We start from the raw sequence: 56,597 nt of genomic DNA, 5'->3' as shown, positions 1-56,597 counted from the left end.
CCCGCGGCGTTCACCGCGCTGCCGTTGCCTGTCGTCGACCACGCTGCCGAGAATACGGGCAGCACCACGGCTAACTTTGCAGCCGGTTACCCAGCAGCGGTGCGATCACCGCCGGACAGTAGGTCGCGATCGCGACGATGGTGAACCGGCCCGCCATCTCGTACGACATCCCGTTGCCCTCGGCCATCTTGGACGTCACCTCGTCGAACGACCCGCCGGGCTCGAACAGCATCGGGCACACCGACTGCCCCATCGCCATGGTGCTGGTCGGCTGGCTGTAGGCGATCCCGGCGTTGGTCAGCGCCGACAGGAAGGCGTTGCCCAGCATGTCCGCGCGGATCGGCGCCGACAGGATCGCGGCGAGCCCCACCAGGCCGGTGACCACCCCCAGCGTCGGCAGGACGGTGGACCGCACGCGCGTCGCGAAAATCACCGTGACAACAGTGGTCGCCCACGGTCACGTCGACGACACGGTGAGGTAAAGATCTGTGCACGCACGCGTTTCGCGGCGCCCGCCGGCGCCTGGCCCGGTTAGAGCTTTTCGACCCCGGCGACCGTGCGCTTGCCGCGGCGCAGCACCAGCCATTTGCCGTGCAGGAAGTCCGATGGTTGCGGCGCCCATTCCTCGCTGTCGATGCGCACGTTGTTGACCGAGACGCCGCCCTCGCCGAGCGTGCGGCGGGCGGCCTTGCGGCTCTCGGACAGGCCGGTGGCGACCAGCAGGTCGACGATCCCGTCGGGGCCACCGGGTTTGAGTTCGGCGACCGAGGTCTCGCGCAGCGCCGCCGCCAGCGTGGGCTCGTCCAGCCGGTCCAGTTCGCCCTGCCCGAACAGCGCCCGGCTGGCGTGCTCGACGGCCTCGGTGGCCGTTTCGCCGTGCACCAGCACGGTCAGTTCGCGCGCCAGCCGCCGCTGGGCGGCGCGCTGCTGGGGGCGCTCGGCGGTCGCCTGTTCCAGCTCGCCGAGCTCGTCGGCGGTCAGGAAGGTGAACCAGCGCAGGTATCGGATGACGTCGGCGTCGGCGGTATTGAAGAAGTACTGGTACCAGGCGTACGGCGTGGTCAGCGCCGGGTCCAGCCACAGGCTGCCGCCGCCGGTGGATTTGCCGAACTTGGTGCCGTCCGCGGCCGTCACCAGCGGCACCGTCAGCGCGTGGACCGAGGCGCCGAGCTGCTGGCGGACCAGCCGGACGCCGGCGATGATGTTGCCCCACTGGTCCGAGCCGCCGATCTGCAGCGTGCAGCCGTAGCGCCGGTGCAGTTCGACGTAGTCGTTGGCCTGCAGCAGCATGTAGCTGAACTCGGTGTAGGAGATGCCGTCGCCCTCGAGACGCCGCCGGACGGTGTCGCGGTCCAGCATGACGTTGACCGAGAAGTGCTTGCCGACGTCGCGCAAGAACTCGATCGCCGACAGGGGGCGCGTCCAGTCCAGGTTGTTGACGACGATCGCGCCGGTGGGTGAGTCCGGCGAATCCGAGAAGTCGACGAAGCGTCGCAGCTGTCCGCCGATCCGCTCGGTCCATTCGGCGACGGTGTCGGCCTCGTTCAGGGTGCGCTCGCCGATGTCCCGCGGGTCGCCGATCATGCCGGTGGCCCCGCCGGCGAGCACGATCGGGCGATGGCCGGCGCGCTGGAAGCGGCGCAGCGCCAGCAGGGGCACCAAGTGCCCGGCGTGCAGACTCGGCGCGGTGGGGTCGAAGCCGGCATACACCGTCATCGGCCCGCGCTGCGCTTCGGTGGCCAGCGCATCGAGATCGGTGGACTGCGCGATCAGGCCGCGCCAGCCCAGCTCGTCGATGATCTTCTCGCCCATGTCCACGATCCTTCCACCCCCGATCGGTTCGGCTAGTCGCTGGCGCCCGGCGCCGCCGCGCGGGGACTGCGACGGTACGCCGAGACCTCGGGGCGGCCGGGCAGCCACAAGCGCCACGGCCGGTCGGCGGCCTGGCTGACGCCGACCCGCGGGCCGGCCGTCGCGGTCAGCGGTTCGTGCAGTTCCAGGGTCACCGGGCTGTCGCGCGCGAACAGGTCAATACCGTTGTCCTCCATGGTGATTCCCATGGCCGCGCACAGATTGCCCGGGCCGCGCGCCAGGGCCGCGGTGTGCACCAGTTCGCCGCGGCGGGCGCGCGCGACCTCGGTGCCGTCCTCGATGGCGGCCGCGCGCAACAGGACCGCGGCGGCGGTGCCGTCGGGCCCGCAGGAGACGTTGGCGCAGACGTGGATCCCGTGGCTGCGGTAGGTGTAGAGCCGCCCGGGGGGCCCGAACATCACGAAGTTGCGGGCCCGCAGCCCCTTGTACGAGTGGGCGGCCGCATCGGGCCACGGGCCGTCGGGAACTCCCCCGTAGGCCTCGACCTCGACGACGATCCCGCTCACGCCCCGCGCGGTCAGGGTGGCGCCCAGTAACCGGCGCGCGGCCTCGACCGGGTCGACTAACAGCTGGGCAGCCGTGCCTTCGCGAAATCGTCCTCGAGCCTCGACCACATCAGATCCTGAATCCTCTTTTCTTAACCCAACGAACCTACCGGCCTGCCGAACATGGCAGTATCCCGGTGTCCCGTGACCCCAGGGCCGCGAGAAGGAGCCCACCTGATGCATGCGATCGATCCCGCCGCCACGGCCTGGTTGCTGGCCAGCACCGCGCTGGTCCTGCTGATGACCCCGGGCCTGGCGATCTTCTACGGCGGCATGGTCCGCACCACCGGGGTGCTCAACATGATCATGATGAGCTTCATCTCCATACCGCTGGTGACGGTGGCGTGGTTGCTGGTGGGCTACACCATCGCGTTCTCCGAGGATGGGGCCGGCGGGCTCGCCGGCAACCTCAGGCATTTCGGCATGCTCGGCATCACCCCCGACACCGTGCACGGCACCGTTCCCGAACTGCTCTATGCCACGTTCCAGTTGACCTTCGCGATCATCACGGCCGCCCTGGTGAGCGGCGCGATCGCCGACCGCGCGAAGTTCGCCGCCTGGATGATCTTCGTCCCGGTGTGGACGATCGCGGTGTATTCGATTGTGGCGCACTGGGTATGGGGTCCCGGCGGGTGGCTGGCCAAGCTCGGGGTGCTCGACTACGCGGGCGGGCTCGTCGTCGAGATCGTCTCCGGTTCCTCCGCGCTGGCGCTGGCGCTGGTGCTCGGGCCGCGCATCGGTTTCAAGAAGGACGCCATGCGGCCGCACAATCTGCCGCTGCTGTTTGTCGGCGTCGGGCTGCTGTGGTTCGGCTGGTTCGGGTTCAACGCCGGTTCCGCCCTGGCGGCCAACGGAACTGCCGCGGCCATCTTCCTCAACACGCTGGTGGCCGGGTGCCTGGGCATGCTCGGCTGGCTCTCGGTCGAACAGATCCGCGACGGCCGCCCCACCACGTTCGGTGCGGCATCGGGTGTGGTCGCCGGCCTGGTCGCCATCACCCCGTCCTGCGGGACCGTCAACACGCTGGGCGCGACGGTCGTCGGGCTGGCGGCGGGCGTCGTGTGCGCGTTCGCGGTGGGCGCGAAATTGCGCTTCAACTATGACGATTCGCTCGACGTGGTGGGCGTGCACTTCGTCGGCGGGGTGGTCGGTGTGTCGTTGATCGGCTTGTTCGCCACGGCGGTCATGACGACGGGCCCGCAGGGCCTGTTCTATGGGGGCGGCTTCGGCCAGCTGGGCAAGCAGACGCTGGCGATCGCGGTCGTCGCCGTCTACGCGTTCGCGATGACGTTCGTGTTGGGCAAGGTGATCGACCGGCTGATCGGATTCCGGGTCAGCGCCGAGGACGAGACCACCGGCGTCGACCTCACCCAGCACGCCGAAACCGCCTACGCCGAAGGCGTGCACGGGCACCTGCCGCAGCGCCGCCCCGCGACCGGCGAGCGCTTCAACTAGCGAGCGGTCGGGACCGCTCACCCCCTCTTCCGACGCGCGGCGGTTCCCCCGCGCTGTCGACGGTCATCGCGTGGTGATTGACCGCCCCAAGTCGACCTTGACAACCCCGCGCGACGGGACGATTATTCATCGCATGATGAGTTCATCCTGTGATGAATTAATTGCCGGGCCCGCGGAGCCGGCGGTGCGCATCGATCACCTGCGCGTCGTGCGCGGCAAACGCCCGGCCCTGCACGACTTCTCCGTGCAGATCGCCAAGGGCAGCATCACCGGGCTGCTCGGACCGTCGGGCTGCGGCAAGACCACACTGATCCGCTGCATCGTCGGCACCCAGATCCTCACCAAGGGCACCGTCACCGTGCTCGGCAAGGCCGCCGGCAGCGCCGAACTGCGCCACCGGGTGGGCTACCTGCCGCAAGACCCGACGATCTACCACGACCTGCGGGTCGTGGACAACGTGCGCTATTTCGCCGCGCTGTACGGGTTCGACGGCCAGGCCGCCGACGCCGCCATCGACCGCGTGGGGCTGACCGATCACCGAACCGCCTTGTGCGGCAACCTGTCCGGCGGTCAGCGCACCCGGGTGTCACTGGCCTGCGCGCTGGTCTGCCAGCCCGACCTGCTGGTGCTCGACGAGCCCACGGTCGGGCTGGACCCGGTGCTGCGCGCCGACCTCTGGGAGCAGTTCACCGACCTGGCCCGCGCCGGGACCACCCTGCTGGTCTCCAGCCACGTGATGGACGAGGCCGACCACTGCGGCGACCTGCTGCTCATGCGTGACGGCCGGCTGGTCGCCCACACCACCCCAACCCAACTGCGAGAGGGCACCGGATGCACGTCACTGGAGGACGCGTTTCTGTCCATCATCAAGCGCAGCACCATGCGCGAAGCGGGCTGACCCTGCGCGGCTACACCGCGACCACCGCGCGAATCCTGCGGCAGCTGGCCGCCGATCACCGCAGCGTCGCGATGATCCTCTTGGTGCCGGTCCTGGTGATCAGCCTGATGTACTTCATGTTTCAGAACGCCCCGCACCGCCCGGGCGGGCCGACCCCGTTCAACAACGCCTGCCTGATCCTGCTGGGCCTGTTCCCCTTGTTCGTGATGTTCATCATCACGGCGATCACCATGCAGCGCGAACGGGCGTCCGGGACGCTGGAGCGCATTCTGACCACGCCGCTGCGGCGCCTGGATCTGCTCATCGCCTACGGCACCGCCTTCTCCATCGCCGCTGCGGCGCAAGCGATTCTGGCGTGCATCGTGTCGTTCTGGCTGCTGGGTTTCGACACCGCGGGCAGCCCGGCGTGGGTGTTCGTCATCGCGATCGTCAACGCGGTGCTGGGCGTCGGCCTGGGCCTGCTCTGTAGTGCGTTCGCCCGCACCGAGTTTCAGGCGGTGCAGTTCATTCCCCTGGTGATGGTGCCGCAGCTGTTGCTGGCCGGCATCATCGTGCCGCGCGCTTTGATGCCACACTGGCTGCAATGGATCAGCAATGTGCTGCCGGCCAGCTACGCGCTGGAGGCCTTGCAGCAGGTGGGTGCGCACCCGGACCTGACGTTCATCGCGGTGCGCGACATCGTCGTGGTGCTGGGCTTCGCCCTGGCGGCGCTGTGCCTGGCCGCGGCCACGCTGCGGCGACGGACGCCCTAGTGGCGCGTCGTCATGGAGGGCGAATGGCGGGTCTGTCCTGGTGACGGCCACCAGCGCTGGGCGCCGGCGTCGGGGGCGGCCGGCCGGGGTCTCCGACAGCCGTGATCGCATCCTGGCTAGCGCGCGGGAGCTGTTCGCCAGCAAGGGAATTCGTAACACCTCCATACGCGCGGTGGCCGCGGCGGCGGGGGTGGACTCGGCGCTGGTGCACCACTACTTCGGCACCAAGGAGCAGCTGTTCGCCGCGGCCGTGCACATCCCGATCGACCCGATGGAGGTCATCGGTCCGTTGCGCGAGGTCCCCGTCGACGAGCTGGGCTACCGGCTGCCGTCGATGTTGTTGCCGCTGTGGGACTCCGAGATCGGTGCGGCGTTCATCGCCACGCTGCGGTCGATGCTCGCCGGGTCGGAAACCAACCTGTTTCGCACGTTCATCGAGGACGTGATCGCCGTCGAAGTCGGCACCCGCGTCGACAATCCCCTGGGCAGCGGAACCATCCGCATCCAATTCGTGGCCTCACAGCTGGTGGGCGTCGTGATGGCGCGCTACATCCTGCAATTGGAGCCGTTCGCGTCGCTGCCGCCCGAGCAGGTCGCCCGGACCATCGCGCCGAATCTGCAGCGCTACCTCACCGGGGATCTGCCGGACGGCCTTGTGCCATGAGGCGAGCGTGCTCGTCGTCGCCGACGTCGCGGGCCTCGTCGATCAGCAACACCGGGATGCCGTCCTCGATGCGGTAGGCCCGCCGCAGCCTGGGGTTGTAGAGCAGTTCGGACCCCACGAGCACCAGCGGGCCCCGGTCCTGGGGGCATACCAGGATGTTCAGCAGGGCGTCGTCGATCACGACTGCGCCCCAATCAGCTCGGCACGAACACCGGGAGTCAGGCGGCGGTACTGGTCGGTCTCGGCATCGAAATACCAGACGTGGCGCCCGGCCTTCGGGATCCCGGCGGCCCGCAGGGCGCTGACGGTCGGCCGGAACGTCGCGCTCAGGTTCATCTCCGACACCACGCACACGAGGTCGGGTCCCAGGCCGATGGGCAGGTTGGCGAAGGCCTCGGTCAGGTCGGCCGCGGTGATCGAGGCGCCCGGCAACAGCGTCAGCGCCGAGGCCGCCACCTCGTGGTCGCCCACCGGCAGGTTATAGGTGACCGCGAGGTCGACACCGTTGATGCACCCCAGCGCGTCGGTGACCGGCTCGGCATAGACCAGGCCGCGCGCGGTGCGCACGACCGAGCCGCGCCGGCCCGCCAGCCAGTAGTCGCCGTCGTCGTCGCGATAGAACAGGTACTCGGTCGATATCCACGTGTCGCCGGCGGCGAAGACGCCGCGCTTGACCGAGGCGCTCGGATCGATCGGGCCGTTGGAGGCCGCGAGCAGGACCCCGACCTCCTTGGGCGCGGCGATCTGCACGAAACCGCGTTCGTTCTCCAGGATCAGGTCGTGCTCGGCGTCGTAGGCGCCCAGCTCGATGCGCCCGGCGCCCGGCAGCGGCCGGCCCTTGCTGCCGACCTTGGCGCCGGACACGTTGGCCAGCACCGCCTGCCCGTCCGTGGTGGCGAAGAACTCGACGACGTGGGCCGGCGCGAACGCCTCCACGACGCGCCCCCACAGTCCGGTGGGCATGCCCGAACCGATGAACAGCCGCACCGGGTGATTGCCCTGCAGCACGAACGCCGGGTCGTCGACGATCTCGCGGAGCATGGCCCAGGTGTAGGACACCACCGTGACGCCGTACTGGCGCACCTCCTGGACGAATCGGGTCCGGTCCAGCCCGCGCGACAGCGCGATGCGGGTGCCGCCGACCACCGCGCCGCCCAGGCTGACCAGCAGCGCCGACTCGTGGTGCAGCGGCGTCAGGCAGTAGACGGTGTCGCGGCGGTCCAGGGCGGCCGTCGAGGCGGTACCGAAGGCCGACACCGCCCAGCGGTAGTTGGTGATCTGCCTGGCCACCAGCTCGCCGCCGGCCGCGGTGAACGCGATGAACGCCAGATCGCGGGCCAGTCCCGGGTTCGGGCGATACCAGCCCGGCAGGTCGACGGCGTCCGGGTCGATCTGTTCCATGTCGATGACGTCGGAGTCCTCGGGCAGGTGCAGGTCCCGCGACTCGCCGCCACCGAGCACCAGCACCTGGCGCAACCCTTGGCGGTCGGAACGCAGCACCGCGTCGAGGTTGGTGGGGTCGGTCAGCAGCTCGGTCACTCCCCCAAGCCGCACCGAGGCGGCCAGGTCGGCGTCGGGACGCATCACCACCGCGATGGCGCCGAGCCGCGACAACGCGGCGATGGCCACCAGCGCGCTGGGCCGGGTCTCCATCAACACCCCGACCCGGTCACCCTGGCGCACCCCGACGTCGATCAGGCCGCGAACGACATTGTTGACGCGCCGGTTCACCGCCTCGTAGGTGTGCACGCGGCCGTCGAACAGGAGGAATTCGCCCTGCGGGGCATCATGGGCCTGTTCTTCAATGATGCGGCCCAACGAAATTCGGGTGTGGTCGTTGATCTGGCCCAACCGGACCAGGCGCGGCAGGGTCCGGGCCGTCTCGACGGCCAGCGTGCGCACGGACTTGTTGGCGGCGACGACGGTGTTGGCCGCGCCGCGCGCGATGCCCAGCGCCGCCTCGGAGGCCTCCCCGAGGCCGTGCGCGATCCGGGAGCTGATCGCCACCCCGCTGTCGGTGTGCTCCGCGGGCTGGTCGGCCATCAGGTCGATGCTGCTGGGTTTGTCGCCGCCGGTGGACAACCACTTCACCCATTCGGCGACCGTCGGCCAACTCTGTTGCGCCGCTTTGGATCCCACGACCAAGCCGAAATGTCCTGTGCGAATGGTGTATTCGTAGACTTCGGCGTTCGGGGCCGCCCGCCGGATCCCACGCACCGAGGCGGGCTGGCCGATGTCGTCGACCTCGCCGACGAAGGCCAGCACGGGACACGTGATGTCGGTGAGCGTCACCATCTGACCGTTGACGGCGAAGCCGCCGGTCATCATCCGGTTGTGGGCGATGAACTGTTTGAGCAGCTCCGAGATCGCCGGGCCCGACCACGCGATCCAGCCTTCGCGCTCGAGGAATCGGCGCTGCTGCTCGCGCGGCAGTAGCGCCTCGCGGTCGTGCAGCTGGCGCACGAAGTCCACCCGCGCCTTCGCGGTCTTGAGCGGGTCGAGCATCTGGAAGCCGGTGCGCGCCATCCAGCTCGGGATCGCCAGCCGGCTGAAGACGTGGTCGGCCATGAAATTGGCGGCGGGCGCGGCGAAATTCGCCGGGATGCCCATGGGCAACGCGGCGAGCGTGTCCACCGGCGATCCGAAGGTGACGATGCTGGCGAGGGCCTTCGACCGCCGGTAGGCGGCGACCTGGTAGCACCACATGCCGCCCTGGGAGTAGCCGACCAGGTGCACGTCGCTGCCGGTCACATCCTTGACGGTGTCGATGGCTTGGCCCAGCGCGACGATGTGGTCGGCCAGGGTGCGCCGCATGCCGCCTTCGACCTTGTCGGGCTCACCGAAGTCGATGACCCAGGGGTCGATGCCCTGGGCGTGCAGGATGCCGACCGCGCCTTCCTCGCGCGTGACGTCCCACATGTCCGCCGACATCATCATCGGGTGCACCATCAGCACCGGCGGCCCGGCGGGCGACTGGCCGCGCCGGCTGTCCGGCGGGAAGTACCGCCGCAGCTTGTACATCGGCACGCTCTCGACGATCTGCGACGGCGACGGCACACTACCGGTTTCCAAGCCCCCCAGTCGCAAGACCTCCAGCCCGTTCTGCGCGGTTGCGATCAGCCGCTCGACCGGTCGTGTGACCATCGAAAAATTGAGATCCACTGCTGCTCCCTGAGTCTTGACAGCTTGGACATCATGGCACATCAGGGCAGCTAGAAGGGCGGTGGTTCCGGTTAGAACGGTGGCGGATCCTCGTCGAACCCGTGGGTGGTGGGCCAGGCGTGGCCGGCCGACGGCGCCGCCCGGGCCAGCCGGGCGTCGCGGTTGTGCCGTCGTTCGGCGGCCACGCACTGGGCGCGGTCTTGGGCCCGGGTGCGGCGGCGTCGGGGCATCATCGCGGCGCGTTCGGTGCAGTAGTCCGTGTCGGCCGCCGTGGGTGGTGGCAGGTCGCCGGTGGGTGCGCACAGGGAGGGGAACAGCAGTGCGCTGCCCGGGGTGGTGACGTAGGTCTGTCCGGCCGGTGAGACCAGGATCAGCGTGCCATCGGCCAGCTGCTGTTCACGCCAGTCCCAGGACGCGCTGGTGGACGCGCTGGCCATCGTGGAAGCGGATGGCGGTGCAGCGAGCCACATCCTCGCCAACCCGCTGGCGTGGGCACGGCTGTCCAAGCTCAAGATGACCGACACCAGCGCGCAGTCGCTGCTGGGCAACGAGGCCCAGGCCAAGCCGCAGCGCCAGCTGCTGGGCGTGCCGGTGACCGTCGACCGCGACGTACCGGGTAACCAGCTCATCGTGCTCGACAAGCGTGCGGTGCTGTCCGCCTACGGACAGGTGCTGGTGGCCACCTCCACCGACTACCTGTTCAACCGGGACAGCGTGGCACTGCGCATCACGTTCCGGTTCGGAGCAGTAGTGGCCAAGCCGAGCCGCGTGGTCGTGGTGGACGTCGACAGCACGCCGTAACAGAACGTGGAGCGGGTGGTTCGGTTGCTCCTGGGACGACGCCACCACCCGCTCCGCTCAACCGTCCGGTGAACGGCGAGGCGGAACGTCGCGTCAATCGAGCGGCCGGACCAGCCAGCGGGGACCGGGTTACTGACCAGGCGCCGGTCCTCGTTGGCACACCCCCACGCCGACCCTGGGCGGTCAGCCCCCTCTCGGGTGGTAGGCGGCCCGGTCGGCATTGGCGCTCCCATGCTGCCCCAGTCTGGGGTTTCACTACGCCGCCTATTGTCGCGGCGGTTGCAGTCGTTCGTTGGTCCCGAACAGGAAGTAAAACTGGGCCTTCTTGGCGCTGCGGATCTCCTGGTGTTCATCGATCAAGGCGCGTGCAGTTCCGACGCCATACCCGACAGCAACTCCAGCGGCGGTGATATAACCGCCTACGGGTCCAGCCGCTACAGCCAGTGTTGCCGGGAGCGTCACCGCGCCCCCGATAGCTGCACCGCCGATGGAATCCTTCACGGTTCGCCGCATCAGGTCCGACATACTCCGGTTTTCAGCAATCGTTGCCTCGATTTCATCGAGCGCGGGGGCCACCTTCTGGTTCCACGCGTCGGCGATCTCATTGCCGAAATTTGGGTCCTCAGGCGGTAATTCGATCCCGTCGGTCAGACTACGGACACCCTGTCGGAATGCGGAAAGCGAGCTACTCAGCTCAGTTCTGATGTCGATGATCTCCCGTGGCTTGGCATATTGAAAGTTGGGCAGCCGGTCGAACAACCCATCGGCCATCGCGGCGTCAGCGCCCAGCTGCCGAGCCATGGGGACTGGTGAGAAGAAGCCCGCCTCTACGCCTAAGCGAACAATGTTGCTGGCGTTGGCATCAAATAGCGGATAGCGGCCGCCGTCACTGAGGACCTCGTCAATTTTGGCCGTGAATCCGAGTACCATCGCGTCGTCTTCGCTGATGTCGTCGACCACAGCTCCTGCGACGTCGTCCACGGTCAGGATCCCGAGATCGATGGCTTCCTGAAGTTGGTCATACCCCGATTCACCAAACATCTGAGTGACATTGTCCTGCATCGTCTTTCGAATTGGCCGCAATCCCTCTTCCAGAAAACGGACCTGCGAGTCGAATTCGTCGCGAAGGTGCCGCGGAAGTTGTGATCGCGGCGGCAGACTGTCAATGACGTCGAGGGTCGAGCGAAGTTGTTCGCTGACATCTGGAAAGAACTTCGGCGCAACGTTTTTGAAGATTCGAAGCAGTTCGATGCCGCTAGCTTCCGTTACGTCTTGAGCGTTCTTCAGCAGCGCCGCCCGGGGACTGACGAGAGTGACCTCGTCGCCGTAGAGCAGCGCGGAATTGCAGATCTGCACTTCGTGCACCAACGACATCGCGTTCTCGACGTCCGCGCTGGAATTGACCACCGTCATTCTGACTTCGGAGCGGCGCTGATCACGCTGGACGCGGCGCGCTCGCTTCTTCTGCGCCCGCTTCTGCTCACGCGCTGCTTGTCGCGCGCGACTTTCCTTGGACATGGCTACCTTCCGCGTCCGGTGGGGGTCCTTGGCACGTCGGCCTCCAATCTGATGTCGGTGGTGACCCGTAACCTGCTGTCGTATGGAGAACGAGAAGGACGACACCATCCCGCGCTGGTGCCGCCCCTCGGTTGACGCCGTTAGGCGTACTGAATCAGCTGCCAGGTAACCGACTTGCCGTTGTGGGGCGGCATGCGGTTACCCTTCGCGATCGGAGCGGTGGTGCTGGGGTAGTCCAAGGACTGCCAGACCCCGCTCGCGGGACAAAGTTGACCAGTAGAAGCAGTAATGGTGATCACCTCCTCTCCTCGCGTTCGTTCTGGACTGCGCCCGCGAAATGCGCAGCCCGCAACGGCAGCAAGGAGAGTGGCTGGGTGCCGAATCTGGCCAGTCGGCGCGACTGGCACAGCTTCACCTGATACTTTGACGGTCTACCACCACGTAGGTTGCAAAGCCTCAGGACCCAAAGCCTCCCAGGCGCGGGTCTGGGGCCTTGCTTCCATTACGGCAAAGATATCGGACCGGGCGGACATTGGCCGTGCAGGCGCGCCGTGTCTCCGAAAATCCTGAGAAACCGCAATCATCATGGGGGATCGAGCGCTCCGCCGGTGTGCGACACGCCGTGGGAATGGCCGGGAATTTGTGACAGGTGGGGCAGGAGTGAATTACTGCCAGGTCACTGCTGGCAGATGCGTACCACAGCCGCGTCCGCCGCCCGGTGGTCGCAGAACACCGGCTCGCCGTCCTCGCCGTCGACCAGGCCGAGGGTGTCGCACCATGGGCAGCCCGCGATGGTTTTCCGTTGCCACGGCGTGAGGCGTCCCGGCCGAGGCAACAGCCGCCACTCGCTCACCGGCACCAGCGACCGCGCTTCCATGATGTCGTCGGCCATGTTGCCGCCGAAGGGTGCGGCACAGGCATTTGAGGTTGGACGCGTGCGTGGCGCCGCCGGCGGCGTACGGAATCGTGTGGTCGAGGTCGCAGTCCGTGGCTGGGCGATCGCAGCCGGGCCAGCGGCAGGTCAGGTCGCGGCACCGCACGAAATCGGCCAGCGCCTTCGAGGGCACGTAACCGCGCTCGGGGGCGGCGTCGCCGGGGTGGATCAGCGGCACCAACCTCGCGGACGCGGCCAGCTCGGTGATCAGGTCGGGAGGGATGAGCCCGTCGGCGCCCAGCTCCGACGCCGGCGCGGCACCCATCCGCTCCAGCGCCGGCCGCTCGGCGATCACGTGGATCACCACCGGGCCCGGTGCGGGCCGCTTGCCGGCCGCGCACTCGGCGCGCCCGCAGCGGCACCCCAGCCGATCCGCCCCGGCGGCCAGCGCGCCGAGCGCGTCGGCGCGACGCTGGTCGCGGCTGCGCGGGTCGTGCTCACACACCGTGCCCGCCAACGCGTCCAACCGCTGGTCGAGGGCGTGCGCGTCGGGCCCCAGCAGGCTGCCGCTGAGCTCGGCCACTCCCTCGTACACCTCGCCGATCCAAATGGCGCGGTCGGACTGGCGTTGCAGCCGTCGCCGGACAGCATCGGCGTCGACGCGGGCCACCACCTTGTCGACCTGCGCCCCGAGCCGCCCCTGGGTCATCGACGGCCAGCGCGCCACGTTGGCCGCCACTTGTCCATCGACCTGCGCGAGCACGTCGGGATCGGTGATCAAATCGGTCCGGAACACGATGGTTTGAAACATCCGGTAGTTGATATCCCCGGCTTTGAAGACCTCGCCCACCTTCGGAAGCCGCTCGCGCATCGCCCGGGCATATCGCACGCGGCTTGCGGCCAGCCCCTGACTGATGCGCAGCTGCGCGGCCACTTCCGCGCTGACGGCCGCCTCGGTATCGACTGCCCAGTCCTCGCACTCGGAACAACGCGAGAGCCGGTAGGCAAACAACTCCCCGATCGCTGTCAGCTGCTCGGCCGCGGCGCGGTTCTCCACGCGGGCAAACACACCGATCCGCTCCAACAGCGCCGCCGACGCCGGCGTTGCCGACGGATGGTGCCGTTCAAACAGCTCATCGAAGCTGGCGATCACCTCTTCGAACATACGTTCGATAATGTCACCCGTCACCGACAATAGTCGCGACAGCGCCCGAAGAACGGCCCTAGCTGCACAGACGGCGCCTATCCTTCCCCCATGGCGTCGAGCGTTTCGGGCAAGGTCGCGTTCATCACCGGCGGTGCCTCGGGCATCGGCGCCGCGCTGGCCACCAAGTTGGTCGACGGCGGCGCGGAGGTCTGGCTCGCCGATCGCCAACTCGAGGCGGCCCGGCGGCTGGCGCAGCGCCTCGGCACCGGTGACAAAAAGGCCGGAAAGGCCCACGCGGTCGAACTCGACGTCCGCGACTACCCCGCGTTCGAGGCCGCCGTCGCCGAGGCCGTGCGGACATCCGGGCGGATCGACTACCTGTTCAACAACGCCGGCATCGGCGTCGGCGGTGAGGTCGACTCCTACAGCCTCGAGGACTGGAACGACGTGCTGGACGTGAACCTGCACGGTGTCGTGCACGGCATCCAGGCGGTTTACCCGATCATGATCCAGCAGCGGTCGGGCCACATCGTGAACACGGCGTCGATGGCGGGATTGCTGGCGGGCCCCGGCACCGTCAGCTACACCGCCTCCAAGCACGCCGTGGTGGCGCTGTCGAGGGCGCTGCGGCTGGAGGCCGAACGCCACAACGTCAAGGTGTCGGTGCTGTGTCCGGGCGCCATCCGCACTCCGATCCTCACCGGCGGCGTCTACGGCCGGATGACGAATATGCGCGCCAGCGAAGGGGACATCCTCAAATCCTGGGAGCCGACGCGGCCGATGGCGCCGGACAAATTCGCCGAGCGTGTCCTTCGCGCCGTGTTGCGTAACCACGCGATCGTCATCGTGCCGGCCTGGTGGAAGGCGCTGTGGTACCTGGACCGGCTGTCACCGACCCTTTCGACAGGGATGGCGCGACTCGTGCTCAGACGCATGCGCGAATTGGATTCCAGCGCATCGTGATCCGCCGACCGTCGGCGAAGCCGACGGATTCGTCACCGCGACCTGCGCTCCTGAAGGCACGCTGAGAACCGGCTGCGAACCCGTTTGCGCAGCGTGGCGCAGGGTACACAGCGAATGCGCTTCGGTCGCGACGCGTCGTCGGGACCTCCTCGGTTGAAAGACACAGCTGGGCGCTTTCCAGTTTTCTGGGCGGCTTTGGCGACCGTTACTGCACCGACAGTGCGGGGCCGGAGCCCGCCGGACCGTGTTTCCTTCCAGCCCGAAGGCGAGGTCGCTTTTGGATACGACGACGGAATTGCTCGGCGAGCGACAGACCGCCGATCGCTTCACCAACGAAACCAGCCCGGACCGGTAATCGCCGGCCCAGGCAAACGCGCGCGAGAAAGGGAGACAAATGTTGTTGCTGGGCAACGGCGGACGGCACAAGGGCCGCACCGCCGGCGACGGACTCGGCGAGGTCCAACATTTGGCCGGGCGAGCGCTGTACGACGTCGCGCACGGCCGTTTCGAACGCTCGCTGTCCGGTCTGACGGCCATAGCTGCGTTGGTCACGACCGCCGAAATCTACTTCGAGCACTACAAAGCCAGCTTCGGCAACAAATGGATGTGGAGCCCGATCGTGGTGACCCCGCCGGTGGTCGTCGCCGGGATTGGCGGGGTGTTCTCCCGGCGCTGGGCCAAGCTCTGGCTGCCCATCACCGCGGGCATCTACACGGCCAACGGGCTGATGGGCGAATACCTGCACGCGCGCGGGGTTGCCCGCAAACCGGGCGGGTGGAAGAACGCCTCCTACAACGTGCCCATGGGGCCGCCGATCGCGGCGCCGGGGCTGATGTGCATGGTCGGCGGGATGGGGCTATTGGCGTCGATCCTGCGCCGCGAACGGTTCCGGGACTAGGGCGCTGGGATTTTCCGAGATGGCCAACACCTCACGCCCCGACCACCTGCCCCACCTGCGCCCCGACGGCAAGCCGCCGCACCCGTCCTGGCTGCCCAAGCAACGCCGCGGCACCACGCCGCAGATGATCGGGCGCTACCCCGATTACGACGTGCTCGAGACCGCCGACAAGTGGGACGAGGCCACCCGCAAGGTCGTGCTGGCTCGGCTGGAACCGCCCGGGCCGCTACGGTTTTTCACCCCCGAAGAGGAGCCGTGCCTGCGAGCGTTCTGCGACACGGTGCTGGCGCAGGACGTCGAGCCGCGGGTGCCGGCCGCGGAGTCGGTGGACTCCAAGCTCGCCGACGGGCGCCTCGACGGCTACCAGTACGCCGACATGCCCGACGACCGCGACACCTGGCGCCTGGTGCTGCGCGGGCTCGACGAGACGGCGGCTGCCCACTACGGCGGAATCTCCTTTGCCGACGCCGACATCACCACCCGCGAAGCGATCGTCGACAAGTTCTCGCACGGCGACTTACAGGGCGGGGCGTGGGAGAGCCTGAACGTCAAGCGGGCGTGGTCGGTGTGCATGCGAATGACGTTGTCGGGCTTCTACTCTCACCCATGGGCGTGGAACGAGATCGGGTTCGGCGGCCCGGCCTACCCGCGCGGGTTCATGCGCCTGGGCGGCGCCACCGGACCGGCCGCCGCGCGCGAACCATACGAGACTCCCGGCGCCACCGACGAAGACCCGGTGCAAATCGTGAACAACGGGGAGTTGTGATGGGCGACTTCTTGCGGGGTCTGTTCAAGGGAGCGGTCGAACCGAAGGACAATGATTCGCGGTTCCTGCTCGACGTGCACACCCGCGATCTGCCCGGCGAAAAGACGATGCGGCGCTACGCCGATGACGACGAGGTCGATCTGGTGGTCGTCGGCGCCGGAGCCGGCGGCTCGGTGCTGGCGCAGCGGCTGGCCCGCGAGGGCTGGCGGGTAGTGATCCTCGAAGCCGGCCCGTTCTGGCATCCCGACGAGGACTGGGTGTCCGACGAGGCCGGATCGCATGCGCTGTACTGGACACAGAAACGCATCATCGGCGGTGACGACCCAATCGAGTTGGGCAAGAACAACTCCGGGCGCGGCGTGGGTGGCTCGATGGTGCACTACGCTGGATACACCCCACGGTTCCACCCCAGTGACTTCGAGACCTACACGCGGGACGGGGTCGGGGCGGACTGGCCGATCCGCTACGAGGACATCCGCAGCCACTACGAGCGCGTCGAGCTCGAACTCCCGGTGGCCGGCCAGAACTGGCCGTGGGGCGACCCGCATCGCTACCCCTTTGCCCCGCATCCGATTTCGGGCGCCGCCGCCAAGATATGGCGGGGCGCGCTCAAGCTCGGCATCGAAATGCGGGTGGGGCCCGTCGGGATCGTCAACGGCACCTTCGGCAATCGCCCGCACTGCATCTACCGCGGCTACTGCCTGCAGGGCTGCAAGGTCAACGCAAAGGCCAGCCCGTACGTCACGCACCTGCCCGACGCCCTGGCCCACGCCGTGGAGATCCGCGCCAACTGCATGGCCTCACGGGTCGAACTCGACGAGACCGGCGCCGCCCGCGGCGTCGTCTACTACGACGAGGTCGGCGGCAAGGAGCGGTTGCAGCGCGCCAAAGTCGTTGCCGTGGCTGGGTATTCGATCGAAACACCGCGGCTGTTGCTGAACTCGGTCAGCGACCGGTTCCCGAACGGATTGGGCAACAACGACGATCAGGTCGGGCGCTACGTCATGGTGCAGGGCGCCACCCAATCCGCGGGCCGGTGGTCCGAGGAGGTCCGGATGTACAAGGCGCCGCCCCCCGAGGTGACCTCCGAACAGTTCTACGAGACCGACCAATCCCGCGGCTTCGCCCGCGGCTTCGCCATCCAGACCGTGTCGCCGATGCCCATCGGCTGGGCCGAACACGTGCTGGCCGACGGGCACTGGGGCCGCGCGCTGCGCGAATACATGCGCGACTACAACCACTGGGCGACCGTCGGCGTGCTCAACGAGCTGCTGCCGCTGCCGGACAACCGTGTCACGCTGGCTGACGAGAAGGACCCGTACGGCATCCCGGTGGCCCGCTTCGACTACACGTTGTGCGACAACGACAAGGCCAACATGGCGTACTCCACGAAGGTGATCGGCGACATCCTGCACGCCGCCGACGCCCAGGACGTGCTCACCATCGAGCGGTTCGCCCACCTGATCGGCGGCGCCCGGATGGGCACCAGCCCGCACAATTCGGTCGTCGACTCCGATCAGCGCGTGTGGGGCGTTCCGAACCTGTTTCTGGCCGACGGCTCGGTGTGTCCCACGCAGGGCTCGGCGAACCCGGCGCTGACCATCATGGCGCTGGCCTCGCGGCTCGCCGAACGGCTGGCCGGGGGGAAGATCGATACCACCGCCGGACGGAGGTCGGAGGCGGGAGCCCGTGGCTGACCGAACGATCGACGTCGAGACGACCTTCGCCCCCCGGGTGCTGCGCGAGTACGCGCTGCTCGCCGACGGCGAGCGCGGCGCGCTGATCGGGCCGCAGGGCGACATGGCGTGGATGTGCGCGCCGCACTGGGACTCCGACGCCGTCTTCTCCAATCTCATTGGCGGCGGCGGGGTTTACGCGATCACTCCGGTCGACATCCGGCACGTGTGGGGCGGCTATTACGAGCCCGGCACCCTGATCTGGCGCAACCGCTGGATCACCCGGGACGGCACCGTGGAATGCCGTGAGGCGCTGGCCTTCCCGGGCGACCCTGACCGGGTGGTGCTGCTGCGCCGCCTCACGGTGTGCCGCGGGGCGGCGCGGGTGCGGGTGCTGCTGGCGCCGGGCGCGGGATTCGGCAAGCACGGCCTTGGCCAGCCGTCCTGCGAGGGCGGTGTGTGGAGCGGCCGGTCGGGCCCGTTGCGCTGGCGGTGGCTGGCCGGCTGCCGGGCCCGCACCATCAAAGCCGCGCACGACAAAAGCGAGCTGCTGACCTGTGAGATCACCCTCGAGGAGGGCGGGCAACACGATCTCGTGCTGGAGCTGTCCGAACGGGCACTGCCCGACGAGCCGCCGGACCCCGACCTCGCCTGGGACGCCACCGCGGCCGCCTGGCAGCGCAGCGTCCCCCGGCTGAGCTGCACCATCGCCCCCCGCGACGGCAGCCACTCCTACGCGGTGCTGCGCGGACTGACCAGCAGCGGCGGCGGCATGGTGGCCGCCGCGACCATGAGCCTGCCCGAACGCGCGCACACCAACCAGAACTACGACTACCGCTACGCCTGGATCCGCGACCAGGTGTACGCCGGCATGGCCGCCGCCGCCGTCGGCACCACCGAACTGCTGGACCGGGCGGTCGAATTCGTCGGCGCCCGGCTGCTCGACGACGGCCCCAACCTCAAGCCCGCCTACACCGTCACCGGCGGCCCGGTGCCCGGCGAGGAGACGCTCGACCTGCCCGGCTATCCGGGCGGGGCCGACAAGGTCGGCAACTGGGTCAACCAGCAGTTCCAGCTCGACGTCTTCGGCGAGGCGCTGCAGTTGCTCGCCAAGGCGGGCGCCGCGGACCGGCTCGATGCCGACGGATGGCGCGCGGTGCAGACCGCCGTCCGGGCGATCGAAAAGCGCTGGCGTGAGCCGGACGCCGGGGTGTGGGAAATCGACAACGAGCACTGGACACAGTCCCGGCTGGCCTGTGTGGCCGGGCTGCGCGCCGTCGCCAAGCTGGCCGGCGCCGGTCCCGAGGTCACCACCTGCGCCTCGCTGGCCGACGCGATACTGGCCGACACCGCGTCGAGCAGCCTGCACCCGCACGGCTACTGGCAACGCAGCCCGCGCCTGACGGGGGTGGACGCGTCGCTGCTGCTGCCGCCGGTGCGCGGCGCCGTGCCCGCTGACGATCCCCGCACCCGGGCCACCCTGGACGCCGTCCGCCGCGAGCTCACCGAGGACGGGTTCGTCTACCGCTTCCGGCACGACGAGCGCGAGCTCGGCGACGCCGAGGGAGCGTTCTTGCTCTGCGGGTTCATGATGGCGCTGGCCGAAGACCAACTGGGCCATGGCGATTGCGCCATGCGCTGGTTCGAACGCAACCGCGCCGCGTGCGGCCCGCCGGGGCTGTTCTGCGAGGAGTACGACGTGCGGCAGCGCCAGCTGCGCGGCAATCTGCCCCAGGCGTTCGCGCACGCCCTGATGCTCGAATGCACGGCCACCCTCACCGACGACGACGCCCAACATCAGTGACCAATCCGAGCGAGCGAAAGGCAGTTCTGCGATGACACAGACAGTGGTGATCACCGGAGCCAGCGCCGGCATCGGCCGCGCCACCGCGCAGCAGTTCGGGCGGCGCGGTGCCAATGTCGTCCTGCTCGCACGGGGCGCGGCCGGGCTCGACGGCGCCGCCCGCGATGTCGAGGCCGGCGGCGGCAAGGCGCTGGCCATCCCGACCGACGTGGCCGACCACGCGGCCGTCGTCGCCGCCGCCGACGAGGCCGAATCCGCGTTCGGCCCCATCGACGTCTGGGTCAATGTCGCGTTCACGTCGGTGTTCGCGCCGTTCAGCGAGATCAGCGCCGAGGAGTTCAAACGCGTCACCGAGGTGTCCTACCTCGGGTACGTCCACGGCACCATGGCGGCGCTGGCCAAGATGCGCCCCCGCAACCGCGGCACCATCGTGCAGGTCGGTTCGGCGCTCAGTCAGCGGTCGATCCCCCTGCAGTCGGCCTACTGCGGCGCCAAGCACGCGATCAACGGGTTCACCGAATCGGTGCGCTGCGAACTGTTCCACGAGGGCTCGAAGGTCCGGATCACCGTGGTGCAGATGCCCGCGGTCAACACCCCGCAATTCTCCTGGGTGCTGTCCCGGCTGCCCCGCCATCCCCAGCCGGTGCCGCCGATCTACCAGCCCGAGGTCGCCGCCCGCGGTGTCCTCTACGCGGCCGATCATCCGGGGCGAAAGCAATATTGGGTCGGCGATTCCACCTTGGTGACGCTGCTCGGGCAGAAGTTCGTCGCGCCGCTGCTGGACCGCTACCTCGGCCGCACCGGCTACGACTCCCAGCAGACCGACGAACACGTCGGCCCCGGCCGGCCCCACAACCTGTGGCAGCCCCTGGACGCCGAACCGGGCACCGACCACGGCGCGCACGGCCAGTTCGACGACGAGTCGCACTCCCGCAGCCCGCAACTGTGGGCGTCCCAGCATCCGGTGGTCAGCGGTACCGGCGCGCTCGGCGCGGCGGGGCTGGGCGCGTGGCTCGCGGCGCGGGCGGGCCGCCGGAGGGCGCGATGACAACCGCGCGCATCGACGCGGCCATCGAGGAAGTCACCGCGCAGGCCTATGAGATCCCCACCGACGCCCCGGAAGCCGACGGCACCCTGTCGTGGTCGTCGACCACGCTGGTACTCGCCGAGGTGGCGGCCGGCGGCCGGCGCGGCATCGGCTACACCTACGCCGACGGCGCATGCGCCACGCTGATCAATGGCAAGCTCGCCGGCGCGCTGACCGGACACAGCGCCGTGGACGTCCCGGCCCGGTGGCAATCGATGGTCATCGCGATGCGCAACAACGGGCGGCCCGGGCTGGCGTCGTGCGCGATCTCGGCGCTCGACACCGCGCTGTGGGACCTCAAGGGCAAGCTGCTGGAGCTGCCGGTGTGCCGGCTACTCGGCATGGCGCATCCCGAAGTGCCGATCTACGGCAGCGGCGGCTTCACCACCTACGACGAACGCCAGACCCGCGCCCAACTCGAACGGTGGGTCGACGAGTGGAAGATCCCGCGGGTGAAGATCAAGATCGGCGAGTCGTGGGGCTCCGACGTGGGCCGCGACCTCGATCGAATCGCGTTGGCCCGCAAGGTGATCGGGCCCGGCACCGAACTGTATGTGGACGCCAACGGCGGCTACCGCCGCAAGCAGGCCATCCGGGTGGCCCACGCCATGGCCGACCACGGTGTCACCTGGTTCGAAGAGCCCGTCTCCTCCGACGATCTGGCCGGACTGCGCGAGGTGCGCGACCAGGTCAGCCCCGACGTCACCGCCGGCGAATACGGTTACGACCTGGCCTACTTCAACCGGATGCTCGCCGCCGACGCGGTCGACTGCCTGCAGATCGACGTCACCCGCTGCGGTGGCATCACCGACTGGGTGCGCGCCGCGGGCCTGGCCGCCTCCTACAACGTCGACGTATCGGGGCACTGCGCTCCCAACCTGCACGCCCACGTCGCCACCACCATCGCCAACCTGCGACACCTGGAGTACTTCCACGATCACCACCGCATCGAACACATGCTTTTCGAGGGCGCCCTGTCCCCCGAGGGCGGAGCGTTGCGGCCCGATCAACACCGCCCGGGTTTCGGGCTGGAGTTCAAACGCCAAGACGCCGAGCGGTACCGGGTGGCCTGACCGGCAAGAGCCGCCAAATGCCCCGGTAGGGGCAGGAATGGGTACGCGCAAAAACGGGAATTGATATGTCGAAGTTTTCACAAGAGGGATTGGGGAATCGCACGATGGCGGTGAACTCCAACGACGAGGCTGTCGAGCGCCCTGGGGCGCTGGTCTCGGACATCGTCCCCGAACGCGATTTCAGTGCGGTCGACCTGGTGCTGGGGCTCGGCGAGCCGCAGCGCGTCGGCAGGTTCTGGTTCTATCTCGACGGCCAGCGCTGGGAGTGGTCCGATGCGGTCGCGCGCATGCACGGCTACAAACCGGGACAGGTCACGCCCACCACGGAACTGCTGCTGCAACACAAGCATCCTGACGACCGGGAGCGGGTGGCCGACGTGCTGGACCGGGTGATGAAGGGAAAGCCGTTCAGCAGCCGGCACCGCATCGTCGACACCGCCGGACGGACCCGCTGCGTCGTCGTCGCCGGCGATCGGATGGTCGACGCCGCCGGCGAGCTGGCCGGCACGTCCGGGTTCTACGTCGACGTCACCGACTCCCTGCAGACCGACATCACCAACGTGCTGTCGGCGGTGGCGGATTCGCGCGCGCGCATCGAGCAGGCCAAGGGCGTGCTGATGATCGCCTACGGCATCTCGGCCGAGCGCGCCTTCGACATCCTGGTGTGGCGTTCCCAGGAGGCGAACCTCAAGCTGCGCGACGTCGCCGGTCGCTTCCTGGACGCCGTGGCCAGCAAGGCGTCGGCGGAAACGCAAAGCCAGGTGGACCAGGCGCTGCTGACCCTCGGCTAGCGGCGGGACGCTAGGGTCGGCCCGGTGGCGCACCTACTTGGGGCCGAGGCCGTACACCTCGAATATCCGACTCAGGTGGTCTTCGACTCGATCACGCTCGGGGTCAACGACGGCGCCCGCATCGGGATCGTCGGGCGAAACGGCGACGGCAAGTCCAGCCTGCTGCGGCTGCTGACCGGCCAGCAGCCGCCCGACGCCGGGCGGGTCACCCGGCGCAGCGGGTTGCGGGTCGGCGCGCTGAGCCAGGCCGACACCCTGGATCCCGACCGCAGCGTGGGCCACACGCTCGTGGGCGAGGCGGCCGAACACCAGTGGGCCGGCGACGCGCGGGTCCGCGATGTGGTCGCCGGGCTAGTCTCCGACATCGACTGGGAGGCAACGGTTTCCACGCTGTCCGGCGGCCAGCGCCGCCGCGTGCAGCTGGCCCGGTTGCTGATCGGCGAATGGGACGTCATCGCGCTCGACGAGCCGACCAACCATCTCGACATCGAGGGCATCACCTGGCTGGCCGGGCATCTGCGGCAACGCTGGGCGCGCAACTCCGGCGGCCTGCTGCTGGTGACCCATGACCGCTGGTTTCTCGACGAGGTCGCCACCACGACGTGGGAGGTGCACGACGGCATCGTCGAGCCGTTCGACGGCGGTTACGCGGCCTACGTCCTGCAGCGCGTCGAGCGCGACCGGATGGCCGCCGTCGCCGAGGCCAAGCGGCAGAACCTGATGCGCAAGGAGCTGGCGTGGCTGCGCCGCGGCGCGCCGGCGCGAACCTCCAAACCCAAGTTCCGGATCGAGGCGGCCAACCAGCTGATCGCCGACGTGCCGCCGCTGCGCAACACCGTCGAACTGGCCAAGCTGGCCACCGCGCGGCTGGGCAAGGACGTGGTCGATCTGCTCGACGTGTCGGTCTCCTTCGGCGGGCGCCCGGTGCTGCGCGATGTCGAGTGGCGGATCGCCCCGGGTGAGCGCACCGGCATCGTCGGGGCCAACGGCGCCGGCAAGTCGACCCTGCTGCGGTTGATCGACGGCACCGTCGAGCCGGACGCGGGCCGCGTCAAGCGCGGCAAGACCGTGCGCCTGGCGGTGCTCGACCAGCAGGGCGACGCGCTGGCCGCGCTCGGCGGCGACCGGATCGCCGATGTGCTGGGCCGGCTGCCGGGCGGCTATCAGGTCGACGGCCGCGAGGCCACCCCGGCGCAGCTGCTGGAGCGGCTCGGCTTCGCCCGCGGCCAGCTGTCGGCCCGCGTCGAGGATCTTTCCGGCGGCGAGCGACGGCGGCTGCAGCTGATGCTCACGCTGCTCTCCGAGCCCAACGTGTTGCTGCTCGACGAGCCGACCAACGACGTCGACACCGACACGCTGGCCGCCATGGAGGATCTGCTGGACTCGTGGGCGGGCACGCTGATCGTCGTCTCGCACGACCGCTACCTGCTGGAGCGGGTCACCGATCAGCAGTACGCGGTGCTCGACGGCCGGTTGCGGCACCTGCCCGGCGGCGTCGACGAGTATCTGCGGCTCGCCGAACAGCGGACCGCCGCGCAACCGCCCGAGCCGACGCCGGCCGCTCCGTCGGGCATGTCCGGCGCGCAGCGCCGCGCCGCGGAGAAGGAGGTGGCCTCCCTCGATCGCCAGCTCGCGCGGCTGGCGGACCGGATCGCCGACAAACACCACGAGCTGGCCGCCCACGAGCAGTCCGACCATGTCGGCATCACCCGGCTCACCCAGGAGCTGCGCGTGCTCGAGGACGAGGTCGCCACCACGGAGGGTCGCTGGCTGGAACTCTCCGAGCTGCTCGAATAACCCTGGCGCGCAAGGGATTCACCACGCAGCCGGGCGCTCAGTGCCAGCGCAGCAGCACCAGTTCGGAACCGAAGCCGGGCCCCATCGCGAGCAATAGGCCGGGGCTGGTGCTGGGCGGCGGCTTGGCGATGGTGTCGCGCAGAATGTGCAGCACCGACGCCGACGAGAGGTTGGCGACCTCCCCGAGCGAGCGCCAGGTCAGTTCCTGCGCCTCCGGGGGCAGTTCCAGGGTCTTGGCGATCGCGTCGATCACTTTGGGGCCGCCGGGGTGGGTGACCCAGGCGCCGATGTCGTCCTTCGTCAGCCCGTGCGCGGCGAGGAAGGTGTGCACGTCGTCGGCCAGGTAACGGTCGATGACGTTCGGCAGCTCCGGCGACATCGCCGGCTGCATGCCGTCCGAGCCGATGTTCCAGCCCATGATGTGCAGCGATTCGGGGTACAGGCGGCTGCGCGAATCGACGATGTCGGGCCCGGCGGAATCCAGTTGCTGGGCGCGACGATCACCGACGGCGACCACGGCGGCGGCGCCGTCGCCGAACATCGCCGTCCCGACCAGACCCGACACGGTCGGCCGGACGGTGGGAAAGGTGAGCGAACACAGCTCGACCGACACCAGCGCGGCGACGCCGTCGGGGGCGCCGCGCAGATAATCGTGCAGCCGCCCCACGCCGGCCGCCCCGGCCGCGCAACCCAGACCGAACAGCGGCATCCGCCGCACGTCCGGGCGCAGACCCAGGCGGCCTACGATCCGCGCGTCGAGCGACGGCACCGCGATGCCGGTCACCGTCGTCGTGGCGATCATGTCGATGTCGTGCGGTCGCAGCCCGGCCTCGTCGAGCGCACCCAGCAGCGCGTCGCAGCCCAGCTCCACGGCCTTGTCGATGAACATCTCGTTGGTGGCACCGAAGTCGGTGAGCTCGTGGTAGCGCTCGAGGGGCAGCACCAGGTGGCGGCTGTTGACCTTGGCGGCGGCGTGCAGGCGCCGGACGACGTCTTCGTGTTCGGCCAGCGCGGGGAATTTGACCACCTGGTCGGTGATTTCGCGTTGGCTGTAGCGATGCGGCGGCAACGCGCCGAATACACCCGCGATGACGCTCATGCTCTGCTCTCTTGACTGCCAACCAGCGTAAACACGACTCCCCTTAATGCCGGAAGTTTATGCGGCCCGGGGTGGCCGTGCAAAAGTTTCTCGTATTCAACACATGCCTTATTAGCACGCCTTTGTGTTCGCGTAATCATATCCGCCAGCGGGGAATTCATCGTTCGCCGTCTTCCTCATCCGCCGAGCTCAGCGCCATCGCGATCAGCGCATCCGGGCTCAATGAGTCGATCTCGTCGGCGGCGGGATTTGCGTCGGCGGCCGGGGTTTCCGGTGCGCCGGCAAGCAATAAAAGTTTCTCGAGCAGTCCCGTTCTTCGAAGCTCGCGCACCGGAATCTTACGCAGCGTCGACCACATTCTTTCGTCGTCGGATTCGGGCTCGTCGTGCAGCAGTTGCCGGCGCAGATGATCGGCCAGCGCGGCCGGCGTCGGGTAATCGAAGATCAGCGTCCGCGACAAGGCCAGCCCGGTATGGCTGGTGAGACGGTTGCGCAGTTCGACCCCGATCATCGAGTCGAACCCGAGGTCGGCGAACGCGCGGTCGTGAGCGATGGCGTGGCCGTCCGGATGCCCCGACACGGCCGCCGCGTGCTCGCAGACCAGTTCGAGCAACACGCGGTGCTGGTCGGCGGCGGCCAATCCGTGCAGCCGGTGCGCCAGGTCGGGTGCCCGAGTGGCCGTGGCGGGCGGCGCCGCGGCGGCTCGCGCGGATCCCAGCCAAAAGCGTTGCCGCGCAAAGCCATACGTCGGCAACGCGATCCGCCGCGGATGCAGCCCCGCGAACACCCCGGCCCAGTTCGGGTCGAGGCCGCGGGTGAACACCCGGCCGGCCGCGTCCAGCACCGATTCCGTTTCGGGGCGGTCCCTGGTCATGGTGGGCACCGATACGGCGCCCGGGGCGGTCAACGACTGGTCGACGGCCGCGGTCAACGCCGCACCCGGGCCCAGTTCCACGAAGATCCCGGCGCCGCCCGCCTCGGCGGCGCGCACCCCCTCGAAGAAGCGCACCGGCTGGCCGATATGCGCCGCCCAGTACTGTGGCGAGCCGTACCCGGCCCCGGCCGGGCGGCCGGTCAGGTTGGACACCAACCCGATTCGCGGCTCCCTCGCCTCGACGTCGGCCACCTCCGCGGCGAATTCCGCCACCATGGGCTGCATGAGCGACGAATGAAACGCGTGCGACACCGCCAGCCGATGCACGCGCCGGCCCATCCGGGCCAGCCTGTCCGCCACCGCTTCCACCGGGGACTGCGCGCCGGACAGCACCACGGCGTGGGGACCGTTGACCGCCGCGAGGCTCACCCCGTCGGCCAGTAGCCCGGCCACCTCGGCTTCGCCCGCCTCGACGGCCACCATCACCCCGCCCGCCGGCAGCTGCGCCATCAGCCGTCCACGCGCCACCACCAGGCGCGACGCATCCGCGAGCGACAGCACCCCGGCCACGCACGCCGCCGCGATCTCACCGACCGAGTGCCCCATCGCCAGATCCGGTGTCACACCGAGGGACTCCCACAACGCCGCCAGCGCGAGGCCCACGACGAACAAGGCGGGCTGCGCGAACTCGGTGCTGCGCAACAACTCCGGGTCGGTGCCCCACATCACCTCGCGCACCGGCAACCGCAGCTGCGCGTCCACCGCCGCGGCGGCCTCGTCGAACGCGCGGGCGAACGCGTCGAACCGGTCGTAGAGTTGCCGCCCCATGCCCAACCACTGCGAGCCCTGGCCCGGGAACGCGAAGACCGTCTTGCCCACCGGTACCGCCCGGCCCACCGCGACGCCTGGCCGCGGCTCCCCCGCGGCGACCGCCGCCAACCCGGTTGCCAGCGCCGCACGGTCACCGCCCACCACCACCGCGCGGTGCTCGAAGAGCGTCCGGGTGCTGACCAGCGACCAGCCCACGTCGAGGGGCCGCACATCGTCGCGGTCGGCCAGAGCGGCCGACAACCGCTGGGCCTGGTTGGCCAGCGCCCGTTCGGAGCGGGCCGACAGCACCCACGGCACCGCCTCGTCCGAGGGCGATTGCGGTGGCGCGGTTTCCGGCAGGCCCGGGGGCTGCTCGACGATGAGGTGCGCGTTGGTGCCGCCCATGCCGAACGAGGACACCCCCGCCCGCCGCGGGCGATCCCCGGACGGCCACGGTGCCAGTGCGGTATTGACGTGCAGCCCAAGGCGATTCAAATCCGTCTCGGGCTCGGCGTAGTTGAGGCTGGGCGGGATCGCGGCATGCTCGACCGCGAGGACGGCCTTGAGCAGGCCCGCGATTCCCGCGGCGCTTCCGGCGTGGCCGATGTTGGTCTTCACCGATCCCACCCGCACCGGGCCGGCCGCGCGCTCGGCGAAGACCTCGCCCAGCGCCCGGGCTTCGACCGCGTCGCCCACCTTCGTCCCGGTGCCGTGCGCCTCGACATAGTCGATGTCGCCGACGCCCAGGCCGGCATCGGCGAGCGCGCGCCGGATCACGCCCGCTTCGCCGCCGGCCGAGGGGACGGTCTGGGCGGTGCCGCCGTGCCCGGCGTTGCCGACGGCACCGCCGCGAATGACGGCGTGGATGCGGTCGCCGTCGTCCAGGGCGGTCGCCAACGGCTTGAGCAGCACCAGTCCGCCGCCTTCGCCCCGCACGTAGCCGTCGGCGCGGCGATCGAACGCGTAGGTGTGGCCCGAGACCGACACCGCGCCGAATTCCCGTTCCAGCATGGCGATGTCGTCGGACAGGTTGAGGTGGACACCGCCCGCGACGGCCAGCGTCGACCGCCCGGTGCGCACGCTTTCGCAGCCGAGGTGCACCGCCACCAACGAGGACGACTGGCCGGAGTCGACGGTCATGCTGGGCCCGCGCCACCCGAAGGCGTACGAGATGCGGTTGGCGATCATCGCCCGGCTGATCCCGGTGAAGCTATGGTGATCCAGGTTGTCGGCGAGATCGCGCAGCATCAGCGCCGCATAGTCGTCCGTCATCGCCCCGAGGAACACCGAGACCTCGTGTCCCCGAACCGTTTCCGGTACCACGAAGGCGTCTTCGAGCAACTCCCAGGTCAATTCGAGGGCCAGGCGCTGCCGGGGGTCCATCGCGGACGCCTCGCGGGGCGACAGGTTGAAGAAGTCGGCGTCGAATTCGCCAGCGTCCCCGGCGAACTGGGTGACCTCCCGCCCGTCGCGGATCAGGCGCCAGAACGCCGACGGGTCGGCCGCGGCCGGAAACCGGCAGGCCAGCCCGATGATCGCGACGTCTGTCGGGGGCAAGTCAGGGGCCGACTTCGTCGTCGAGGATGGCGAACAGCTGACTGTCGGTGGCGGTGGCGATGTCGTCGTCGAACGCGTGCTCGGGGTGTTCGGGGAGCGGCGCCGGTGCCGGGTCCGGCACCGTGCCCAACAGGCCGGTCAGCCGGGTGACGAGCCGCTGCTTGTCGCCGGGACTCAGGCCGGGCTGATTGAGCAGTGCCTGCAGTTCCCGGGCGATGTCGTCGAAGCGGGCCGTCCGATCGGGCGGCGCGGCCGGCCCGCTGGTGGTCAGCTGCGCGCCGAGGTGTTCGGCCAGCGCGCCCGGCGTGGGGTGATCGAAGATCAGCGTGGGCGAAAGGGTGAGGCCGGTGGCGATTTTGAGCCGATTGCGCAGCTCGACGGCGGTCAGCGAATCGAACCCGAGGTCGCCGAACGCATCGTCGGCGTTGACGTCGGCGGTGCTGTGGCCCAATACCGTGGCCGCGTTGCTGCAGACCAGTTCCACCAATTCGCTGTGCCGCTGCTCGGCGGTCATGCCGTCCAGCCGCGCCCGCAGCCCCGTCAGGGACACCATGTCGGTGTGCTCCAACATCCGGCGGGCCGGGCGGGCGGCCAACTGGCTCAGCAGCGGCGGCAGCGTGGCGCTGTGGTGCGCCAGCGCGCCCCGGTCGAGTCGGGTGCCCACCACCATGGGGTGTTCGCCGAGCAGCGCGGCGTCCAGCAGGTCCAGCGCCTGCCGGGTGGTCAACGCGCTCAGCCCGGCGCGGCTCATCCTGGCCCTGTCACGCTCGCCGAGGTGCTGGGTCATCGCCGAGGATTCCTCCCACATCCCCCAGGCCACCGAGAGCCCCGGCAACCTGTGAGCGTGACGATGCGCGGCCAGCGCGTCGAGGAAGCTGTTGGCCGCCGCGTAGTTGCCCTGGCCGGGGGCACCCACGATGCCGGCCATCGACGAAAACGTCACGAACGCCGACAGATCCAGTTCCCGGGTCAGCTCGTGCAGGTTCCAGGCGCCGTCGACCTTGGCCCGCAGCACCGTGTCCACGCGCGCCGGCGTCAGCGAGGCGATCACCGCGTCGTCGAGCACGCCCGCGGCGTGGAACACCGAACGCAGCGGGTACTGCTCCGGCACCTGCGCCAGCAGGGCCGCGACGGCCTGGCGGTCGCCGACGTCGCATGCGACCACCGACACCGATGCTCCCGCGCCGCGCAGTTCGGCGGCCAGCTCGGCCATGCCGTCGGCGCGTTCGCCGCTCCGGCTGACCAGCAGCACGTGGGGGACCCGGTGCCGCTCGACGAGATGACGTGCCAGCGCCGAACCGGCCATGCCGGTCCCGCCGGTGATCAGCGCGGTGCCGCCGGCCAGCCCGGCGGGACCGTCCGGCATGGTGAGCACGACCTTGCCGATGTGGCGGGCCTGGCTGACGAACCGGTAGGCGTCGGCGGCGCTGCGCGCGTCAAAGGCCTTGACGGGCAAGGGAGTCAGGGCGCCGGCCGCGAACAACCGGATCAACTCCGCCAGCATCTCGGCGAGGCGGTCGGGGCCGGCCTCCATCAGGTCGAATGCGCGATACGTCACGCCGGGATGGGCCCGGGCGACCGCGTCCGGGTCGCGCAGATCGGTCTTGCCCATTTCGATGAAGCGGCCGCCGGGACCCAGCAGCCGCAACGACGCGTCGTTGAACTCCCCGGCCAGCGAGTTGAGCACCACGTCGATGCCCCCGGCGGCGAATTTCTGCTCGAAGTCGAGCGTGCGGGAATCCGCGATGTGCGCGTCGTCGAACCCCATGGCGCGCAGGGTGTCCCACTTGCCGCGGCTGGCCGTCGCGTAAACCTCCGCGCCCCAGTGCCGGGCCAGCTGCACCGCGGCCATGCCCACCCCGCCGGTGGCCGCGTGCACCAGCACCCGCTGCCCGGCGCTCAGGCCGGCCAGCACCGACAGCCCGTAATAGGCCGTCAAGAACACCACCGGCACGGCCGCGGCCTGGGCCATCGACCAGCCCCGCGGCACGCGGGTCACCAATCGGCGGTCGACGGCCGCCTCGGAGCCCGCCAGCCCGAAGATCCCCATGACCGGGTCCCCGACGGCCACATCGGTGACGCCCGGGCCAACTTCGGTGACGATCCCCGCACCCTCCGCACCCAGCTGGGCGGCGCCCGGGTACATACCCAGCGCCACCAGCACGTCGCGGAAGTTCACCCCGGCCGCGGCCACCGCCACCCGCACCTGGCCGGCCTCCAGCGGCGGCGGCGCAAACTCCTGCACCGCCAGGTCTTCGAGCGTTCCGGCGTCGCCGGCGGCCAGCCGCCACGCCGACGGCGGATCGGGCAGCCGCAGCGGGGGTCGCCGGTCGGCCGGCTTCAGCCGGGCGCTGTAGGCCACCCCGTCGCGCACCACCAGTTGCGGCTCGCCGCAACCGATCACGGTCGCGACATCGAGCGTTCCGTCGGTGTCGACCAGCACCACGCGACCGGGGTGCTCGGCCTGCGCCGAACGCGTCAACCCCCACACCGCCGCACCGGCCAGGTCCTCGACGTCGTCGGCGGCCAGCCCCACCGCGCCGCGGGTCTGCACCACCAGGACCCCGTCCAGGTCGCCGGCCAGCCGGTCTTGCAGCACCCCCAGGGCCTCGTGCACCGCCGCGTGCACGGACGCCACCGCGTCGGCATCCGCCGCCGGGGACTCCCAGACGGTGACCTCTGCACCAATGCCGTTGTCCGGCAACGATACCGGCGACCACACCACGTCGAGCAGCTCGCCGCTGCCCGACCGGGCCGCCACCGCCGCGGTCAACTGGTCGGCCGTGACGGCGCGCGTGACCAGCTCGCGCACCGACAGGACCGGCAGGCCCGACGAATCGGCCAGCTCGACCGAGACGGCACCGGGACCGGCCGGTGCCAGCCTGACCCGCACCCGCGACGCGCCCGCGGCATACAGGCTCACGCCCTGCCACGAGAACGGCAACACCGTCTCGATCCGCTCGTCGGCCACCCCCGGGGCGTGCAGCGCCGCGTCCAGGACCACCGGATGGATGCCGAAGCCGCCGGTCGAGACGCCGGCCTGCTGCGGGAGTTCGACCTCGGCGAAAGTCTCGGTGCCCGTGCGCCATACGGCGCGCAGCCCCCGGAAGGCCGGTCCGTATCCATAGCCGCGGGCGGCCAGGCCGTCGTACGCGCCGGTCACGTCCACCGCGGCCGCGCCCAGCGGCGGCCACACGGACAGGTCGGCGGCCGGTGCGGGCGGCGATCCGTCGCTGAGTACGCCTTCGGCGTGCAGCACCCAATCGGCTTGCGCGGCACGCGAATAGACGGCGACCGAGCGGGTGCCCGCCTCGCCGGCCGCGGCCACCACGACCTGCAGGTGCACGACGCCGGCCGCCGGCGGCGACGGAACCACCAGTGGCGCCGACAGCGTCAACTCCTCGACCATCGAGCAGCCGACCTCGTCGCCGGCCCGCAACGCCAACTCCACGAACCCGGCGCCGGGAAACAGCACCGTGCCGGCGACGGCGTGGTCGGCCAGCCATGGCTGGGCGGCCACCGAGAGCCGCCCCGTCAACACCACGCCACCGGAATCCGGCCGGTCCACCACCGCGCCCAGCAACGGGTGCTCGGCCTCGGCCAGGCCGAGGCTGGCGATGTTGGCCGAACCCACCGCATCGCCGGACAGCCAAAAGCGCCGTCGCACAAAGGCGTAGGTGGGCAGCTCAATACGCCGGGCGTGCAGATCGGCGAAGGCCGCGGCCCACCGGACCTCGGCGCCGCCGGTGAACATCTCCCCCGCCGCCCGCAGCAGCGAGTCAACCTCGGGGCGGCCCTTGGCCATCGTCACCACGGTCGACGCACGGTCGGTGGTCAGGGACTGTTCCACCGCGGACGTCAACGCCGCGCCCGGTCCCACCTCCAGGAACACGCCGGCACCCAGGGATTCGGCCAGCTGAACGCCCTCGACGAACCGCACCGGCCGCCGCACGTGGTCCACCCAGTACCCGACCGAGCCATAATCGGGGCCGGCCTGTTGCCCGGTCAGGTTGGACACCAAGGCAATTCGCGGCTCGGCCGCCGAGATCCCGGCCACCACCGCCGCGAAGTCGTCCATCATGGGTTCCATCAACGGCGAGTGAAACGCATGCGAGACCGCCAGCCGGTGCACCCGCGCGCCGCCGGCGGCCAACCGGTCGGCGACCGCTCCCACCGCGGCCTGCTCACCGGAGAGCACCAACGATTGCGGGCCGTTGACCGCCGCGACGCTCACGGCACCGTTCAGCATCGGGGCCACCTCGGCCTCGGTCGCGGCGACGGCGACCATCACCCCGCCGGCCTGCAGCGCGGCCATCAGCCGTCCGCGCGCCGCCACCAGCCGGGCCGCGTCGGGCAGCGACAGCGCTCCGGCCACGCACGCCGCGGCGACCTCGCCCACCGAGTGGCCGATCACCACATCCGGTGTCACACCGAAGGACTGCCACAGCGCGGCCAGCGCGATCTCCACCACGAACAGCGCCGGCTGGGCGAATTCGGTGCTCTGCAACAGCTCCGGGTCGGTGCCCCACATCACCTCGCGCAGCGGCAGCCGGGCGTGCGCATCCACCGCCGCGATGGCCTCATCGAAGGCGCGGGCGAACACCGGGAACCGCTCGTACAACTCGGCACCCATGCCGAGCGACTGCGACCCCTGACCGGGAAAGACGAACACCCGCTTGCCCACCGACCGGGCCCGGCCGACCCTCACGGCCGGATCCGGGCGCCCGGACGCCAGCGCGGCCAACCCCGCGGTCAGGGCGGCGCGGTCGGCACCGACCAGCACCGCGCGATGCTCGAAGGCCGCCCGGGTGGTCGCCAGCGACCAACCCACGTCCACCGACCGCGGCCCCGAGTCGGTGGTCAGCCGGTCCAGCAGCCGTTGCGCCTGTCCGGCCAGCGCCTCGGGCGATCGGGCCGAAACCACCCATGGGACAACAGGATCGGATGTGACCTGGACGGGTTCTGCGTCACCCTCGGGTGGCGCGGGGGCCTGCTCCACGATGACGTGCGCGTTGGTGCCGCTGATCCCGAACGACGAGACACCCGCCCGCCGTATCCCGCCGTGATCCGGCCACGGCCGCGAATCGGTCAGCAGCGACACCGCACCGGCCGACCAATCCACGTGCGGCGACGGGACGTCCACGTGCAGCGTTTTGGGCAGCACCCCGTGCCGGATCGCCTGAATCATCTTGATCACCCCCGCCACCCCCGCGGCGGCCGAGGTGTGGCCGATGTTGGATTTGATGGACCCCAGCCACAGCGGGCGATCCACGGCGCGATCCTGCCCGTAGGTCGCCAGCAGGGCCTGCGCCTCGATCGGGTCCCCGAGCACCGTCCCGGTGCCATGGCCCTCGACCACATCCACGTCCGCGGCCGTCAGCCCCGCGTTGGCCAGCGCCGCCCGGATCACCCGCTGCTGCGACGGCCCATTGGGCGCGGTCAGGCCGTTCGACGCGCCGTCCTGATTCACCGCGGTGCCGCGCAGCACGGCCAACACGGGATGTCCCAGGCGCCGGGCGTCGGCCAACCGCTCCAGCACCAGGACGCCGGCACCCTCCGACCACGAAGTCCCGTCCGCCGCACCGGCGTACACCTTGCAGCGACCGTCGGGCGCCAGCGCGCGCTGGCGGCTGAACTCCACGAAGGCCGCGGGGGTGGCCATCACGGTCACGCCGCCGGCCAGCGCCAGATCGCATTCCCCCGAGCGCAGCGACTGCGCGGCCAGGTGCATGGAGACCAACGACGACGAGCACGCCGTATCCACCGACACCGCGGGGCCTTCCAGCCCCAACACGTAGGACACCCGGCCCGAGGTCACGCTGAGCGTCGAGCCGGTGAGACCGTAACCCTCCAGCTCCCCCTTGACCTCTCCGCCATAACCGGCGTGGATGACCCCGGCGAAGACTCCGGTCGCCGAGCCGCGCAGCGCGAAGGGGTCAATGCCGGACCGCTCCAACGCTTCCCAGCAGATCTCCAGCATCATCCGCTGCTGGGGATCCATGGCCAGCGCCTCGCTGGGCCCGATGCCGAAGAACCCGGCGTCGAAGTCGCCCGCGTCGCGCAGGAAGCTGCCGTGGCGGGTGTACATCTTTCCCTTGGTGTCGGGGTCGGGGTCGTACAATCCCTCCACGTCCCAGCCGCGGTCGGCCGGAAAGTCCGACACCGTGTCGCGGCCCTGGATCACCAATTCCCACAGGTCTTCTGGCGATTCGACGCCGCCGGAGTAGCGGCACGCCATGCCGACCACCGCGATCGGTTCGGAAAGCCGGCCCTCCAGTTCCGCGACGCGCCGCCGGGTCCGCCGCAGATCCGCCGTCAGGCGTTTCAGGTAGTCGACGTGCTGCGAGGTGCCCGGCATCGTTGCTCCTTGCGGGGGGTCAGCGGCCGAGTTCTTCATCGAGGATCGCAAAGAGTTGACTTTCGGTGGCGGCGTCGAGGTCGTCGTCGAGGTGTTCGGCGTCGGAGAGGTCGCTCGGCGGCAGCGCGGCCAGCAGGCGCTGAATGCGCGCCCGCAGCACGGATCGGTCGTCGGCATTCCAGGTGGGCGCGCCGAGCAGCGCCTGCAGTTCGCGGGTGATGTCGTTGAAGCGGCCCATCAGATTCGGCGGTTCGTCGCCGCCGGCGGTGCCGGCGAGTTCGGTGTCGAGATGCGCGGCCAGCACGGTGGGCGTCGGGTAGTCGAAGATCAGCGTCGGCGAAAGGGTAAGTCCGGTAGCATTTTTGAGCCGGTTACGCAGTTCGACGGCGGTCAGTGAGTCGAAGCCGAGCTCGCCGAAGGCGCTGCCGGTGTTGATGTCCGCCGGATTGGGCACCCCCAGCACCATCGCGGCGTTGGCGCGGACCAGGTCGACCAGCTCGCGCTGTCGCGCCTCGGGGCTCAGCCCGTGCAGGCGCGCCGACAGGCCCGTCGTCGACGCCGTGACGTCCGCGTCGACGATGACGCGCCGGGTGGGGCCGGCGACGAGTTCGGACAGCAGCGGGGGCAGCGCGGCGACGTTGTCGGACAGGGCGGCCCGGTCCACCCGCGCGGCCACCAGCACCGGAGCGTCCGCCAGCATCGCGGCGTCGAACGCGGCCAGCGCCTGCTCGGTGGACAGCGGCGCCAGCCCGATCCTGCTCATCCGGGCCTTGTCGCGGTCCCCGAGGTGCGCGGTCATCGCCGACGCCTGCTCCCACAGGCCCCAGGCCAGCGACAGGCCGGGCAGTCCGTGGGCGCGCCGGTGGGCGGCCAGCCCGTCGAGGAAGCTGTTGGCCGCCGCGTAGTTCGCCTGCCCCGGGGTTCCCACGATCCCGGCCATCGATGAGAACACCACGAACGCCGAAAGATCGCAGTGCCGGGTGAGCTCGTGCAGGTTCCACACCCCGTCGACCTTGGCGCGCAGCACCGCGTCCACCCGGTCGGGGGTCAGCGATGAGATCAACCCGTCGTCGAGAATGCCTGCGGCATGGATGATTCCGCGCAGCGGATACCGCGCCGGTATGTCGGCCAGCATCGCCGCGGCCGCCTCGGGGTCGGCGACATCGCAGGCCACCACCGACACCTGCGCGCCGGAGCGCTGCAGGTCGGACACCAGGTCGGCGGCCCCCGGCGCCCGGTCGCCGGTCCGGCTGACCAGCACCACATGGGCCACCCGGTAGCGGTCGACGAGGTGGCGCGCCAGCGCGGAACCGGCCATGCCGGTGCCGCCGGTGATCACCACGCTGGCCCCCGCCAGCCCGCCGCCGCAGCCGCTGAGCACCTCGCCGGGCCCGGACGGGACGGTCAGCGCGACCTTGCCGATGTGGCGTGCCTGGCTGACGTACCGATAGGCCGCTGCGGCGCAGCGAACGTCAAACATCTTCAGCGGCAACGGTTTTACCACCCCGTCCGCCAGCAGTCCGTTGATCTCGGCCAGCATGGCTGCGGTGCGGTCGGGTCCGGCCTCCATCAGGTCGAACGCCTGGTACACCGCGCCCCGATATTGTTTGGCGACGACGCCCGGATCCCGTACGTCGGTCTTGCCCATCTCGATGAAACGACCGCCGGGGGCCAACAGCCGCAACGACGCGTCGGTGAGCTCACCGGCCAGGGAATTGAGCACGACGTCGAAGCCGGCCCCGCCGGTCGACGACGCGAACGTGTTCTCGAACTGCGTCGTGCGGGAATCGCCGATGTGATCGTCGTCAAACCCCATCGCGCGCAGGGTGTCCCACTTGCCGCGGCTGGCGGTGACGAACACCTCGGCGCCCCAATGCCGCGCCAGCTGCACCGCGGCCATGCCCACCCCACCGGTGGCGGTGTGCACCAGGACCCGCTCACCGGCGCGCAGCCCGCCCAGCACCGACAATCCGTACAGCGCGGTCAGGAACACCACCGGCACGCCCGCGGCCGCGACCAGCGACAGCCCCGGCGGCACCGGCGTCACCACGCGCTGATCCACCACCGCCTCGGAACCGACGACCCCGAGCAGCCCCATCACCGCGTCGCCGACGGCCAGGCCCGTCACGTCGGGCCCCACCTCGACGATGACGCCGGAACCCTCCGCACCCAGCTGGCCCCCGCCCGGATACATCCCCAGGGCCACCAGGACGTCGCGGAAGTTGACCCCGACCGCGGCCACCGCCACCCGCACCTGCCCCGCGGTCAATTCCGCTCGCGGGCAACGGCTTACCACGAGGTCCTCCAGGGTGCCCTCGCCGCCGGCGTCCAATCGCCAGTCCGCGGACGGCAACTCGACCGCGCCGCGCGCGCGCCCCGGTCGCAATCGCGCCGCATAGGCCACGCCCTGACGAACCACGACTTGGGGTTCGCCGCAACCGATCACCGCGTCGACGTCGACGGAGTCATCGGAGTCGATCAGCACCACCCGGCCCGGGTGCTCCGCTTGCGCCGAGCGCACCAGGCCCCACACCGCCGCGCCGGCCAGGTCCGCAACGTCCTCGCCGGCCAGGGCGACGGCCCCACGAGTGCGCACGGCTAGCACCCCTGCGGTGTCGTCGCGCAGCCAGGATTGCAGCACCGCCAATGCCTCGGTGGCCGCGGCGTGCACGGCCTTCACCACGTCGCCACCGTCCACGCCCGGCTCCCACAGCGTGGCGGCGGCGCCACCGCCGCCGAGCGCGACCGGCGACCAGGTGAGGTCGAGCAGCCCCTCGGCGGGCGAGCGCCGGGTGGGGGCCGCCGCCGTCAACTGCCCGGGTGTGACCGGGCGCATGGCCAACGACCGCACCGAGAGCACCGGCAGTCCCGCGCCGTCGGCCAATTCGACCGAGGCGGCGCCGGCGCCGGTCGGTGCGATCCGGACGCGCGCCCGCGACGCACCCGACGCGTGCAGCGACACGCCCTGCCAGGAGAACGGCAGCACGGTGTCGTCCTGGCCGGCGGCGACGCCGATAGCGTGCAACGCGGCGTCCAAAAGCACGGGGTGTATTCCGAAGCCGCCGTCGGGGGCGGCGGCTTCGGGCACGGCGATCTCGGCGAAGAGTTCGTCCCCGCGTTGCCACATCGCCCGCAGGCCCTTGAAGGCGTCGCCGTAGGCGTAGCCCCGCTGCGCCAGGCTTGCATAGGCGCCGGCGACGTCCACTGCGGTCGCCCCGACGGGCGGCCAGATCGAGAAGTCCGCGGCCGGTGTCACCTCACCCGGCCGCAGCATCCCCTCGGCATGCAACACCCACTCCGAATTCGGCTGCGCATCAATCGAATACACGGCCAGCCGCCGATGGCCCGACTCGTCGGGGCCGCCGACTACCAGCTGCACATCCACGGCCCCGGCCGCGGGCAGCAGCAAGGGAGCCGACAGGGTCAGCTCGTCGATCACCGCGCAACCGACCTCGTCGCCCGCGCGGATGGCCAGCTCGACGATTCCCGCACCCGGGAACAACACCGTCTCGCCCACCGCATGATCGGCCAGCCAGGGGTGGGCCGCCGTCGACAATTGGCCCGTCAGCACCACGCCACCGGAATCGGGCCGCGGCACCACCGCTCCCAGCAAGCCGTGCTCGGCGGCCGCCAGGCCCAGCGCGGCGACGTCGTGCGACCCGGTCGATCCGCCGGGAAGCCAAAAGCGCTGCCGGACAAACCCGTACGTCGGTAGGTCGACGTGGCGGCCACCGAGGCCGGACAGCGCGGCGCGCCAGTCCACCCCCACCCCGGCGACGTGGGCCGCCGCGGCGGACAGCCAGAAGCGGTGCAGGCCACCGTCCTCGCGGCCCAGCGACGGGATGACGCACGCGCCCTCGCCCGCGGGCACGGTTTCTTCGATGGCGGTCATCAGCACCGGGTGCGGACTGGATTCGACGAATACCCGATAGCCCGCATCGCACGCGCCGCGCACCGCCTTTTCGAATTGCACGGTGTGGCGGATGCTGTGGAACCAGTAGTCGGCGTTCAGGCCCGCGGTGTCCATCGGTTCGCCGGTGACCGTGGAGAAGAAGGCGACCGCGGACGATCGCGGCGCCAGGCCCTCCAGAGCGGCGGCGAGGGATTCGCGAATCGCGTCCACCTGCGCCGAATGCGACGCGTAGTCGACGTCGATCTTGCGGGCCCGGATGTCGTCGGCCTCGCATCGCTGCATCAGCTCCGCCAGGGCGTCCACCTCACCCGAGACCACCACCGCCGCAACGCCGTTGACGGTCGCGATGTTGAGTCGTTCGCCCCAGTCGGCAATGAGCTGCTCGGCGCGCGACAGGCTGCAGGCCAGCGAGACCATGCCGCCCCGGCCCGACAACTGCACCAGCAGCCGGCTGCGCAGCGCGACCACGCGGGCGGCGTCTTCCAGCGACAGCCCGCCCGCCACGCAGGCCGCCGCGATTTCGCCCTGCGAATGGCCGATCACCGCGTCGGGCGTCACGCCCACCGAGCGCCACAGCTCAGCCAGCGACACCATCACCGCCCACAGCGCCGGCTGCACCACGTCCACCCGGTCCAGTCCGGGTGCGCCCGGCGCGCCGCGGATGACGTCGATCAGCGACCAGTCGACATGTTCGGCGAGCGCCTTGTCGCAGAGCTGCAGGTGCTCGCCGAACACCGGTGAACTGTCCAGCAATTGGGCGCCCATGCCGACCCATTGCGAACCCTGGCCGGGAAACACGAACACCGTCTTGCCCGTCTGCTGCGCCCGGCCCACCACCAGGCCCGCGCCCTGCTCGCCGGCCGCCAGGGCCGCCAGCCCGCGCAGCAACTGCGCGCCGTCGGCGCCCACGATCACCGCCCGGTGCTCGAAGCGCGACCGCGTCGCGATCAGCGACCAGCCGACGTCGAGGACCCGCACCCGGGGATCGGCCTTCACGCGGGCCAGCAGCCGCGCGGCCTGGTTCGCCAGTGCCTCACCCGAACGGGCCGACAGCACCCACGGCACGATGACGTCATCGCCTGTGGGCGCGGCGTTTTCCGGCTCCTCGACGTACTGCTCCACGATGACGTGCGCGTTGGTGCCGCTGATGCCGAACGACGAGACGCCCGCGCGCCGCGGCCGGTCCACGGCCGGCCAGGGCCGCTGTTCGGTCAGCAGCGACACCGCCCCGGCCGTCCAATCCACGTGCGGCGTCGGCTCATCGACGTGCAACGTCTTGGGCATCACCCCGTGCCGGATCGCCTGCACCATCTTGATCACCCCGCCGGCGCCCGCGGCGGCCGAGGTGTGACCCATGTTCGATTTGATCGAGCCCAGCCACAGCGGCCGATCGTCCGGCCGGTCCTGGCCGTAGGTGGCCAGAACCGCTTGGGCCTCAATGGGATCGCCGAGCGTGGTGCCCGTCCCGTGGCCCTCGACCAGATCGACGTCGGCGATGCCCAGCCGCGCGTTGGCCAGCGCCGCCCGGATCACCCGTTGCTGCGACGGCCCGTTGGGCGTCGCCAGGCCGTTGGAGGCGCCGTCCTGATTGACCGCCGACCCGCGCACCACCGCGAGCACCGAGTGCCCGTGCCGCCGCGCGTCGGCCAGCCGTTCCAGCACCAGCACGCCGACGCCCTCGGAGAACCCGGTGCCGTCGGCGGCACCCGCGTACGCCTTGCACCGGCCGTCGGCGGCCAGGGCGCGCTGGCGGCTGAACTCGATGAACATCGCCGGCGTGGCCATCACCGTCACGCCGCCGGCCAGCGCCAGATCGCATTCGCCGGCACGCAACGACTGCGCCGCCAGATGCAGGGCCACCAACGACGACGAACACGCCGTATCCACCGAGACGGCCGGGCCCTCGAACCCCAGCGAATAGGCCACCCGGCCCGAGGCCACACTCAGCGTCGAGCCGCGCAGGCCGTAGCGCTCCAGGTGGCCCGGCACCCGGCCCTGACCCCCGTAGGAGCCGTGGAATATGCCGGCGAACACACCGGTCGCCGAACCGCGCAGGGTGACGGGGTCAATTCCGGCCCGCTCCAACGCCTCCCAGGACACCTCGAGCAGCAGTCGCTGTTGCGGGTCCATCGCCAGCGCCTCGCTGGGCGCGATGCCGAAGAACGCGGCATCGAAATCGCCAACGTCCGAGAGGAATCCGCCGCATCGCGCGTAGGACTTGCCCACCGCGTCGGGGTCGTCATCGAACAGGCCCGTCAGGTTCCAGCCGCGATCGGCGGGGAATTCGGTGACCACGTCGCGGCCCTCAACGACCATCTGCCACAACGCCTCCGGCGAATTCACTCCACCCGGATACCGGCAGCCCATGCCCACCACCGCCACCGGTTCGGCTGCGCTATCCGCTAACAAGGCCAGGTATTGGCGGGTTTCGCTCTTGAGCCGCTCGTTTTCCTTCAGCGAATGGCGAAGGGCCCGGACGAGCTCTTCGGTGTTGCCGTTCATGGCAGGCGGCCCCTCATGTCACTCATGGCGATACTTCCTGCCGTCGCACCGCAAAAAACGCAGACGAGGATCAGTGCCAACGCAACAACACCAGCTCGGAACAGAACCCAGGCCCCATGGCGAGCATCAGACCGGGGCTGTCGCTCGGCGGCGGCTTGGCCATGGTGTCGCGCAGCACGTGCAACACCGAGGCCGACGACAAGTTGCCGATCTCGCCGAGCGACCGCCAGGTCAGTTCGAGGGCCTCGGGCGGCAGGTCGAGCGCGGAGTTGATCGCCTCGATGACCTTGGGGCCGCCGGGATGACTGACATACGCACCGATGTCGGCCGTGGTCAACCCGTGGCACCCGAGGAAGCCGGTGACGTCGTCCTCGATGTATTGCTCCACGACGGCGGCGACATCCTTGGACAGGACCAGTTCGAAACCGCCTGCGCGCACGTCGAAGCCCATGGTGCGCAGGGAATCGGGATACAGGTGGCTGCGTGAGTCGAGGATGCTGGGCCCGCTGGCCGCCAGTTGCTCGGCGCGCCGCTGCCCGACGGCCACCACGGCCGCGGCACCGTCGGCGAACAGGGCGCTGCCGACCATGCCGGCCAGCGACGGCGTGTATCCCGGATAGGTCAGCGAGCAGAGCTCGACGGAGATCAGGGCGGCGACGGCGTCGGGTGCGCCGCGCAGGTAGTCGTTCATGCGGGCCACACCCGCGGCGCCGGCCACGCAGCCCAGCCCGAACAGCGGCACCCGCCGCACGTCGTCGCGCAGGCCGAGCTTCGCGGCGATGCGGGCGTCCACGGAGGGCACCGCCAGGCCGGTGACGGTGGTGGTGATGAGCACGTCGACGTCCTCGGCCCGCAGGCCCGCCTCGTCGAGCGCGCCGGACAGCGCCTCAGCGCCCAGCTTGACGGCGTGTTCGGTGAAGATCCGGTTCGCCAGGCCGAAGTCGGTCAGCGCGGGGTACTGCTCCAGCGGCAGCACCAGGTGGCGGCTACCGACTTTGGCGCTGGCGTGCAGCTGCCGGACGATGTCCTCGTAATCTTCGAACTCCGGGATGCTGACGAAGAAGTCGGTGAGCTCGCGCTGGGAGTATCGGTGCGGCGGTAACGCACCGAAGACGCCGGCGACGACGCTCATTGTTCTCCCACCCCTTGGTGACGAGGACCCGGCCCGTAGCGTTCAACCGGATCGCTTTGAGCCCGAAGTCTAGTCTGCCTGTCCCTGCCCGTCAGGGAAAACAACGCCATCTCAGCCGCCACCACCCAGCCGGCTCTTGAGCCGATCGGCGCTGGCCAGGACGCTTTCGATCTGCTCGGCGACCCGAACCGGCGCGGTGCCGCCGCGCGCGTCGCGCGAGGACACCGAGCCCTCGATCGTCAAGACCTCGCGGACCGCCGGCGTGAGGTCGGGGCTGATGGCGGCCAATTCGTCGTCGGTCAGCTCGTCGAGTCCGACGGCCCGCTGCTCGGCGGCGCGCACCGCGGCCCCGGCGGCCTCGTGCGCCGACCGGAACGGCACCCCCTGGCGCACCAGCCATTCGGCGATGTCGGTGGCCAGGGTGTAGCCGGCCGGCGCCAGGGCGGCCATCCGCTCGACGTCGAAGGTCAGGCTGGCCACCAGCCCGGCCATCGCCGGTGCCACCAGCTCGAGCTGGGCGACCGAATCGAACACCGGCTCCTTGTCTTCTTGCAGGTCACGGTTGTAGGCCAGCGGCTGGGCCTTCAGCGTGGCCAGCAGGCCGGTCAGGTTTCCGATCAGCCGGCCGGACTTGCCGCGCGCCAGCTCGGCGATGTCGGGGTTCTTCTTCTGCGGCATGATCGAGCTGCCGGTCGACCACGAATCGTGCAGCGTGACGTAGCCGAATTCCGTCGAGCTCCACAGGATGATGTCCTCGGCCAGCCGGGACAGGTCCACGCCGATCATGGCGAACACGAAGGCGGCCTCCGCGGCGAAGTCCCGGGATGCGGTGGCGTCGATGGAGTTGTCGGCGGCGGCGGCGAAACCCAGTTCCGCGGCGATCGCGTCGGGGTCCAGGCCCAGCGACGAGCCGGCCAGCGCCCCCGAGCCGTAGGGCGACACCCCGGCGCGCCGGTCGAAGTCGACGATCCGGTCGACGTCGCGCAGCAGCGGGTGGGCGTGGGCCAGCAGGTGATGGGCCAGCAGCACCGGTTGGGCGGATTGCAGGTGGGTCTTGCCCGGCATGATGGCGCCGGGGTGGGCGGCGGCCTGGGCGGCCAGCGCGCCGACGACGTCGAGCGCCCCGGCTGCGACCCGGCGCACCGCGTCGCGCAGCCACATCCGGAACAGGGTGGCCACCTGGTCGTTGCGCGACCGGCCGGCCCGCAGCCGCCCGCCCAGGTCGGGTCCCACCCGGTCGATCAGTCCGCGTTCCAGCGCCCCGTGCACGTCCTCATCGGTGACCAACGGCGAGAAGCTGCCGTCGGCGACGTCGGAGGCGAGCTGGTCGAGGCCGGCCAGCAGCCCGTCGCGCTGCTCCTCGTTCAGCAGCCCGGCGCGGAACAGGATCACGGTGTGGGCCCGCGAGGCGACGATGTCGTAGGGGGCCAGCACCCAGTCGAAGTGGGTGGATTTGCTCAGCGCCCTCAGCGCATCCGACGGGCCGTCGGCGAACCGCCCGCCCCACAGTGACCCTTCGCGAGTGCTCACGCGTCGGCCGGGCCCTTCGGCGCCTGGTCCCGGCGCGACGCGATCTTCGACGACAGTCCGTGCACGTAGACGAAACCCTTTGCGGCCGACTGGTCGAAGCTGTCGCCCTCGTCGTAGGTCGCCAGGTTGAAGTCGTAGAGGGATTCGGCGCTGCGCCGGCCGTTGACGGCAATGTGGCCGCCGTGCAACACCATTCGCACCTCGCCAGTCACGTGTTCCTGGGTCTTGGCGACGAAGCTCTCCAGCGCCGCCTTCAGCGGTGAGTACCACAGCCCGTCGTAAACCAATTCGGCCCACCGCTGATCGGTGTGCCGCTTGAATCGGCCCAGCTCGCGCTCGAGCGTGACGTGTTCGAGCTCGGTGTGGGCGGTGATGAGCACCATGGCACCGGGCGCCTCGTAGATCTCGCGGCTCTTGATGCCCACCAGCCGGTCCTCGACGACATCGAGGCGGCCGACGCCCTGGGCGCCGGCGCGGGTGTTGAGTTCCTCGATGGCGCCCAGCACCGACACTTTCTTGCCGTCGATCGTCACCGGCACGCCGCGCTCGAAACCGACGATCACCTCGTCGGGCGTGCTCCAGTTGAGGGTGGGATCTTCGGTGTAGGCGTAGACGTCCTTGGTCGGCGCATTCCAAAGGTGTTCCAGGAAGCCGGTTTCCACCGCCCGGCCCCACACGTTCTGGTCGATGGAAAACGGTGAGCGCTTGGTGACGTTGATCGGGATGGCGTTCTCCTCGGCGAACGCGATGGCCTTCTCCCGCGTCCAGGCGTAGTCGCGGACCGGCGCCAGCACCTCGAGATCGGGTGCCAGCGAGCCGAATCCGACCTCGAACCGGACCTGGTCGTTGCCCTTGCCGGTGCAGCCGTGGGCGACGATGCCGCCGCCGTGCTCGCGGGCCGCCGTCACCAGGTGCTTGACGATCAGCGGCCGGCTGATCGCCGACACCAGCGGGTAGCGATCCATGTAGAGAGCGTTGGACAGGATGGTGGGCAGGCAGTACCCCTCGGCGAACTCGTCGCGTGCGTCGACGACGACGGCCTCCACCGCGCCGCAGTCCAGGGCGCGCTGGCGAATGACCTCCATGTCTTCGCCGCCCTGGCCGAGGTCGATCGCCACCGCTACGACCTCGCGGCCGGTCTCCTTGCCGATCCAGCTGATGGCCACCGAGGTGTCCAGACCGCCGGAATACGCCAGGATGACGCGTTCTGACATGAACCAATCTCCTTACACTTGAAGCGCTTAGGTGAGTTTTTCCAACGTTGTGGCCAGCTCGGCGCCGGTCATCGGCTCTCGGGCGGCCACGAAGACGGTGTCGTCGCCGGCGATGGTGCCGACGACGTACGGTAGCGCCGCACGGTCGATCGCGCTGGCCAGATAGTTGGCACCGCCGGGCGGGGTGCGCAGCACCGCGAGGTTCGCGCTGGCGTCGGCCGAGACCAGCAGCTCGCCGAGCAGCCGGGACAGCCGCGCGGTGCCGCCCGATACGCCGCGCACCGGGCTGCCGTCCTCGGGCACGATGTAGACGCCGACACCGCCGTCGGCGCCGCGCAGCTTCACCGCGCCCAGCTCCTCGAGGTCCCGCGACAGGGTGGCCTGGGTGACCTCGATTCCCTCGTCGGCCAGCCGGGCCGCCAGTTCGCTTTGGCTGCTGATCGACGCCGACGACAGGATCGCCACAATGCGGTCCTGGCGGCCGGCCCGGGTGGTCTCGGGTGTGGCTTTCGAGCGGGTCATGAGCGCCGCTCCAAAAGCCATGCCAGCAACGCCTTTTGGGCGTGCAACCGGTTTTCGGCCTCGTCCCAGACAACGCTGGCCGGGCCGTCCATCACCTCGTCGGTGATCTCCTCGCCGCGGTGGGCCGGAAGGCAGTGCAGCACAATGGCTTCCGGGTCGGCCAGCGACAGCAGGCGGGCGTTGATCTGGTAGGGCCGAAACGGTGTGAGGCGGTCCAGCCCGTCGTCCTCCTGCCCCATCGACGTCCAGGTATCGGTGACCAGGACGTCCGCGCCGCCCGCGGCCGCATCGGCGTCGGCGGTGACGGTGACCGAGGCGCCGGTGTCCTCGGCGCGCCGCCGGGCCGCCGCCACGAACGCCGGGTCGGGCGTGAAACCGTCCGGGGCGGCGATCGTGACGTGGATGCCGGCCGTGACCCCACCCAGCATCAGCGAGTGCGCCATGTTGTTGGCGCCGTCGCCGAGGTAGGTCATCGTCAGGCCGCGCAGCGACCCCTTGCGCTCGGTGATGGTCTGCAGATCGGCGAGCACCTGGCAGGGATGGAATTCGTCGGAAAGCGCATTGACCACCGGCACGGTCGCGGTCGCGGCCATCGCCTCGAGGCGTTCCTGCCCGAACGTGCGCCAGACGATGGCATCGACGTAGCGCGACAGCACCCGCGCGGTGTCCTCCAGGGTTTCGTCGCGGCCCAGCTGGGTGCTGCGGGCGTCGACGACGACGGCGTGCCCGCCCAGTTGGGCGATGCCGACCTCGAACGAGAACCGGGTGCGGGTGGAGTTCTTGTCGAACAGCACCGCGACCCCGCGGGGGCCCTCCAGCGGGCGGGCGCGCAGCGGGGCCTTCTTGAGTTCGGCGGCCAGCGCCAGCACCTCGGCCTGCTCGGCGGGCGACAGGTCGTCGTCGCGGAGGAAATGCCTAGTCATCTGCGCCACTCCCAGCGGTGTCGAGGATGTCCGGCAGCGTCGCGACGAAGCCGTCGATCTGGGCTTCGGTGATGATCAGCGGCGGCGCCAGCCGGACGACGTCGGGGGCGGCCGCGTTCACCAGAAAGCCCGCGTCGCGGGCCGCTGCCTCGACGTCCTTGGCTTTCGGCGCGGTCAGGACCACCCCCTGGAGCAGCCCCTTGCCACGCACGTGGTCGACGAGCGGATGACCCAGCTCCTCGATGCCGTGGCTCAGCGCCTTGCCCAGCATGGCGGCGCGAGCGATCAGATCACCCTCGGCCAGCGCCTTGAGCACCGCCAGCGCGGCGGCGGCGCAGACGGGATTGCCGCCGAAGGTGCTGCCGTGCAGGCCCGGGGTCAGCAGGTCGGCGGCCGGCCCGACGGCCAGGCAGGCACCGATGGGCAGTCCGGCGCCGAGCCCCTTGGCCAGCGTGACCACGTCCGGGACGATGCCGTCATGCTGGTGGGCGAAAAACGTTCCGGTGCGCCCCACCCCGGTCTGCACCTCGTCGAGCACCAGCAGGGCGCCGTGCCGTGCGGTGAGCTCGCGCGCGGCGGCCAGATACCCCTCGGGCGGGACCACGACGCCGCCCTCCCCCATGATCGGTTCCAAGAAGACCGCCGCCGTGGTCGAATCGACGGCGCCGGCAAGCGCTTTCACGTCGCCGTAGGGCACATGGGTGACGCTGCCCGGTAGCGGCTCGAATGGCGCCTGTTTGGCCGGCTGGCCGGTCAGCGCCAGCGACCCCATGGTGCGGCCATGAAAAGCGCCTTGCGCGGCAACAACTTTCGTCTTTCCGGTCAGGCGAGTGATCTTGAAGGCCACCTCGATGGCCTCGGTTCCCGAGTTGCAGAAGAACACTCGCGCCTGGACCCCGAGCTGTTCGACCAGCGCCTCGGCCAACGCGATACCCGGCTCGGTGGCATACAGGTTGGACGTATGGCCCAGCGTGTTGAGCTGGGTGGTGACCGCGTCGATCACCGCGGGGTGGCGGTGGCCGAGCACGTTGACCGCGATACCGCCGAGCAGGTCGAGATAGGTCTTCCCGTCCACGTCGGTGACCACGGCGCCGTCGCCACTGGCCAGGGCCAGCGGCGGGGTGCCGTAGTTGTTCATCATCACGGCTTCCCAGCGCTGCTTCACAGCGGCCGTCGCCGTCGCGCTCATGCGCTCACCACCTTGGTGCCGGTGCCCGCATCGGTGAAAAGCTCGACCAGCACACAGTGTTCGACCCGACCGTCGATGACGTGCGCGCTGGGCACACCCGCGGTGACCGCGCGCAGGCACGCCTCGACTTTGGGGATCATGCCCGCCTCCAGCGTGGGTAGCAGTTGTGACAGTGTGGCCGTGTCGATTTCGCTGACCAGCGAACCGCGGTCGGGCCAGCTGGTGTACAGGCCTTCGACATCGGTGAGCATCAGCAGCTTCTCGGCCCCCAGCGCCTCGGCCAGCGCCGCCGCGGCGGTGTCGGCGTTGATGTTGTGCACCACGCCCTCGGCGTCCGGCGCCAGCGTCGACACCACCGGAATGCGGCGCGCCGCAATCAGATCCAGCACGGCGGCGGTGTTCACCCGTTCGACGTCGCCCACCAGGCCGATGTCGGTGGCCACGCCGTCCACGGTGACGCTGCGCCGCACGGCGGTGAACAGCTGGGCGTCTTCGCCGGTGATCCCGACCGCATACGGTCCGTGCGCGTTGATCAGGTTGACCAGTTCGCGGCCGACCTGCCCGAACAACACCATCCGCGCCACGTCGAGCACTTCGGGTGTGGTGACCCGGAATCCGCCCTTGAAGTCACCCGTGATGCCGAGTCGGCGCAGCATCGCGGTGATCTGCGGGCCGCCGCCGTGCACGACGACCGGATGGACGCCGCAGTTGCGCAGGAACGCCATGTCGGCGGCGAAGGCGTGCCGCAGCGTGTCGTCGGTCATGGCGTTGCCGCCGTACTTGATGACGACGACCTTGCCGTGCAGCTGCTTGAGCCAGGGCAGGGCTTCGGCGAGCACCTGCGCCTTGACCACAGTCGACAACGCTTCGGTGGCGGAGCTCATGAGCTGTAGGCCGAATTCTCTTCGACGTACCCGTACGACAGGTCGGTGGTCCGGATGGTGGCCCGCTGCTCGCCGAGCCGCAGGTCGACCGTGATGTCGATGTCGGCCCCCGACAGGTCCACCTCGCGCGCGCCCGGTACCGGAACCCCGCCCGAGAAGACCGCAAACCCGTTGAACGACACCGTGATCCGGTCCGGATCCAGGTCGATGGGCGCAATCCCGACGGCGGCCAGCACCCGGCCCCAGTTGGGATCCGACCCGAACACCGCCGTCTTGACCAGGCTGTCGCGGGCGATCGTGCGGGCCGCGACCAGGGCGTCGTCCTCGGAGGCCGCCCCTTGCACGGTGACGTTGACCCGCTTGGTGACGCCCTCGGCGTCGGCCTGCAGTTGCGCGCACAGGTCGTCACACACCCGCAGCACGGCGCCGTCGAGTGCGGCCTGGCTGGGCGCGATCCCGCTGGCGCCCGACGTCAGCAGCAGCACCGTGTCGTTGGTCGAGCACGCGCCGTCGATGTCGAGCCGGTCGAAGGTGCGGGCGGTGGCGTGGCGCAGCGCGCGGTCCAGGGCCGCCGCGTCGACGGCCGCGTCGGTGGTGAGCACGCAGAGCATCGTCGCCAGCGACGGTGCGAGCATGCCGGCCCCCTTGGCCATCCCGCCGACCGTCCAGTTGTCCGGATGGTGCAGCGCAACCTGTTTGGGCACGGTGTCGGTGGTCATGATCGCCTGGGCGGCCTCGTCACCGCCGGACAGGCCGCCGGCCATGTCCTGCACGATCGTGCGCACGCCGGCGAGCACCTTGTCCATCGGCAACCGGTCACCGATCAGCCCGGTGGAGCACACCGCGACCTCGATGGCCCCGGTTTCGGTTCCCCAGTCCGAGAGGGCGGCCGCGACGGCCTCGGCGGTGGCGTGGGTGTCCTGGAATCCGCCGGGTCCGGTGCAGGCGTTGGCGCCGCCGGAGTTGAGGATCACCGCGCGCAGCGCGCCGCTGCTCAGCACCTGCTGGCTCCACAGCACCGGTGCCGCCTTGACCTTGTTGCGGGTGAACACCCCGGCGGCGGCGTAGTCGGGGCCCTCGTTGAACACCAGGGCCAGGTCGCGGTTGCCCGAGGCCTTGATCCCGGCGGCGATGCCGGCGGCCCGGAATCCCGCCGGCGCGGTCACGCCCTGTTCCCGCAGCAACCGCGACTGCGCGGCGGCTAAGACAGATGGCGCCGCTCCTGCTATCCCGGCCACGCCGGCGTCATCGTCGCTGGCGCGCGTCACGGCGCCACCCCGATCACCGAAAGTCCTTCGGTCTCCGGCCAACCCAGCGCCAGGTTCATCGACTGCACGGCCGCGCCTGCGGTTCCCTTGACCAGGTTGTCGATCGCGGCGATCGCGACGAAGGTCTGCGCGGCCTCGTCCACCGCGACGGCGATGTGCGCCGCGTTGCTGCCGATCACCGCTCCGGTGCGGGGCAGTTGCCCCTCGGGCATCAGGTAGATGAAAGGCTCTGCATGGTAAGCCTTTTCGTAGGCTTCCCGGAGTTGCGGCAGCGGCGCGCGGGTGCGCGCGGTGCAGGTCGCCAGGATGCCGCGGGAGGTCGGGATGAGCACCGGGGTGAACGACACCGTGACGTCGCGGCCGGCGGCGGCCCCCAGGCCCTGAGCGATCTCGGGCGTGTGCCGGTGCGCGCCGCCGATGTTGTAGGCCCGCGCCGACCCGATGACCTCCGCGCCCAGCAGGTCGGTCTTGGCCGCCCGACCGGCACCCGACGTCCCGCTGACGGCGACCACGGTGACGGCGGGCTCGATGAGGTCCGCGGCCACCGCGGGCAGCAGCGCCAGTAACGCCGCGGTCGGGTAGCAACCCGGCACGGCGATGCGGCGGGCGCCGCGCAGCCGCTCGCGGGCGCCGGGCAGCTCCGGCAGCCCGTAGGGCCAGCTGCCGGCGTGCGGGGACCCGTAGAACCGCTCCCACGCGTCGGCGTCGGTGAGCCGGAAGTCGGCGCCGCAGTCGATGATCAGTGTGTCGGGGCCGAGCCGTTCGGCCAGCGCCGCCGAATGACCGTGCGGCAGGGCCAGGAACACCACGTCGTGGCCGGCGAGCACGTCGAGCTCGGTCGGCTCCACCACCCGCTGGGCCAGCGGGGTGAGGTGCGGGTGGTGCTCACCGAGCGTGCTGCCGGCGCTGGCGGCGGCGGTCACCGCGCCGATCTTCAGGCGCCCGTGCGCGTAGGCCGGGTGGCCGAGCAGCAGGCGCAGGATTTCACCGCCCGCGTAGCCGCTGGCACCGGCAACCGCCACCTTCATTCCGTCGGCCATTCCGCCGATTCTGCATGGTTATGCAGTGCTTTGCAAATCCATTCCGCTAGCCGCGCAGCTCCGCGCCGACCGCCTCGGCGGCGCGGCGCACCGCGGCGTCGCGAGCCGCGGTGGCGTCGTCCTCGGTGAGCGTGCGGTCGGGGGCGCGGAAGCGCAGCGCGAAGGTCAGCGATTTGCGGTCCTCGCCGACCTGCGGGCCGGTGAACACGTCGAACAGCTGCAGGTCTTCGAGCAACTCCCCCGCGCCCTCGCGGACGGCGTCGGCCACCGCCTGGGCCGGCACCTGGGCGGGCACCACCAGGCTGAGGTCCTGGAAGACGGCCGGGAACGGCGACACCCGCGGCGCCGGCAGTGTCAGGGGGATGGGAATCGCGTCGAGATCGAGCTCGAGGGCGCAGGTGCCCTTGGGCAGCCCGGAGCGCTCGATCACCGCCGGATGCAGCTGGCCGGCGTGGCCCACCGGGGTGTCGCCGACGAGCACCTCGGCGCACCGCCCCGGATGCCAGGGCAAATATTGCGCCGCCCGCAATCGCACGTCGATCCCGCTGGCGCGGGCGATGATGCGCACCGCCTCGAACGCGTCGGCGGCCTCGGCGCGGCGGCCGGGGCCCCAGGGCCCGCGGTGTTCGCGCAGGCCGGTCAGCACCGCGGCGACGTGCTGGGGTTGGCGCGGCAACGACGCGTCGAGCGCGGCGATCTCGGCGTCGGTGGGCCGGCGGTCGACCGGGACGAGGTCCACCGCGCGCGTGTCCGCGGTCGGCCGGACCACCTGCGCCAGGGCATACAGGGAGATGTCAACCAGGCCGCGAGAGACGTTGCGCACCAAGGCTTCCAGCAATGCCGGCAGCAGCGTGGTGGCCAGGTGCGGGCGGTCGGCCTCCAGGGGGTTGAGCACGTCCGTGGTGGTGCGTCGCGGGTCGTCGGCCGGCAGGCCCCACAGGTCGAACACGCCCGCGGGCAAAAACGGGGTCGGCAGGATCTCCACGAAGCCGGACTCGGCCAGCGATCTGCCGATGGCGCGGCGGCGCTTCTGCACGGCGGACAGGCCCCGGCCGGCCGGCGCCGACGGCAACACCGACGGAATGACCTCGAGCCCCTCCAGCCGCAGCACCTCCTCGACGAGGTCGGCGGGCTGCAGCAGGTCCGGACGCCAGCTGGGCGGCGTCACCGTCAACACGCCGCCCCCGCGCCCCTCCTCTGGGCCCGCCACGTCGGCCCCGATCTGGGCGAGCCGCCTGGCGGTGGTGCCCGGCGCATAGCCCACCCCGGCCAGGCGGTCCGGCAGGTCGGCGGCGATGTCGATGGGCGGCCCAGCCCAATCGGCGACCGAGTTGCCGACTGGCGGGTCGCCGCGCCAGTCGGTGAGGGCGTCGGCGACCACGCCACCGGCGATGTCCGCGAGCAGGGTGGCGCAGCGGTCCAGCGCGGCCACCGAGATGGCCGGATCCACTCCCCGCTCGTAGCGGCGGGCGGCTTCACTGGGCAGATGCAGCCGGCGCTGGGTGCGCGACACCGCGGCCGGGTCCCAGACCGCGGCCTCGAGCAGCACGTCGGTCGAATCGGCGCGCACCTCGGTGCTCGCCGCGCCCATCACGCCGCCGATCGCGGTGGTCGCGGTCTCGTCGACGATGAGGACGTCGGCCGCATCGAGTGTGCGTTCGACGTCGTCGAGGGTCACCACGGTCTCCCCGGGCCGCGCGAAGCGCACGGCGAAGCTTCCGGTGATGCGGTTGCGGTCGTGGGCGTGCATCGGGTGGCCGAGCTCGAGCATCACGTAGTTGGTCACGTCGACGGCCGGGGAGGTCGCGCGGATGCCGGACAACAGCAGCCGGCGCTGCAGCCACCACGGCGACACGGCGGCGGGGTCGATGCCGGTGACCGGGCGCAGCGCGAACCGCCGCACCCCGGTGCCGGGTTGCACGGTCAGCGGCCAGGCCTCGCCCTCGACCGGCAGCGGCTTGATCACCTGGCTGCCGGCGGGATCGACGAAGTCCAGGTCGTAGGCGCAGGCGACCTCGCGGGCCAGGCCCCGCAACGACATGCAGTAACCGCGGTCGGGTGTGATCGCCAGGTGGAAGACCACGTCGTCGAGCCCCAGCACCGCGGCGGCGTCGGCGCCGGGGTCGGCGGTGCCCGGCGGCAGCACCAGGATCCCGGAATGGTCGGCGCCCAGGCCCAGTTCGGCCGCCGAGCAGATCATTCCGTCGGAGGTGCGGCCGTAGGTCTTGCGGGTGGCGATGGTGAAGTCGCCGGGCAGCGTGGCGCCGGGCAGTGCCGCAACGATGAGGTCACCGACAGCGAAGTTGGTTGCGCCGCAGACGATCTCGCGGTCCTGGCCTTCACCGACGTCGACGTGGCAGAACCGGATCGGCTTCTTGAAACCGGTGAGTTCTTCGATGCCGGTGACCCGGCCCACCGTCAGGGGGCCGTCGACCGGCCCGAGGGTGACGACGTCCTCGACCTCGTGGCCGATGCGCACCAGCGTCTGCTCCAGCTCGGCGGGGGCGACGTCCCAATCCGGTGCGCCGGCCGCCACGATCTCGCGCAGCCAGCTGTACGGGACGCGCATCAGGCACCCACCCCGAACGGAAGCGAGAACCGCACGTCGCCCTCGACCATGTCGCGCATGTCCGGAATCCCGTTGCGGAACTGCAGGGTTCGTTCCAGCCCCATGCCGAACGCGAAGCCGGAGTAGACGTCCGGGTCAATCCCCGCGGCGCGCAACACGTTTGGATGCACCATTCCGCAGCCGCCCCATTCCACCCAGCCGGGGCCGCCCTTCTTGCCGACGAACCAGACGTCGACCTCGGCCGACGGCTCGGTGAACGGGAAGAAATGCGGCCGGATCCGGGTGCGCGCCTCGGGACCGAACTCGGCGCGCGCGAACGCGTCCAGCGTTCCCCGCAGGTGCGCCATGGTCAGGCCGCGGTCCACCGCCAGGCCCTCGACCTGGTGGAACACCGGGGTGTGGGTGGCGTCGAGTTCGTCGGTGCGGAAGGTGCGGCCGATCGAGACGATGTAGACGGGCAGCTCGCGGGCGAGCAGGGTGCGCACCTGCACCGGCGACGTGTGGGTGCGCAACAGCTGCCGGGAATCGTCGGGCGCGATGTAGAAGGTGTCCTGCTCGCTGCGCGCGGGGTGGTCGGCCGGGAAGTTCAGCGCGTCGAAGTTGAACTGCTCGGTCTCCACCTCCGGGCCCTCGACCAGTTCCCAGCCCATCGCGATGAACGTGTCGGCGATGTGCTCGGCCAGGATCGTGATCGGGTGCCGCGCGCCGGCCGGCTGCCGGGTCGACGGCAGCGTGACGTCGATGCCCTCGGCGACCAGCACCGCGGCGTCGCGCTCGGCCCGCAGGACCGCCAGCCGCTCGTCGTAGCCCTGCTGGGCGTCGGTCCGGGCGGCGTTGACCCGCTTGCCCGCATCGGCGCGCTGGTCCTTGGGGACGCCGCCGAGCGCCTGGCGAGCCAGGGCCAGCGGTGCGCGGTCGCCGAGGTGCTCGGTCTTGGCCCGGGCCAGTGCGTCGAGATCGCCGGCCCGCGCGAAGGCCTTCCGGGCGGCGCTGACCGCTGCGGTCAGGGCTTCCGGCGACAGGTCGACGGGTTGATCACCCACGCGGCGACACTCTCCTTGCTGACGAGGCTGGTCGGGGCTGCCCGCATCGATGTGCTTCCGCGCGGCACGGGTCGAGTGCTGATCATAGTGATTCGGCGCGTGGCGCCCGCCGGGCGCTTGGTGTTGGGCCGCCGACGGCGGTGATGGCCTAGCCGGCGACCGCCGGCTGCGGCCCGCCCAGCGTCTCGTCACCCAGCGCGGGGACCTCCGGGGTGGCGACGCCCCGAGTGCCGGCGAGCTTCGCCAGCTTGTAGGCGACGAATGCGCCCACGAGACCGAACACCGGCGTCGCCGCCATGGTCCCCCAGTGGTGGGCCAGCATCAGGAAGCCGAAGCCCGAGGACAACGCCAGCATCAGGTAGCGCGCGGGCGTCCAGTGGATCGGCTGCCGGAACCGGGCGGACACCAGGACGCCCAGGATCACGGCGACGGTGTGGCCGGCGTCGGTGAAGTCGCCGCCGATGATCGCCGAGGCGATGCCCGCCGACACCCACCAGCCGACCCAGGCGGCCCGCCAGCGCGACGGGATGACCGCCGTCATCGCGCCGAGCACCGCCAGCGCGCCGTAGCTCATGCCGACGTCGCTGGCCCGGGTGATCGACACGGGGAGCCAGCCGAACTCGACGGACGCCGCCAGGGCGGCGGCGACCAGCAGCGTCGCGCCGATGTGGCCGACGAGGAACGCCACCACCAGCCGGATGGTGCGCAGATGCAGCTCGGCGAGCGCCAGCAGGCAGGTCAGGAAGGGCAGCCAGAAGTACAGCGGGCCGGCGTCGACCACGAGCGCGCTGCCCAGCAGCGTGCCCAGGTGGCCGTGGGCCAGGTTGTGCACGTTGGTGCTGGCGCGCTGGACGATGACGTCATGGGCGTGCGGGCCGAGGGCCAGGATGGCGCAGCTGATGGCGAGCAGCAGCGCCGCATACCCCACAGTGAATTGGACCCGGGCGAGCCGGGACACGATGCCCCCTAGCATTGGCATCCATTATGGCTGCGGTTTTGTCTCGGCTGCGTCATCAGGGCCTGACAACTCCTTAAGAGTCTTGAGGCGATATATCGCCAAATCGTCGGGAATGCCGGCGGGCTTCGGCCCGAAGACCGGCTTCCTCGTGCGTTTGGCCTCGACGCCCAACGCGTCCAACTCGCTTTGCGGTATGAGATCTAACGTTGAACTCGACACCATGATTCCACCCTTGGTGGCTCTTTCCATAACTCGTGCGGCGATATTCACATCGACGCCGAGCCAGTCGGCGGCCAGCCGCTGCGGGCGCCCGGTGTGGATTCCCACCCGCATCCTGGGCGTATAGCCGTCCACGTCGACCGATTTCAGCGCGTCCTTGGCCGCCAGCACGGCGCGCACCGCGACCATCGGATCGCCGAAGACCGCCATGAGGCCGTCGCCCATCCGCTTGACGATGTGACCGCCGGCGTCGAGCAGGGGCGGCTCGAGCGCCCGCGCCACCTGTCGCAGCAGCACCAGCGCCGCGTCGTCGCCGGCTTGCAGGGACCACGTCGAGAACCCGACCAGGTCGGTGAAGACCAGCGTCACCTCCGGGTTCGCGGGCCGGCGCGACACCCCTTCGGTCAGCGCCTGCCACACCTGCAGCACCCCGAGGCCGACCTCGCGCGA

38 protein-coding genes and 1 pseudogene are annotated in these 56,597 nt (G+C 70.4%); 14 read left to right on the top strand and 25 right to left on the bottom strand.

The window, feature by feature from the left end; translation table 11 throughout:
* Positions 1-70 precede the first annotated feature (70 nt).
* From DQP57_RS15690 to DQP57_RS15680, 3 genes are all read right to left on the bottom strand, one after another.
* On the bottom strand, positions 71-433 hold the full coding sequence (locus DQP57_RS15690) for a DUF732 domain-containing protein (RefSeq protein ID WP_165821822.1): 363 nt from the start codon (positions 431-433) through the stop codon (positions 71-73).
* A 98-nt stretch (positions 434-531) separates the two neighbouring features.
* Positions 532-1,812, bottom strand: coding sequence for a tyrosine--tRNA ligase (tyrS, locus tag DQP57_RS15685; RefSeq protein WP_112633821.1), 1,281 nt, complete (start codon positions 1,810-1,812; stop codon positions 532-534).
* Between the two features lie 32 nt (positions 1,813-1,844).
* The gene (locus DQP57_RS15680) at positions 1,845-2,486 is read right to left on the bottom strand and encodes a DNA-3-methyladenine glycosylase (protein ID WP_112633820.1); all 642 of its coding nucleotides are present in this window, start codon (positions 2,484-2,486) and stop codon (positions 1,845-1,847) included.
* 108 nt (positions 2,487-2,594) lie between these two features.
* Between DQP57_RS15680 and DQP57_RS15675 the strand changes: the two genes are divergently transcribed.
* From DQP57_RS15675 to DQP57_RS15660, 4 genes are all read left to right on the top strand, one after another.
* The gene (locus DQP57_RS15675; RefSeq protein ID WP_112633819.1) at positions 2,595-3,872 is read left to right on the top strand and encodes an ammonium transporter; all 1,278 of its coding nucleotides are present in this window, start codon (positions 2,595-2,597) and stop codon (positions 3,870-3,872) included.
* A gap of 133 nt (positions 3,873-4,005) precedes the next feature.
* Positions 4,006-4,770 (top strand): ABC transporter ATP-binding protein, encoded by a 765-nt coding sequence (locus tag DQP57_RS15670; RefSeq protein WP_112633826.1) that lies wholly within the window; start codon positions 4,006-4,008, stop codon positions 4,768-4,770.
* Complete coding sequence (locus DQP57_RS15665; protein WP_112633818.1) at positions 4,704-5,522, top strand: ABC transporter permease; 819 nt, start codon at positions 4,704-4,706, stop codon at positions 5,520-5,522. Before DQP57_RS15670 ends, DQP57_RS15665 begins: the two co-directional genes overlap by 67 nt.
* Positions 5,523-5,562: 40 nt before the next feature.
* On the top strand, positions 5,563-6,186 hold the full coding sequence (locus DQP57_RS15660; protein ID WP_112633817.1) for a TetR family transcriptional regulator: 624 nt from the start codon (positions 5,563-5,565) through the stop codon (positions 6,184-6,186).
* Here DQP57_RS15660 and DQP57_RS15655 read toward each other — a convergent pair.
* The 3 genes from DQP57_RS15655 to DQP57_RS15645 are packed head-to-tail and all read right to left on the bottom strand — an operon-like array spanning position 6,152 to position 9,785.
* On the bottom strand, positions 6,152-6,367 hold the full coding sequence (locus DQP57_RS15655; protein WP_112633816.1) for a Trm112 family protein: 216 nt from the start codon (positions 6,365-6,367) through the stop codon (positions 6,152-6,154). The genes DQP57_RS15660 and DQP57_RS15655 overlap by 35 nt on opposite strands.
* The gene (locus DQP57_RS15650; protein WP_112633815.1) at positions 6,364-9,390 is read right to left on the bottom strand and encodes an acyl-CoA synthetase; all 3,027 of its coding nucleotides are present in this window, start codon (positions 9,388-9,390) and stop codon (positions 6,364-6,366) included. The genes DQP57_RS15655 and DQP57_RS15650 overlap by 4 nt, the downstream gene beginning before the upstream one ends.
* A gap of 29 nt (positions 9,391-9,419) precedes the next feature.
* The gene (locus DQP57_RS15645) at positions 9,420-9,785 is read right to left on the bottom strand and encodes a hypothetical protein (protein WP_112633825.1); all 366 of its coding nucleotides are present in this window, start codon (positions 9,783-9,785) and stop codon (positions 9,420-9,422) included.
* Between DQP57_RS15645 and DQP57_RS15640 the strand changes: the two genes are divergently transcribed.
* On the top strand, positions 9,769-10,149 hold the full coding sequence (locus DQP57_RS15640; protein ID WP_165821821.1) for a phage major capsid protein: 381 nt from the start codon (positions 9,769-9,771) through the stop codon (positions 10,147-10,149). The two genes, DQP57_RS15645 and DQP57_RS15640, sit on opposite strands and share 17 nt — an antisense overlap.
* Before the next feature lie 264 nt (positions 10,150-10,413).
* Here DQP57_RS15640 and DQP57_RS15635 read toward each other — a convergent pair whose 3' ends face one another.
* Together DQP57_RS15635 and DQP57_RS15630 are read right to left on the bottom strand one after the other, a co-directional pair.
* Positions 10,414-11,667: a hypothetical protein gene (locus DQP57_RS15635; protein WP_133259247.1), complete on the bottom strand. Its 1,254-nt coding sequence runs from the start codon at positions 11,665-11,667 to the stop codon at positions 10,414-10,416.
* Between the two features lie 665 nt (positions 11,668-12,332).
* Positions 12,333-13,706, bottom strand: a complete 1,374-nt coding sequence (locus tag DQP57_RS15630; RefSeq protein WP_112633812.1) for an HNH endonuclease signature motif containing protein — start codon at positions 13,704-13,706, stop codon at positions 12,333-12,335.
* A gap of 90 nt (positions 13,707-13,796) precedes the next feature.
* On the opposite strand from DQP57_RS15630, the gene DQP57_RS15625 reads away from it, so the two are divergent.
* The 9 genes from DQP57_RS15625 to DQP57_RS15585 all read left to right on the top strand — a co-directional run bounded on the left by DQP57_RS15625 (position 13,797) and on the right by DQP57_RS15585 (position 24,543).
* Positions 13,797-14,651 carry an SDR family NAD(P)-dependent oxidoreductase gene (locus tag DQP57_RS15625; protein ID WP_112633811.1) on the top strand — a complete coding sequence of 285 codons (855 nt, stop codon included), beginning with the start codon at positions 13,797-13,799 and terminating at the stop codon, positions 14,649-14,651.
* 394 nt (positions 14,652-15,045) lie between these two features.
* Positions 15,046-15,549, top strand: a complete 504-nt coding sequence (locus DQP57_RS15620; protein ID WP_112633810.1) for a hypothetical protein — start codon at positions 15,046-15,048, stop codon at positions 15,547-15,549.
* A 19-nt stretch (positions 15,550-15,568) separates the two neighbouring features.
* Entirely contained in the window at positions 15,569-16,315 is a 747-nt protein-coding gene (locus DQP57_RS15615; protein ID WP_112633809.1) for a gluconate 2-dehydrogenase subunit 3 family protein, read from the top strand.
* On the top strand, positions 16,315-18,012 hold the full coding sequence (locus tag DQP57_RS15610) for a GMC family oxidoreductase (RefSeq protein ID WP_112633808.1): 1,698 nt from the start codon (positions 16,315-16,317) through the stop codon (positions 18,010-18,012). The genes DQP57_RS15615 and DQP57_RS15610 overlap by 1 nt, the downstream gene beginning before the upstream one ends.
* The gene (locus DQP57_RS15605; protein ID WP_112633807.1) at positions 18,005-19,795 is read left to right on the top strand and encodes a glycoside hydrolase family 15 protein; all 1,791 of its coding nucleotides are present in this window, start codon (positions 18,005-18,007) and stop codon (positions 19,793-19,795) included. The genes DQP57_RS15610 and DQP57_RS15605 overlap by 8 nt, the downstream gene beginning before the upstream one ends.
* Before the next feature lie 31 nt (positions 19,796-19,826).
* On the top strand, positions 19,827-20,843 hold the full coding sequence (locus tag DQP57_RS15600) for an SDR family oxidoreductase (protein WP_112633806.1): 1,017 nt from the start codon (positions 19,827-19,829) through the stop codon (positions 20,841-20,843).
* Positions 20,840-21,955 (top strand): enolase C-terminal domain-like protein, encoded by a 1,116-nt coding sequence (locus DQP57_RS15595; protein ID WP_112633824.1) that lies wholly within the window; start codon positions 20,840-20,842, stop codon positions 21,953-21,955. Before DQP57_RS15600 ends, DQP57_RS15595 begins: the two co-directional genes overlap by 4 nt.
* A 104-nt stretch (positions 21,956-22,059) precedes the next feature.
* Positions 22,060-22,746: a PAS and ANTAR domain-containing protein gene (locus tag DQP57_RS15590; protein ID WP_112633805.1), complete on the top strand. Its 687-nt coding sequence runs from the start codon at positions 22,060-22,062 to the stop codon at positions 22,744-22,746.
* Between the two features lie 24 nt (positions 22,747-22,770).
* Positions 22,771-24,543 carry an ABC-F family ATP-binding cassette domain-containing protein gene (locus DQP57_RS15585; protein WP_112633804.1) on the top strand — a complete coding sequence of 591 codons (1,773 nt, stop codon included), beginning with the start codon at positions 22,771-22,773 and terminating at the stop codon, positions 24,541-24,543.
* A gap of 37 nt (positions 24,544-24,580) precedes the next feature.
* Here the strand turns inward: DQP57_RS15585 and DQP57_RS15580 are convergent, their stop codons facing one another.
* The 17 genes and pseudogenes from DQP57_RS15580 to DQP57_RS15500 all read right to left on the bottom strand — a co-directional run.
* The gene (locus DQP57_RS15580) at positions 24,581-25,642 is read right to left on the bottom strand and encodes a type III polyketide synthase (RefSeq protein ID WP_112633803.1); all 1,062 of its coding nucleotides are present in this window, start codon (positions 25,640-25,642) and stop codon (positions 24,581-24,583) included.
* Positions 25,643-25,799: 157 nt separating this feature from the next.
* Positions 25,800-28,883 (bottom strand): type I polyketide synthase, encoded by a 3,084-nt coding sequence (locus DQP57_RS15575; RefSeq protein WP_112633802.1) that lies wholly within the window; start codon positions 28,881-28,883, stop codon positions 25,800-25,802.
* Between the two features lies 1 nt (position 28,884).
* Positions 28,885-35,241, bottom strand: a complete 6,357-nt coding sequence (locus DQP57_RS15570) for an SDR family NAD(P)-dependent oxidoreductase (protein WP_430919375.1) — start codon at positions 35,239-35,241, stop codon at positions 28,885-28,887.
* Positions 35,242-35,260: 19 nt separating this feature from the next.
* The gene (locus tag DQP57_RS15565) at positions 35,261-41,656 is read right to left on the bottom strand and encodes a type I polyketide synthase (protein ID WP_112633800.1); all 6,396 of its coding nucleotides are present in this window, start codon (positions 41,654-41,656) and stop codon (positions 35,261-35,263) included.
* 70 nt (positions 41,657-41,726) lie between these two features.
* Positions 41,727-42,788, bottom strand: coding sequence for a type III polyketide synthase (locus DQP57_RS15560; protein ID WP_112633799.1), 1,062 nt, complete (start codon positions 42,786-42,788; stop codon positions 41,727-41,729).
* Between the two features lie 111 nt (positions 42,789-42,899).
* The gene (gene argH, locus DQP57_RS15555) at positions 42,900-44,318 is read right to left on the bottom strand and encodes an argininosuccinate lyase (RefSeq protein ID WP_112633798.1); all 1,419 of its coding nucleotides are present in this window, start codon (positions 44,316-44,318) and stop codon (positions 42,900-42,902) included.
* Complete coding sequence (locus DQP57_RS15550; protein WP_112633797.1) at positions 44,315-45,532, bottom strand: argininosuccinate synthase; 1,218 nt, start codon at positions 45,530-45,532, stop codon at positions 44,315-44,317. Before DQP57_RS15550 ends, argH begins: the two co-directional genes overlap by 4 nt.
* 27 nt (positions 45,533-45,559) lie before the next feature.
* Positions 45,560-46,054: an arginine repressor gene (locus tag DQP57_RS15545; RefSeq protein WP_112633796.1), complete on the bottom strand. Its 495-nt coding sequence runs from the start codon at positions 46,052-46,054 to the stop codon at positions 45,560-45,562.
* Positions 46,051-46,977 (bottom strand): ornithine carbamoyltransferase, encoded by a 927-nt coding sequence (gene argF / locus DQP57_RS15540; protein WP_112633823.1) that lies wholly within the window; start codon positions 46,975-46,977, stop codon positions 46,051-46,053. Before argF ends, DQP57_RS15545 begins: the two co-directional genes overlap by 4 nt.
* Positions 46,970-48,166 (bottom strand): acetylornithine transaminase, encoded by a 1,197-nt coding sequence (locus tag DQP57_RS15535; RefSeq protein WP_112633795.1) that lies wholly within the window; start codon positions 48,164-48,166, stop codon positions 46,970-46,972. Before DQP57_RS15535 ends, argF begins: the two co-directional genes overlap by 8 nt.
* Complete coding sequence (argB, locus tag DQP57_RS15530) at positions 48,163-49,050, bottom strand: acetylglutamate kinase (protein WP_112633794.1); 888 nt, start codon at positions 49,048-49,050, stop codon at positions 48,163-48,165. Before argB ends, DQP57_RS15535 begins: the two co-directional genes overlap by 4 nt.
* A complete protein-coding gene (gene argJ / locus DQP57_RS15525) occupies positions 49,047-50,279 on the bottom strand; it encodes a bifunctional glutamate N-acetyltransferase/amino-acid acetyltransferase ArgJ (protein ID WP_112633822.1) in 1,233 nt (410 codons plus the stop codon). The genes argB and argJ overlap by 4 nt, the downstream gene beginning before the upstream one ends.
* 35 nt (positions 50,280-50,314) lie before the next feature.
* Positions 50,315-51,374 (bottom strand): annotated as a pseudogene (gene argC / locus DQP57_RS15520) (N-acetyl-gamma-glutamyl-phosphate reductase).
* Between the two features lie 30 nt (positions 51,375-51,404).
* Positions 51,405-53,927 carry a phenylalanine--tRNA ligase subunit beta gene (gene pheT / locus DQP57_RS15515; protein WP_112633792.1) on the bottom strand — a complete coding sequence of 841 codons (2,523 nt, stop codon included), beginning with the start codon at positions 53,925-53,927 and terminating at the stop codon, positions 51,405-51,407.
* Entirely contained in the window at positions 53,927-54,970 is a 1,044-nt protein-coding gene (pheS, locus tag DQP57_RS15510; protein WP_112633791.1) for a phenylalanine--tRNA ligase subunit alpha, read from the bottom strand. The genes pheT and pheS overlap by 1 nt, the downstream gene beginning before the upstream one ends.
* A gap of 148 nt (positions 54,971-55,118) precedes the next feature.
* Complete coding sequence (locus DQP57_RS15505) at positions 55,119-55,943, bottom strand: rhomboid-like protein (RefSeq protein WP_112633790.1); 825 nt, start codon at positions 55,941-55,943, stop codon at positions 55,119-55,121.
* A 9-nt stretch (positions 55,944-55,952) separates the two neighbouring features.
* The coding region (locus tag DQP57_RS15500; RefSeq protein ID WP_133259246.1) for an adenylate/guanylate cyclase domain-containing protein at positions 55,953-56,597 on the bottom strand (645 nt) is incomplete at its 5' end.

It is taken from the genome of Mycobacterium colombiense (assembly GCF_003284935.1).
GTDB lineage: Bacteria > Actinomycetota > Actinomycetes > Mycobacteriales > Mycobacteriaceae > Mycobacterium > Mycobacterium arosiense_A.
The sequence above is the reverse complement of the archived record's forward strand: the minus strand, read 5'-3'. Positions and strand labels throughout refer to the sequence as shown.

Coding starts and splice junctions, on each gene's coding strand:
- DQP57_RS15650 (WP_112633815.1), bottom strand. CDS start 9,390: ATGTGCCATGATGTCCAAGCTGTCAAGACTCAGGGAGCAGCAGTGGAT.
- DQP57_RS15645 (WP_112633825.1), bottom strand. CDS start 9,785: ATGGCCAGCGCGTCCACCAGCGCGTCCTGGGACTGGCGTGAACAGCAG.
- DQP57_RS15570 (WP_430919375.1), bottom strand. CDS start 35,241: ATGCCGGGCACCTCGCAGCACGTCGACTACCTGAAACGCCTGACGGCG.
- DQP57_RS15595 (WP_112633824.1), top strand. CDS start 20,840: ATGACAACCGCGCGCATCGACGCGGCCATCGAGGAAGTCACCGCGCAG.
- DQP57_RS15590 (WP_112633805.1), top strand. CDS start 22,060: ATGGCGGTGAACTCCAACGACGAGGCTGTCGAGCGCCCTGGGGCGCTG.
- DQP57_RS15565 (WP_112633800.1), bottom strand. CDS start 41,656: ATGAACGGCAACACCGAAGAGCTCGTCCGGGCCCTTCGCCATTCGCTG.
- DQP57_RS15610 (WP_112633808.1), top strand. CDS start 16,315: ATGGGCGACTTCTTGCGGGGTCTGTTCAAGGGAGCGGTCGAACCGAAG.
- DQP57_RS15535 (WP_112633795.1), bottom strand. CDS start 48,166: ATGAGCGCGACGGCGACGGCCGCTGTGAAGCAGCGCTGGGAAGCCGTG.
- DQP57_RS15675 (WP_112633819.1), top strand. CDS start 2,595: ATGCATGCGATCGATCCCGCCGCCACGGCCTGGTTGCTGGCCAGCACC.
- DQP57_RS15625 (WP_112633811.1), top strand. CDS start 13,797: ATGGCGTCGAGCGTTTCGGGCAAGGTCGCGTTCATCACCGGCGGTGCC.
- DQP57_RS15505 (WP_112633790.1), bottom strand. CDS start 55,943: ATGCTAGGGGGCATCGTGTCCCGGCTCGCCCGGGTCCAATTCACTGTG.
- DQP57_RS15550 (WP_112633797.1), bottom strand. CDS start 45,532: ATGTCAGAACGCGTCATCCTGGCGTATTCCGGCGGTCTGGACACCTCG.
- DQP57_RS15635 (WP_133259247.1), bottom strand. CDS start 11,667: ATGTCCAAGGAAAGTCGCGCGCGACAAGCAGCGCGTGAGCAGAAGCGG.
- DQP57_RS15615 (WP_112633809.1), top strand. CDS start 15,569: ATGGCCAACACCTCACGCCCCGACCACCTGCCCCACCTGCGCCCCGAC.
- DQP57_RS15560 (WP_112633799.1), bottom strand. CDS start 42,788: ATGAGCGTCGTCGCCGGCGTCTTCGGTGCGTTACCGCCGCACCGATAC.
- argB (WP_112633794.1), bottom strand. CDS start 49,050: ATGAGCTCCGCCACCGAAGCGTTGTCGACTGTGGTCAAGGCGCAGGTG.
- DQP57_RS15620 (WP_112633810.1), top strand. CDS start 15,046: ATGTTGTTGCTGGGCAACGGCGGACGGCACAAGGGCCGCACCGCCGGC.
- DQP57_RS15580 (WP_112633803.1), bottom strand. CDS start 25,642: ATGAGCGTCATCGCGGGTGTATTCGGCGCGTTGCCGCCGCATCGCTAC.
- DQP57_RS15545 (WP_112633796.1), bottom strand. CDS start 46,054: ATGACCCGCTCGAAAGCCACACCCGAGACCACCCGGGCCGGCCGCCAG.
- pheT (WP_112633792.1), bottom strand. CDS start 53,927: ATGCGCGTCCCGTACAGCTGGCTGCGCGAGATCGTGGCGGCCGGCGCA.
- DQP57_RS15600 (WP_112633806.1), top strand. CDS start 19,827: ATGACACAGACAGTGGTGATCACCGGAGCCAGCGCCGGCATCGGCCGC.
- tyrS (WP_112633821.1), bottom strand. CDS start 1,812: ATGGGCGAGAAGATCATCGACGAGCTGGGCTGGCGCGGCCTGATCGCG.
- DQP57_RS15670 (WP_112633826.1), top strand. CDS start 4,006: ATGATGAGTTCATCCTGTGATGAATTAATTGCCGGGCCCGCGGAGCCG.
- DQP57_RS15630 (WP_112633812.1), bottom strand. CDS start 13,706: ATGTTCGAAGAGGTGATCGCCAGCTTCGATGAGCTGTTTGAACGGCAC.
- DQP57_RS15665 (WP_112633818.1), top strand. CDS start 4,704: ATGCACGTCACTGGAGGACGCGTTTCTGTCCATCATCAAGCGCAGCAC.
- argF (WP_112633823.1), bottom strand. CDS start 46,977: ATGACTAGGCATTTCCTCCGCGACGACGACCTGTCGCCCGCCGAGCAG.